The organism is Frigoribacterium sp. MEB024 (genome assembly GCF_000878135.1).
Taxonomy (GTDB): domain Bacteria; phylum Actinomycetota; class Actinomycetes; order Actinomycetales; family Microbacteriaceae; genus Frigoribacterium.
In genome coordinates this window covers 1-43,338 of record NZ_JXQZ01000011.1, presented here as the reverse complement: position 1 = coordinate 43,338, position 43,338 = coordinate 1, and the positions used below count along the sequence as shown (strand labels likewise).

Sequence of the window (43,338 nt, the reverse complement as noted above, 5' to 3'; positions counted from 1 at the left end):
CGGGCGGTCGGCGAGCCCCGTCGCGTCGACCCGGGCGAGCCAGTCGGCGGCACGTCGGCCGGCCTCGTGGCGCCGCACGCCGGCGCTGCGCGGGCCGAACGCGACGTTGTCGAGGGCACTGAGGTGGGGGAAGAGCAGGGCGTCCTGGGCGAGCATCGAGACGCCACGCTCGTGCGGGCGCAGCGCAGGCCCCCGCCCTCGGTCGTCGACGTCGAAGAGCAGGTGGCCACCCAGCCGGGCCGTGCCGTGGTCGGGTCGCAGCAGGCCCGCGATCAACGCCAGCAGCGTCGACTTGCCCGCACCGTTCGGGCCGAGGACGGCCACCGTCTCGCCCTCGGCGACGGTCAACTCGACGTCGAAGCCGCGGTCCTCGACGACCGCCGCGAACTCGAGCGTCACGACCCGCGCCTCCTCGTGGCGGCACCGGAGGACTGGCCGGCCTGATGCGCGAGGGCGACGACGACGACCGCCACGAGGACGAGCACGAGCGACAGCGCCACGGCGGCGTCGGGGTCGGTCTCGCGTTGCAGGTAGATCTCGAGCGGCAGGGTGCGCGTGACGCCCTGCAGCGACCCGGCGAAGGTCAGCGTCGCCCCGAACTCGCCGAGGGCGCGTGCGAACGACAGCACGGCTCCCGAGACGAGGGCGGGCAGCACGAGCGGCAGGGTGACCCGCCGCAGCACGGTCGTGGGTCGGGCCCCCAGGGTCGAGGCGACGGCCTCGTAGCGCGTGCCCACCGTGCGGAGGGCGCCCTCGAGGCTCAGCACCAGGAAGGGGAGGGCGACGAAGGTCTGGGCCAGCACGACCGCCGTCGTCGAGAACGCGATGGTGACGCCGAGCGCGTCGAAGGTCTGGCCGAGCAGGCCGCGGCGCCCGAAGGTGTAGAGCAACGCGATGCCCCCGACGACGGGCGGGAGCACCAGCGGCAGCAGTACGAGCGACCGCAGGACCTTCTGGCCGCGGAACTCGGTGCGGGCCAGCACGACGGCCATCGGGACGCCCAGCACGACGCAGATCAGGGTGGCCGTCATCGAGGTGCGGAGGCTGAGCCAGAACGCGGCGACCGAGGACTCGGACGTGACCAGCGGCACGAACTCGGCCCAGTCGACCCTCGACACCATGGCGACGAGGGGCAGCAGCACGAAGGCGGCACCGAGCGCCGCGACGACCGCGACCCAGGCCGGGACGCTCGCGTACGCCCGGCGACGTCGACGGAGGAGGCGGGCGGAGGGCCCGGGCCTGACGGTCGAGGTCACGGACTGCCGAAGCCGGCGGCCCGCAGCACGCCCTGCCCGACCTCGCCGGTGACGAAGGCGACGAACGCCTCGGCCACCTCCGGGTTCGCCGTGTCGGCCACGGGGGCGATCGGGTAGGTGTTGACGGCCTGGTCCGCCTCGGGGAAGTCGATGCCCTCGACACCGTCGCCGGCGGCCTCGACGTCGGTGACGTAGACCAGCCCGGCGTCGGCCTCGCCCGAGGTGACCTTGCCGAGCACGTCGGTCACCGACGACTCCTCGCTGACCGGCGAGATCGTGACGCCGGTGGCCTCCTCGACGGTCTTCGTGGCCGCCCCGCAGGGCACCTGGGCCGCGCAGATCACGGTCTTCACGTCGGGCTTCGCGAGGTCGGCGAAGTCGGAGACCCCGGCAGGGTTCGACGGCGGCACGGCGATGGTGAGGACGTTCGTGGCGAAGTCCTCGGACGCCGACGGGTCGACGAGACCGGCGTCGGTCAGCTCGGCCATGTTCTTCTCGTCGGCCGAGGCGAAGACGTCCGCGGGGGCGCCCTCGGTGATCTGCGTGACGAGATCGGACGACCCCGCGAAGGTCAGCTCGACGGTCGTGCCGGGGTGGGCCTCCTCGAACTCGTCGGCCAACTCGGTGAACGTCTTCTTGAGCGAGGCAGCGGCGTAGACGGTGATCGACCCGTCGAGCGCCGAGCCGGAGGCCGTCGGGGTCGCGCTGGTCGCCGGATCGACGCTCGCACCCGAGCAGCCCGTCAGGGCGAGGGCCGTCGCCACCGCGAGGGTTCCGGCGAGCGTCGTGAGGTTCGAGCGGATTCTTCTCATGGGTCAGGCCTTCCCGCCGGGGGTCTCGATGATGACCGTCGTGGCCTTGACGACGGCGATGGCCACCGAGCCGGGCTCGAGGCCCAGCTCGCGGACGGCCTCGCTGCTCATCAGCGAGACGATGCGGTGGGGTCCGCACTGCAGTTCGACCTGGGCCATGACCCGGTCCGCCGTGATCTCGGTGACGACGCCCACCAGGCGGTTGCGTGCCGAGCGCCCCACCTCGGACGGGTCGGCGGGCAGGACGGCGTTCTTCCGGGCGAGCGTCGCGAGCGCGAGGCCGTCGACCACGCCGCGCCCGGCGTCGTCCTTCACGCTCTCGAGCAGTCCGAGGTCGATCCAGCGACGCACCGTGTCGTCGCTCACGCCGAGGAACGCCGCGGCATCCTTGATCCGTATCTGCGTCATGAGAGCGATCCTAGTTCCGAATGCGCGGACGCGCGCCCCCGGCGGACGTCGTCGGGCGAGCCTCCGACGCCGGGCGCCGTGCGCCGGTGAGCGAACGGAGGCGCGGGTCGCCTCCCCCGGACACCGCACGTTCGGCCTCGCGGGCTTAACCTCGACGGATGACCGTCTCGCTCGGACTGCCCACCATGCCCGGCCGGGCCTCCGCCGACGCCCTGCTGCCCCCGCGGCCGACGAACGACGTGGCACCCGGACTGCTCGACCGCTTCGGTCGGACCGCGACCGATCTGCGGGTCTCGCTGACCGACAAGTGCAACCTGCGCTGCACGTACTGCATGCCGGCCGAAGGCCTGCCGGCGCTCCCCCGTGAACAGGCGCTGGACGCCGACGAGATCGTGCGGCTGGTCGGCATCGGCGTGCGTGACCTCGGCATCCGGCAGGTGCGGTTCACCGGCGGCGAGCCGCTGCTGCGTGCCGACCTGATCGACATCGTCCGACGGGTCGCCGCGATCGACCCGCGGCCCGAGGTCTCGCTGACCACGAACGCCATCGGCCTGGCGCACCGCGCCCAGGCCCTCGCCGACGCCGGGCTCGACCGGGTCAACGTGTCGCTCGACTCGCTGCACGCCGAGACGTTCATGAAGGTCTCGCGTCGCCCGTTCCTCGACAAGGTGCTCGCCGGGGTCGACGCCGCCGCGGCGGCCGGCCTCACCCCGGTCAAGATCAACGCGGTGCTGCTACCGGGCGTCAACGACCACGAGGCGCCCGACCTGCTCGCCTGGGCCCTGCGCGGCGGCCACGAGCTGCGCTTCATCGAGCAGATGCCGTTGGACGCCGACCGCAGCTGGGACCGCGCCTCCTTCGTCACCTCCCGGGACATCCACTCGCTGATCGCCACGCGCTTCGACCTCAGCCCCGCCGACGTCCTGCGTGACGGCGCCCCCGCCGAGCTGTTCGACGCCGTCGGCCGCGGCGACGACGCCGGCCTGACCGGGCGGGTCGGCATCATCGCCTCGGTGAGCGAACCGTTCTGCGCCGACTGCCGACGCACCCGCATGACCGCCGAGGGCGGCATCCGCAGCTGCCTCTTCAGCGGCGGCGAGACCGGCCTGCGCGACCTGCTGCGCAGCGGGGCGAGCGACCTCGAACTGGCCGACGCCTGGCGCGGCGCCATGTGGGCCAAGCCCTCGGGCCACGGCATCGACGACCCTGACTTCGTCCAGCCCGAACGCACCATGAGCGCCATCGGAGGCTGAGATGACGACCACGAACCCCGCCCCCACCGTCGACGAGGCCGCCTCGACCCCCGTCTCGGCGACGCTGCGGTTCTTCGCCGCCGCCCGCACCGCCGTGGGCCGCGACGACCAGCGCGTCGAGGTGCCCGCGGGCGAACGCCCGACCATCGGACGCCTGCTGACCGAGGTCCGCCCGGTCGAGGGCGTGTCGGCCGCGGACTTCCGCGACGTGCTGCTGCGCTGCTCGTTCCTCGTCGACGGCCTGACCACGCGCGACCGCGAACAGCTCGTCCCCGACGGCACGGTGATCGACGTCATGCCGCCCTTCGCCGGCGGCTGACGGCAGCCCGCCTAGGGCCGCGTGGGTGCCCCCTGCGCGAGCTGCCACCCGAGCATGCCGCCGTGCAGCACCGACACGTCGAAGCCCTCGCCCGCCAGCAGGTCGGCCGCGGCGCGGGCCCGGGGACCTCGGGCGCAGTAGACGACCACCCGCTGCGCCGGGTCGAGCTCGGGCCGCTGACGGGTGCGCGTGCCGTACCCGGGGGCCTGCACGTCACCGGTGATGTGGGCGAAGTCGTGCTCGTCGACCTCGCGCACGTCGAGCAAGGTGAAATCGGCGTCGCCGGCCGCGCGCGCCCCGAGCAGGGTCGACAGCTCGTCGGCGTCGACGTCGGGGCCGACGCGACGGCCGCGCACCGGTGCCTCGGTGGTGGTCGCCGACGTCCCCGGGACCGAGGACGAGGAGGCGCGGCGCGCGTCGTTCACCGTGGCCCGGGCCTCGACCCGGTGCGGGGCACGGGCCAACCGGCTCTCGCGCCAGGTGCCACCCAGGGCGTCGACGGTCACGACCCGGCCGAGCAACGGCTCGCCCAGACCGGTCAGCAGCTTGACGACCTCGCTCGCCATGCCCGTGCCCACCGTGCCGCACAGCGGCCCCAGCACGCCGACGTCGGCACAGGACTCGTCCCAGCCCGAGGCGGGCGGGGCGGGGTGGAGGTCGCGGTAGTCGACCGCCCGGCCGTCGGGGGCGTCGTCCCAGAAGACGCTGAACTGGCCGTCCCAGCGGTTGACGCTGCCCCAGACGACCGGCAGGCCACGGGCGGCCGCGGCGTCGGCCACGAAGTAGCAGGTGTCGAACGAGTCGCTGCCGTCGACCACGAGGTCGTAGTCGTCGAGCAGGTCGGCGGTGCGTTCGCTCAGGCGGAACGGGTGGGCGACGACGGTCACGTCGGGGTTCGCGGCGCGCACCCAGTCGGCGGCGGTACGGGCCTTCGGGAAGCCCAGCTGGTCGGGGCGGAACAGCACCTGGCGTTGTAGGTTCGACAGATCGACGGCATCATCGTCGACGATTCCCAGGGTTCCCACACCCGAGGCTGCGAGATATTGGATGACCGGCGCGCCCAGCCCGCCGGCCCCGACCACCAGCACCCTCGACGCCGCCAGGCGCCCCTGGGAGCCCAGACCGAACCCCGGCAGGCGCACGCTTCGCGAGTAGCGTTCGCCCTCGGCGGGGTCGCCGCCGTGTCCGCCGTCGCGCACGTCGGCACCGTGCACGCCACCGTCGCGCACGGCCGCCCCGTGCGCGTCACCACCGTGTCGCGCGCGAGATCCGCCGAGAGGGGGAAGAGACGACATGACGAACCTCCTGAATCCGGCCGACCGTCGTTCGACCGCGCCCACTGTACCCACGACCTCCGACACCGGTCGGGGCACGACCCTCGCGCGCCTCCGGCACTGGCGTCACCTCGACGCCCTGCTGATCGGGCTGCTGGCGGCGGCGATCTCGGGTGCCTTCCTGTGGGTGCCCTCGGTCTGGTACGACGAGGCCGCGACGGTCATCTCGGCGACCCGCAGCTGGGGACAGCTCTGGCAGATGGTCCAGACCGTCGACCTGGTGCACGCCACCTACTACGCGTTCATGCACCTCTGGTTCGACGTGTTCCCGTACTCCCCCGTGTCGCTGCGCGTGCCCAGCACGATCGTCACGGGGCTGGCGGCCGCGTTCACGGTCGTGCTGGCGCGCACCCTGGCCGACCGCCGGACGGCCGTGGTCGCCGGCCTGCTGTTCTGCCTGATCCCCCGCGTGACCTGGATGGGCGGCGAGGGCCGTTCGTACGCCTTCTCGGCGATGTTCGCCGTCGTCCTGACCATCGTGCTCGTCACCGCCGCGCGCCGCACCGCCCAGGTGGGCGAGACCCGCACCCGGGCGTCGGCGGTGCGCTGGTGGGTCCTCTACGCGGTGCTCGCCGTCGTCTCGGTGCTGTTCTTCCTGTACGTGGCCTTCGTCGTGGTGGGGCACGGCGTCACCATGCTGGTGCAGTGGCGACGGGAGCGCCGCCTCCGCGCCTCCTCCGGGTCGGTGGCGCGGTCGCACGACGCCGCGGCCCCGCCCCCGCTCGTCGGCGGACCGCACGGCGCGCGCGGCTCGTTCCTCGGCTGGTTCGCCGGCGCGGCCGTCGCCGGTCTCGCGAGCCTGCCCGTCGTGTACTTCACGTCCGAGCAGAGCGGCCAGGTCGGCTGGCTCGACCGACCGAGCTTCGCCACGATCAACCAGGTGCTGACGACGCAGTGGTTCTACCAGAACGACCGTTTCGCCGTCTTCGGCTGGATGCTCGTGGTCGCCAGCCTGGTCGTCCTGGCCGCCGGTCTCGTGCCCCGCGCCCGGGGTCTCGCCGAGGTCGTCCTGCCCTGGATGATCGTGCCCACGGTCGGCCTCGTGGGCGTCTCGCTCGTGACCGAACCGCTCTACTCGCCGCGCTACCTGACCTTCGGCACCCCGGCGGTCGCGATCATGATGGCCGTCGCGGTGGCCGCCATCCCCTGGCGGCGGGTCATCGCGCTCGTGCTGCTGCTCGCCCTGGTGCTCACCGCCCCGACCTGGGAACGTCAGCGACAGCCCGAGGCGAAGGACTCCGCCGCCTGGAACCAGGTGGCCGACCTCGTCGCCGAGCAGCGCGCCCTCGAGCCCGCCGGAACGACCGAGGGCGTCGTCTTCGGCCCCGTGCGTCGACACCCGAAGGCCACGTCGCGCATCATCGAGAACACCTACCCCGCGGCGTTCGAGGGCATGTCCGACTTCACGCTCGAGACCCCCGCGGCCGAGACCGGCGGCCTGTGGGAGGTCCAGCACCCGCTCGAGGACGTCATCGACCGCACCGACGACCTCGACGTCGTCTGGCTGATCACGAGCGACAAGCAGGACTGGCGCCCCCGCGTCACCGCCGACCTCGCCGCGAAGGGCTTCCACGTCGCCGACGAGTGGCACCTCACCCGCACGAACGTGCTCAAGTACGAGCGCTGAGCCCGCGAGACCCCGCGAAGTCGCCGAGACCCCGCGAAGTCGCCGAGACCCCTGTGCGCGCGCGGGGGTCTCGGCGACTTCTTAGGGTCTCGGGGCCCGCGGCGAGCGAGTCAGTCGGTGACGACGCGGGCGCCGTGCACGGGACCCGTCGCGCGCACCACCGTGAGGCGGGCGGCGCTCAGGGCGATCTGGAGTTCGAGGGCGCCGTCGAGGTCGGGCGCGAGGAACGCCACGGTCGGGCCGGAACCCGACACGATGCCCGCCAGGGCGCCGTTGCCCTCGCCGAGCTCGAGGACGTCGGCCAGGCCCGGCTGGAGGTGCAGGGCGGGCGCCTGGAGGTCGTTGTGCATGGCGTCGGCGAGCATGCCCGGGTCACCCGCGCGGAGGGCCTGCAGGACGCCGGCGTCGACGACGGGGTGCCGCACCGACCGGATCTCGCCCTGGTGCCGCAGCCGGTGGGCGTCGAGTTCGTCGTAGACGCGGGGCGTCGAGAGGCCGACGTCGGCCACGGCCAGGACCCACTGGAACTGCCCCTTCGCCAGGGCCGGGCTGAGTTCGTCGCCGCGGCCGGTGCCGATCGCGGTGCCGCCGGCGAAGGCGAACGGGACGTCGGCCCCGAGTCGGGCCGAGAGCCGCAGGAGTTCGTCACGACCGACGCCGGTGCCCCAGAGGGTGTCGCACGCGAGCAGCGTGGCGGCGGCGTCGGCCGAACCGCCCCCCATGCCGCCGGCCACGGGCACCGCCTTGTCGACGGTCAGTGCGACGCCGCCCGTGTAGCCGGTCGTCTCGGCCAGCAGGCGGGCGGCCTTGATCGCCAGGTTGGACCCGTCGGTGGGCACGCCCGACACGTCGATCGACGGACCGCCCGTGACGCTGACCGTGAAGCCGTCGGCGTGACGCGCGCGCACGTCTTCGTAGAGCGACACGGCCTGGTAGGCGGTCGCGAGGTCGTGGTAGCCGTCGTCCTGCAGGTCGCCGACGGCGAGGAAGACGTTGATCTTGCCCGGTGCACGCGTGTGGACCACGGTCGGGGCGGCCACGGACGTCATGCGTCCAACCTAGTCAGTTCTGGCGATCACTCATGACGCCGAACGCCCGCGTCAACCCCTCTTTCACGGGCTGCACCCGTTCGGGCAGGCGCAAGCTGCCCTGCGTCAACGACACCGAGCACTTCGGACCGGCGGTCGACACCACCCGGAGGCGCAGCGTGTCCCCGTGCGCGAGGGTCCAGTCGGCGGTCGGGTGCGTCGCCGACCGGGTGACGACCTCGGGTGGGCCCCCGGCGTACCCGGCGAACCGGGCGACGGCGAGGTCGAACAGTTCGAGCGCTCCGCCCCGGAGGCTCCGGCCGACGGTGACCGCGTAGCTGCCGTCGGGCTGACGCCCGGGTGGCTCGACGCCGCGTTCTTGCTCGTAGCGCACCGTGATGCCCTCGGCCCACCACGGCACGACCTCGAACTCGTCGACCAGGAGGCGCGAGATCTGCTCGTGGGACAGTCGCGTCGCCCCCGCGGCGTCGAGCCGCGCGAACCACTCGGCCGCACTGCGCCCCGTGCCCGACCCGAGTCGGGCGTCGCTGAGCCGCTGTTCGTCGCGCCCACGCCCGACCCCGCCCGTGCCGGGGGGCACGCCGCCGAAGCCGTTCTTGCGTCGGGGCACGGCTCAGTCGGCCTCGCCCTCGTGGGCCTCGCCCTCGTCGGCGTGCAGCACGGCGGCGACGGACGCCCCGGCGAGGGCGTCGACATCGCTGACCCGGGCCACGGCGAGGAAGTCGTCGACGGTGAGTTGCTCGCCCCGCTGCGTCGGAGCGAGGCCGGCTCGCTCGAGGGCCTCGGACGCCGCGGCGGACGAACCGTAGAGGGACGACAGCGACTGGCGCAGCATCTTGCGACGCTGCTGGAACGCGGCGTCGACGAGGGCGAACGTCGCCCGACGTTCGAGTTCGCTGCCCCGGGCCGGCTTGCGGTCGAAGGCGACGAGGATGCTGTCGACGTTGGGCACCGGCCAGAACACCTGACGGCTGACCTGACCCGCGACCCGGAATTCGCCGTACCACGCGGCCTTGATGCTCGGGCCGCCGTAGACCTTCGAGCCGGGCTCGGCGGCGAGACGCAGACCGACCTCGGACTGCACCATGACGAGCCCGTGCTCGAGCCCGCCGAAGTGTTCGAGGAAGTGCAGCAGCACCGGCACGCTGACGTTGTACGGCAGGTTCGCCACGAGGTGGGTGGGCTCGTCGGGCAGGGTCGTCACGCGCAGGGCGTCGTCGACCACGACGGTGAGGTCGGCCGCCGGCTGCAGCTGTGCGACGGTCTTCGGCAACTGCTCGGCGAGGCGCTTGTCGATCTCGACGGCCACCACCTTGGCACCCGCCTCGAGCAGGCCGAGGGTGAGCGAGCCGAGACCGGGGCCGATCTCGACGACGGTCATGCCGGCCGAGACGCCCGACGCGGCGACGATGCGGCGCACGGTGTTGGCGTCGTGGACGAAGTTCTGCCCGAGCTTCTTGGTCGGCTGCACGCCCAGCAGGTCGGCGAGGTCGCGGATCTCGGCGGGGCCGAGCAGGGTGGCGCGCGACATCAGCCCTCGACCGTCACGGGTTCGCTGTCCCAGGTGCCGTAGACGAGCTCGGTCGTCGACGAGATCTGGGCGGCGAGCATCGACACGTCGGTGCCGATCGTCTCGGCCATCGACCGCAGCGTGAACGGGATGAGGTACGGCGCGTTGGGCCGGCCACGGTAGGGCACCGGCGTCAGGTAGGGCGCGTCGGTCTCGACCATGATCAGGTTGCGAGGCAGCTGCACCAGGGCGTCACGCAGGGGCTGGGCGTTCTTGAACGTCACCGTGCCGGCGAAGGACGCGTACCAGCCGTTCTCGGCGAGGATGCTCGCCAGCTCGGGCCCGCCGCTGAAGCAGTGGAACACGGTGCGTTCGGGAGCGCCCACCTCGAGCAGCAGGTCGACCACGTCGTCGTGGGCGTCGCGGTCGTGGATCTGCAGCGCCAGGCCGTGGCGCTTGGCGATCTCGATGTGGCCGCGGAAGGCCTCGAGCTGGGCCGCGCGACCGTCGTCGCCGGTGCGGAAGAAGTCGAGGCCGGTCTCGCCGACGGCACGGACGCGTGGGCGGGCGGCGAGCCCGTCGAGCTCGGTGAGGGCGTCGTCGAGGGTGCCCGCGGCGGCGAGGGCCGGCGCCTCGTTCGGGTGGATCGCGACGGCGGCGAGCACGCGGGGCTCGCGGCTGGCGATCTCGGCCGACCAGCGGGACGTCTCGAGGTCGGTGCCGACCTGCACGACGCCGCGGACGCCGACGGCCGAGGCCCGGTCGAGGTGCTCGCGGTAGTCGAGGGGGCCGTCGCCGTCGTCTCCGACGCCGTCGGCGATCTCGAGGTGCGTGTGGTTGTCGTAGACCGGGACGACGAGGGGCTGAGGAGGCGCGGGGTAGGTCTGGTCGCGCTTCTGGCCGTCCGCGCCCGACGAGCGGTGTCGGACGTGCGTCGCCGGGCCACCTGCGGTCGCACCTCCGCCGCCCGGGCCGCCGGTCACGCCGTCACCTGACGTGTCGTCGCTCATGCCGCGGGCTCGGGCTGTTCGATGCGCGGGAAGAGTCCGGCGGCGAGCGGCTGGACCTCGGGAGCGCTGGACCACTCGGCCGCCCGGTCGACGGGCTGGCTGGTCAGCTCGCCCTGCCCGATCGACTGCCACAGGGTGTGCGTGGCCGTCGGGATGAAGGGCGACAGCAGCACGGTGAGGGTGCCGAGACCCCGCAGGGCCGTGGCGAGGACGGTCGCGAGACGCTCGCGCTGCGACGAGTCTTTCGCGATGGCCCAGGGCTCTTGCTCGGTGATGTAGCCGTTCAGCTGGTCGACGAGCTGCCAGATGGAGGCCAAGGCCTCGTTGATGGCGAAGCGGTCGATCGCCGCGTCGGCCTCGGCCGTGACGCGCAGCTCGGTCTCGCGCACGGCGAGGTCGGCCTCGGTCAGGTCGCCGGCGACGGGGACGGTGCCGTCGAAGTACCGGGTGATCATGGCCACGACGCGCGAGGCCAGGTTGCCGAACCCGTTGGCCAGCTCGGCCTGGTAGCGGGCCGCGATGTCTTCCCAGCTGAAGTTGCCGTCCTGGCCGAAGGTGATGGCGCGCATGAAGTAGTAGCGGAACGCGTCTGCCCCGAAGACGTCGGTGATCTGCTGCGGGGCGATGCCCGTGAGCTTCGACTTCGACATCTTCTCGCCGCCGACCAGCAGCCAGCCGTGACCGAAGACGTTCTTCGGCACCGGCAGCCCGGCCGCCATGAGCATGGCGGGCCAGATGACGGCGTGGAACCGCACGATGTCTTTCCCGACGAGCTGCACCGCCGGCCAGCGCCGCTGGAACTCGTCGTCGTCGACGCCGTAGCCGATCGCCGTGACGTAGTTGAGCAGGGCGTCGAACCACACGTAGACGACGTGCTTCTCGTCCCAGGGCACCTTGACGCCCCAGTCGAAGCTCTGTCGCGAGATCGAGAGGTCGCGCAGACCCTGCTTGACGAACGAGACGACCTCGTTGCGCACCGAGTCGGGCTGCACGAAGTCGGGCTGGGCCTCGTAGAGGTCGAGCAGTCGCTGCTCGAAGTCGCTCATGCGGAAGAAGTAGTTGCTCTCTTGCAGCACCTCGACCGGGATGCTGTGGATCGCGCAGACCTGCTCGCCCTCGTAGGCGCCGGTGCCGGGCACCAGGTCGCTCGGCTGCTTGTACTCTTCGCAGCCGACGCAGTAGAAGCCCTCGAACTCGCCCTGGTAGATGAAGCCGTCGTCGTAGAGCTTCTGCAGGAACTTCTGCACGCCGGCCTCGTGGCGGGCGTCGGTCGTGCGGATGAAGTCGTCGTTGGCGATGTCGACGGTCTTCAGCAGGGGCTTCCAGGACTCGGTGACGAGCTTGTCGGCCCACTCTTGCGGGGTCACGCCGTGGCTCGTGGCGGTGCGCAGGATCTTCTGACCGTGCTCGTCGGTGCCGGTCAGCAGCCAGGCGTCGTCACCCCGCTGACGGTGCCACCGGGCGAGCACGTCGGCTGCGACCTCGGTGTAGGCGTGACCGATGTGCGGCACGTCGTTGACGTAGAAGATGGGCGTTGCGATGAAGAAGGAGTCGCCGGCGGGCATGGGGACCATCTTAGGTGGGGGCACCGACGTGATGACGCGACCCGCGCCTCCTGCGTCCGCCGTCGGGGACGAGGAGGCGCGAGTCGCGTCGACCGGTCAGGTCGCGTCGTGCTCCTCGGTGCGGTCGTCGGAGCCGGCTCGCTCGCCGGCGTGCTCGCCCGGGTACTCGACGACGTCCATGCCGAGCACGTACTTGCCCCGGGCGTGGCCGTCCTCGAGGTCGCGGTAGGCGTCCTTGACGTCGTCGAGGGGGAAGATCCCGTCGATCGGCACCATGATCTTGTTGGTCGAGATCAGCTCGAGCAGCTCGGACAGCACGGCCTGCGACGTCGCCTGGGCGCTGCCCTCGGCCTTGACGCCGTGCTGCTCGACGGCAGCGAAGTCGATGATCGTGTCGATGCGCTGCGGCGCGACGCCGAGCTCGAGGGCGTACCCGACGTTGCCCTGGCCGAAGCAGTCCACGAACGCGTCCACGCCCTGGGGGGCGGCCTCGCGGATGCGGTCGACGACGCCGTCGCCGTACTCGACGGGCGTGACGCCGAGCTGCCGCAGGAAGTCGTGGTTGCGCTCGCTCGCCGTGCCGATCACGGTGAGCCCGCCGAGGACGGCGAGCTGCGACACCATCACACCGACGCCGCCGGCCGCGGCCGAGACGACGATCGTGTCGCCCTCGGTGGCCTGCACGGCACGCAGCGCGGCGTAGGCGGTGGGTCCGGTCACGCTGATGCTGCCCGCGACCTCCCACGGCACGTTCTCGGGCTTCGACACGAGTTCGTCGTGGTCGACGACGACGAACTCGGCGTGCGAGGACCGGTTCGCCCACCCGACGACCTCGTCACCGACGGACCACTCGTCGACGCCCGCGCCGACCTCGTCGACCACGCCGGCGAAGTCGGTCCCCTGCCCCGACGGGAACGCCGCGGGGAACGCGTCGTGCATCAGTCCGGCGCGGATGGCCGCCTCACCGGGGTTCAGGCCCGCCGCCTTGACGGCGACCACGACCTGGCCGGCACCCGCCTCGGGCTTCGCCACCTGCTCGACCTTCAGCTCGTCGATGTCGCCGTACTGCTCGAAACGGACCGCCTTCATGTCGTACCTCCTGCTCGTGGTGGGCCGCGCCTCCGCCGGGCACGCGCCTCCTCCGAGCTTGCACCCGCCGGGCTGGGCGGGGTACGCCACGCCCTACGCGCGGGGCGGGCGGGCGGCGAGGGCGGCCTGGTAGAGGTCGCGCCTCGACAGACCCGTGGCGGCGGCCACGTCGGCGGTGGCCTCTTTGAGGCGGGTGCCGTCGGCGACGAGGGCCTGCACCTGCACGAGCCCGGCGGCGAGGTCGACGACGCGCTCGGGGGCGCCCTCGACCACGAGGCAGATCTCGCCTCGGACGCCGTCGGCCGCCCACTCGGCGAGCTCGGCCGCGCTGCCGCGGCGCACCTCTTCGTGCAGTTTGGTCAGCTCGCGGCAGACGACGACGCGACGCGAGGCCCCGAGGGCGGTCACGAGGTCACCGAGCGAATCGGCCAGGCGGTGCGGCGACTCGAAGAACACCATGGTGCGGCGCTCGTCGGCGAGCGCGCCCAGCACGCGCAGCCGGTCGCCCTGCTTCCGCGGAAGGAAGCCCTCGAAGCTGAAACGGTCGGTGGGCAGCCCCGAGACGGCGAGCGCGGTGAGCACCGCGGACGGGCCGGGGATCGCCGTGACGGTGACGCCCGCGGCGGCGGCCGCCTCGACGAGCGGGAACCCGGGGTCGCTGATGGCGGGCATGCCGGCGTCGGTGAGCACGACCACGTCGTAGGCGCGGGCCAGCTCGACGATCTCGCCCGCCTTCTCGCGCTCGTTGTGCTCGTGCAGGGCGATCAGGCGGGGGCGGTTCTCGACGCCCAGGGCACGCATGAGGTGGATCGCGGTGCGCGTGTCCTCGGCGGCGACGACCTCGGCGTTCGAGAGCGTCTCGATCAGGCGGCGGCTGGCGTCGCCGAGGTTTCCGATGGGGGTGGCGGCGAGCACGATCACCCGCCCATTGTCCCCCGGCCCCGGACCGCCCACTTACGATGGCCCGATGACGACCGGGCCCGAGCGCGAATTCGACGCGCTCGTCGAGACCGACACCGCGCCTCCTGCCCGTCCGGTGGCGGGCGAGCCGGCCCTCGTGCCGGCCGGTCCGCTCGCCGGCCGGGCGATCGTCCCGGACGTCGGCACGCCGGTCGAGGACGCGAGCGCGGCCCACGCCCGCGAGGCTCCCCCGACCCGGCTGGACGCCTGGTGGGGTCGCGTGCTGCGCACCCCGGTCAGGAGGCGCGTCTGGGCCTGGGCGGGCCCGCTCGCGGTCACGCTGCTGGCCGCGGTGCTGCGCCTGTGGCACCTGAACTCCCCCGCGACCCTCGTGTTCGACGAGACGTACTACGTCAAGGACGCCTGGTCGCTGTTCAACCTCGGCTACGAGGGGTCGTGGCCGGCCGACTACGACCCGACCTTCGCCGCCGGCGGGGTCGACGGGTTCCTCGCGTCACCGTCGTTCGTGGCGCACCCACCCCTCGGCAAGTGGCTGATCGGCCTCGGCATGGCGGCGGTCGGCCCGGAGAACCCGGCGAGCTGGCGCATCAGCTCGGCCGTCGTGGGCATCCTCGCCGTCGCCCTGGTCGCGGTCATCGGGTCGCTGCTGCTGCGGTCGACGCTGCTCGGCACGCTGGCGGGGTTCTTCCTCGCGATCGACGGGCACGCGATCGTCATGTCGCGGGTGGCCCTGCTCGACAACTTCGTGATGTTCTTCGGCCTGCTGGCCTTCGGGGCGGTGCTGCTCGACCGCCGTCAGAGCGCCCGGCGGCTCGAGGCCTGGCGGGCGAGGAGGCGCGGTGCCGGTCGCGACATCGCCTGGGGCCCTGCCCTGTGGGCGCGTCCCTGGCTCGTCACGGCCGGCCTCCTGTGCGGACTGGCGACGGCCGTGAAGTGGAACGGCCTGTACTTCCTGGCGTTCTTCGCGGTCTACACGGTGGTCGTCGACATGGTGGCGCGCCGCCGGGCCGGCGTGGAGTTCTGGCTGTCGGGCACCGTGTTCAAGCAGGCACCGGTGAGCTTCCTGCTGACCGTGCCGATCGCCGTGGTGGCCTACCTGGCGAGCTGGACCGGTTGGTTCGTGACGTCGGGCGGTTACTACCGCAGCTGGGTCGAGGACGGCGGCACGCGGTGGACGGGCGCCCTGGCATGGGTGCCCGACGTCGTGCAGAACTTCTGGCACTACCAGGCGGGCGTCTACGGGTTCAACGTCGGTCTGCACACCCCCCACGCCTACCAGGCGAACCCGCTCACCTGGCTGCTGATGCTGCGGCCGACGAGCATGTACTACCAGGGGTTCGACGAGGGCCAGGGTGGCTGCGACGTGGCCCGGTGCGGCGAGGCGATCACCTCGGTCGCGAACCCGCTGATCTGGTACGCGGCGGTCGCGGCCTGCCTCTACCTCGTCTACCGCGTCGCACGGTACCGCGAATGGCGGTACGGGGCGATCCTCGTCGGCGTCGCGGCGGCCTACCTGCCGTGGCTGGCGTTCACCGACCGGACGGTGTTCCAGTTCTACACGATCGCGTTCGAGCCCTACCTCGTGCTCGGCCTGGCCGCGGTGCTCGGCATCGTCCTCGGACGACGCACCGACGATCGGTCCCGTCGACTGAGCGGCATCGGCGTCACGGCGATCGTCGTCGTCGCCGCCGTCGCCGTGTCGGTCTTCTTCTACCCCTTGTGGACGGCGCAGCTCGAGGACTGGGAGTTCATCCGGTTGCACTACTGGATCCCCAGCTGGAAGTAGACGCGGGGGCCCGACCGTCGCCGTCGCCGTCGCGGCCGTCGCCGTCGCCTAGAGCCGCAGGGCGAGTGCGTTCGCGGTGAGACCGGCCGCCGTGCCGCAGAGCAGGACGGTGTCGCCGCGACCCAAGCGGCCGTCGTCGAGACAGCGGGCCAGCGTGTACGGCACGGACGCCGAGACCATGTTCCCGTACTCGGCCACGGCGTCGACGTACGTCCCGGGCGCCATGCCGAGCCGTCGCATGGCGATGCCCAGCGCTCCGCTCGCCTGGTGCGGCACCACGAGGTCGACGTCGTCGAGGCCGAGGCCGGCCTTCTCGAAGAACGACGCGAAGAAGCCCGGCAGCACGGCGAGCATCCCCATGAGCGCCCGCCGGCCGTTCATGTCGAAGAGGTAGTCCCTCGGGTCGCCGTCGGCGTAGGCCTGCGCCGGGTGCCGCGACAGCCCGCCGCGGAGCTCGGTGTCGTGCGCGTGCTCCGGCCAGGTGCGCTGCAGGCTCGCGATGACGCCCGGCCCCTCGGAATCGTCGGCGCCGCGGGTGAGGACCACCGCGGCCGCCGCGTCCGAGAACAACTCGAAGCTCTCGCGCTGGCCGGGGTCGAGGAACCTCGAGCCGACGTCGCCCGAGACGATCAGCACGTTCTCGTACTCGCCGTCGGCCAGGTAGCGGGAGGCGACGTCGACGGCCGTGACGAAGCTGGTGCAGGTCGAGTTGACGTCGAACGCCGCGGCCGCCGCGCCCGGTGCGACCCGCTCCATGACCAGTGCGGCGGTGCACGGGATGGGCTGGACGCCGGCGGCGCAGGCCGCGATGACGCAGTCGACGTCGTCAGGGCGCAGGCCCGCACGCTCGAGGGCCTGTTCGGCGGCCGCCGCGAGCATGTCGAGCTGCGAGGTGTGGTCGGCGATCCGGTACCGGGTCTGGGACCCGAAGGTCACCACCTCGTCGGGCAGATAGGTGCCCCAACCGGCGATCTGGCAGTTCTTCATGGTCGTCCCCCTCGTGTCGACGCGCACCGGACCCCCGCCGGTGCGCTCCTCAGAGTAGGTCCGTCCGGGTCGGGTGCGGGTCGTGGGCGAGCAGCAACCGCGCGCCGGACCGTTCGGCCGCCAGGAGCGACCGGGCCGTGCGGGCCTGCGCGGCACCGTCGTGGGCCACCAGGCGGGGCACCGCACGGAGGCGGGCCTCCTGGCCCAGCAGGTCACGTCCCCAGGCCGCGTCGCCGGCGAGCACGACCCGCCCCTCGACGAGGGCTCCCAGGTGACCCCGGGCGTGACCCGGCAGGTCGACGAGCAGGTAGCGGTCGTCGTGGAAGGGGTCGGCGACGCGCAGCCCGAACGGCCCCTCGGCGAAGTCGGACACCACGGTCGCCCGGCCGACGTCGAACCCGTCGGGCAGCAGACGGCGCAGCACGCCGTCGAGCAGCCGCGGCCGGCCGAGGGTGCGGGCCAGACCCTCGCTGAGGACGAGCGTCGCGTGCGGGAAGGACCGCAGGCCGCCGACGTGGTCGGGGTGCAGGTGCGACAGCACGACGTGGGTGACCGTGGCGGGGTCGACCTGTTCGGCGATCGTGGCGCCGGCGGGCACGGTCGGCGGCAGGAGGCGCCGGTACGCCCAGGCCGCGGGCCCGGCCCGCCAGGGCAGCGGGGCGTAGCCCGTGTCGAAGAGGACCCGCCGGGTGGCGGACGTCCAGAGGAACGCCCCCGACGGGAAGACCCGTCGCCCCCGGGCGCCTCCCCGCGTCAGCAGGCCCATGTCGTGGCCGGTCTCGCCGCAGGCGAAGTACTCGAGGCGGGTCGCCGTCGGGTCGGGCGCGTCGGCCCCCGGCACGTCGCCCCCCGGCACGTCGCCCCCTGGCGCGTCGGCCCCCGGTGCGTCGCGGTCACGCACGCGCGTACCCCGCGAGGCTCTCGTCGAGGGTCACCTCGGGCTCGTAGCCGAGCAGTCGCCGCGCCTTCGAGATGTCGAGGGTCTGCGAGTGCGCGATGGTCGTGACGGTGTACCGGGTCATCGGCGGCTCGGGGCGCCCCGGCAGCACCGAGCAGACGCCCTCGAGCGCGCCGGCGAGGGCGTAGGCGGCCCGCGCCGGGACGGGACGGCCCCGCAGGGGCAGGTCGAGGCCGCGCAGCAGCTGCCCGAGGACCTCGCCGAAGGGACGGGGATCGCCGTTCGTGACGTTGAACGCCTCACCGTGCACCCCCTCGGCCGTGGCCGCGAGCCGGATCGCGAGCGCGACGTTCTCGACCGACGTCAGATCGACGAGCCCGCGTCCGCCCCGCATCAGCGGCACCCCGACCCGGGCGTGGACGCGCAGCAGGCGCGGGACGAGGCTCGGGTCGCCCGGCCCGACGATGCCGCGCGGCCTCAGCACGACGATCTCGGGCGCGTCCGACCGGGCGGCGGCGGCCGACAACAACGCCTCGGCCGCGAGCTTGGAGCGGATGTACTCGTTCATGGGGCGTCGCGCGTCGACCTCGTCCTCGCGGATGCCCACCCGGTCGCGGGGTGCCGCGTAGATCCCCGGCGACGACAGGTGCACGAGACGCCGAGCGCCCACCCGCCGGGCGAAGTCGAGCACGCGCGCCGTGCCGGTCACGTTGGCGTGCTCGAACTCGGCCCGGCGACCCCACGGCGACGAGAGCGCCGCGCAGTGCACGACGACGTCGACCCGGTGGGAGGCGCGGGCCAGGTCGTCGAGGTCGCCCACGAAGGTCTCGCCCCCGGTCGGCAGCCGGTCGGCCCGACGGCCCGCCGCGACGACGTCGTGGCCACGGCGGCGCAGGTCGCGGACGACGTGACCCCCCACGAACCCGCTGGCACCGGTGACGAGGTAGGAGTCCATGCCCGAATGCTAGACGGATCGGTCCCTAGGATCGGACCGTGCGCATCGCTCTCGTGACCGACTACTACCCGCCCACGCTCGGCGGGGTGCAGACCGCGGTGAAGGCGCTCGCCGAGGCCCTCGCGGCCGCCGGACACGAGGTCACGGTGTTCTGCCCCCTGGCCGGGCCGTCCCACGACGCCGGGGTGGTCGCGCTGCCGGTGGCGAGGTGGTTCCGCCCCGACGGCTACCCGTTCGCCTGGTCGCCGCGCCGCGTCGCCGACCGGCTGCGCCGCGAGTTCGTCGACCGTCGCATCGAGGTGGTGCATACGCACTCCGAGATGTTCGCCGCCCTGGGCGCCATCACGGCGGCCCGGTCGCTCGGTCTGCCCGTCGTCCACACGATGCACGGCCGGGTCGACGTCTACACGGCTCACGCCCTGCCCCTGCCCGCGGTGACGACGGCACTGCTCGGCGCCCTCCACGCCCGACACGTGAGCCGGCGGGGGCTCCGGGTCGAGCCCGGGACGCCGTACACCGCGACCGTCTCGGCCCGCCGGATGTGGCGGCTCATGCTCGCCCAGTCCCGGGCCAGCGCCCACGTCTTCGTCCCCTCGGCCCACTTCGCCCGCAAGCTCGTCGACCAGGGCGTGACGACCCCGGTCAGCGTGTCCTCGAACGGACTCGAGCCGTCGGTGCTGGCGGCGATCGGTGAACCCGCCCCGCGCCTCCTCGTCCCCGGCGAGACGGTGACCGTCGTCTGGGTGGGGCGCCTCTCGCGAGAGAAGAGGCCCGCGGCGCTGGTCGAGGCCGCGCTCCGACTCGGGTCGGCTGTGCGGGTGGACGTGTACGGCGACGGCCCCGAGCGGCGCGCGCTCGAGCGGCTGGGCGGGCCCGTGACGCTGCACGGAGCCGTCCCCCACGCCGAGGTGCTCGCCGCGATGCGCCGGAGCCACCTGCTCGTCTCGAGCTCGGTCGACTTCGACAACCAGCCCATGGTGATGCTCGAGGCGATGGCGACGGGACTGCCCGTCCTGTACTGCGATCCCGACCTCTCCGAGGTGGTGCCGCCCGGCGGTGGCTTCGTCACCCCGACGCCCGACGTCGACGGCATCGTCGACGAAGTCCGTCGGCTGGTGCGCGAACCGGACGCCGTCGGCGCGGCGAGCGCCGTCATGGTGGCCGAGCGCGACCGCGCGGCGCAGCACGTCGACGACGCCGTCGAGGTCTACGCCCGGGTCGTGGCCCGCGGCTGACCGACGTCTCCTCCCCCGCAGGAGGCGCGGGTCGGCCGTGTTCCGCCGTGTGACGTCCCGGGTCCCCGCGTGACGCCCAGCGGCTAGCGTGGGGGCATGGCAGATCGTGAGTACGGCTTCCGCACGCGGGCGATCCACGCGGGCAACATCCCCGACGCGGCGACGGGAGCGCGGGCGCTGCCCATCTACCAGACCAGCGCCTTCGTGTTCGACGACACGGACGACGCCGCGGCGCGGTTCGCCCTGCAGAAGTACGGCAACATCTACAGCCGCCTCGCCAACCCGACCACCGCCTCCTTCGAGGAGCGCGTCGCCAGCCTCGAGGGGGGCCTCGGCGCCGTCGCCACGGCGAGCGGGCTCAGCGCCCAGTTCGTCACCTTCGCCTCGCTGGCCGGCGCGGGCGACCACATCGTCGCCAGCGCGAACCTCTACGGCGGGTCGATCACCCAGCTCGACGTCACGCTGCGTCGCTTCGGCGTCGAGACGACCTTCGTGCAGTCCTCCGACCCGGCGGACTACGCCGCCGCGATCCGACCCGAGACGAAGGTGGTGTTCGTCGAGACGGTCGCCAACCCGTCCGGCGAGGTCGCCGACCTCGAGGGCCTCGCCGACGTCGCCCACGCGCACGGCCTACCGCTGATCGTCGACTCGACCATCGCCACGCCCTACCTCAACCGGCCGATCGAGTGGGGTGCCGACGTCGTCGTGCACTCGGCCACGAAGTTCCTCGGCGGGCACGGCACCACCCTCGGCGGCGTCGTCGTCGAGTCCGGGCGCTTCGACTGGGACAGTGAGCGCTTCCCGCTCTTCGACCAGCCCGTGCCGAGCTACGGCGGGCTGAACTGGTCCGGCAACTTCGGCGAGTACGCCTTCCTCACCCGGTTGCGCGCCGAGCAGCTGCGCGACATCGGGCCGGCCCTCGCTCCCCACTCGGCCTTCCTGCTCGCCCAGGGCGTCGAGACCCTGCCGTTCCGCATGCAGGCCCACGTCGACAACGCCCGCCAGGTCGCCGAGTGGCTCGACGCCGACCCGCGCATCGAGCGCGTGCGGTGGGCCGGGCTGCCCGAGCACCCGCACCACGAGCGTGCGGCGAAGTACCTGCCGAAGGGCCCCGGCTCGGTCTTCACCTTCGAGCTGAAGGGCGGCCGTCCGGCCGGCAAGACCTTCATCGAGTCGGTCGAGCTCGCCAGCCACCTCGCCAACATCGGCGACGCGAAGACGCTCGTCATCCACCCGGGCTCGACCACCCACGCCCAGCTCAGCGAGCAGCAGCTCGTCGACGCGGGCGTGCTGCCCGGCTCGGTGCGCATCAGCGTCGGCATCGAAGACCCCGACGACATCATCCACGACCTCGACCAGGCGCTGGCCGCGGCGACGAAAGGCGAGTGACCCGACGTGACCGACACCGTCACCACGCAGCTGACCAACGGGCTGACCTGCGAGCTGCCCTCGTCGTCGCCCCTCGCCAAGCTGCTGAAGTCGCAACGCACCTGGGTCGGGCCGTCGGCCCGCGAGCGGCAGGCGATCCTGCGGTCGGCGAAGAGCGTCGCCGTCGTCGGCGCCTCACCGAACCCCAGCCGGTCCAGCTCGTTCGTCGGCACGTACCTGCAGCAGTCGACCGATCTGCGCGTCTACTTCGTCAACCCCCGCGCCGACACGATCCTCGGCCAGAAGGCCTACCCCGACCTGGCCTCGCTGCCCGAGGTCCCCGACGTCGTCGACGTGTTCCGCAAGGCCTCCGACATCCGGTCGGTCGTCGACGACGTCCTGGCGATCGGCGCGAAGACGATCTGGGTGCAGCTCGGCATCTACGACGAAGAGGCCGCCCGCTACGGCGAAGAACAGGGGCTCACCGTCGTCATGGACCGCTGCATGAAGGTCGAGCACGCTCGGTTCAACGGCGGGCTCAACCTCATGGGCTTCGACACCGGTGTGATCACCGCGAAGAAGGCCGGTCGCTGACACGTCCGTCAGGGCCCGTGACGGTCTCCCCGGCTGTTCCGGCGCAGACCCTGTGACGATTCGTTGCGGACCCAGGGTCCGATGTCACCTGTCGGAGTTAGCGTGGCCCGCATGGCACCCGTCCTCACCTCACCCGTCGTCTCGACCCAGTGGTTGGCCGACCACCTCGGGGCCGACGACCTGACGATCGTCGACGCGACCGTCCTCGTCGACCTCGGACTCGACGGCGACACCGACCACGCATCCGTCGCCTACGCCACCGGCCGGGACGGGTTCGAGCACGACGGGCACGTCCCCGGGGCGGTCCTGGCCGATCTGGTCGCGGAGTTCAGCGACCCCGACTCCGGCCTGCCCTTCACCCGTCCCGGCGCCGCGCGCTTCCAGGCCGCGGTCGCCGCCCTGGGCGTCTCGAACGACAGCACCGTCGTGGTCTACGACACGGTCGACGGCCGCTGGGCGTCCCGCCTGTGGTGGCTGTTCCGCGCCTACGGGCACGACGCCGTGGCGGTGCTCGACGGCGGGTGGTCGCAGTGGCTCGCGCAGGGCAAGCCGTACGACCTCGGTGACGTCCTGCCGACGCCCGCCCCGTTCGTCGCGACCGAACGTCCCGACCACTGGGTCGACAAGGCCTTCGTCGAGTCCGTGGTGGCGGGCGACGAGAGAGCAGCGCTCGTCTCCGGTTCGCCCCGCGACGAGTTCGACGGCACGTCGAGCCCGCTCACCCGCGCCGGGCACATCCCCGGCAGCGTCAACGTGCCGGCCGAGACGCTCCTCGCCGACGACGGCACCCTCGCCCGCGACCCGGTGCTCCGCGACCGCCTCGCCGTCGTGCCCGACGAACCGCGCACGGTCGTCTACTGCGCCTCGGGGGTGTCGGCCAGCGTCGACGCCCTCGCCTTCGCCGTCCTCGGCCGCTCCGACGTCGCGGTGTACGACGGTTCGCTCGCCGAGTGGGTCGCCGACCCGGCCGCACCGCTCGTCCCCGCCGCCGCCTGACTCACCCGTCCGACAGCCCGCACGGGGCCCCTGTCCGGCGCCCCGACGGCCGTCCCTCCCCCGGTGCGACGCCTGAGCCTCGGTGACCGACGCGGCCGTGCCGTCACGCCTCGAGCAGCAGCCCGTCCAGGTCGTCGCCGGTCGTGACCGGCAGTCGGCAGACGAAGTCGCGGCACAGGTACGCGGTGGGCACGCGCCCGGGAGCCGAGCGACCCGCGAACAACTCGAAGCCCGCGTGCTCGAACGCGACCAGCGCCTCCTCGTCCAGCACGGCGACGACGCTGCCGGGACGGACGAGGCCCCGCGCGCGCCGGGCGAGACCGTCGTCGGCACCGTCGGCGCGGGCCGACGGTGCCGGCTCGACCACGACCAGCTGCGTCAGCGGGGCCTCGAGCTCGACGAGCAGCCCGAAGGCCGCGCCGTACGCGAGCGGGTTGTCGAGGGCCGAACCGGCCACCTCGGCGACGAGCCGCTCGGCGACGGACCGGTAGCGCGCCTCCCCGGTGAGCTGGTGCAGCGTGAGCGCGGCCGCCGCGACCGCACTGCGTCCCGACGGGTAGGCGCCCTCGCTCGGGTCGCTCGACAGGGCCACGCCCTGCGAGACCAGCACCGGGTCGCCGCCCGACGGCGCCGCGACGATCCTCGGGTCGGCCTCGTCGAGCAGGCAGGCGTCGACGAACGACCGCGCGGCGACGGCGTACCGGGCCTCGCCCGTCGCGAGCGAGAGGGCCAGCAGCCCGGACGCGAACAGACCGTGGTCCTCGAGGGTCGCCACGGCGTCCGACACGGTCGACCCGACGGAGGCGCGCAGCAGACGACCGTCGTCGGTCACGTGACGCGCGAGCAGCAGGTCGGCCGCGCCCCGCGCCGTCCCGACCCACTCGGGCCGGACGTGTCGCGCCCCCGCCTCGGCGAGCGCCGCGATCGCCAGGCCGTTCCAGCCGGTGAGCACCTTGTCGTCGACGGGCGGCGGGTCGAGGGCCGCGCGGCCCGCGGCGTCCCGCCGGTAGTAGCCCCCCTCGTCACGGACGCCGTCGATCGTGCTCTCGCTGTCCTGCGCCGAGCCGAAGGCGCCGTCGACCGTGCGCAGTCGGGAACTCAGGAAATCGGCGACCCCGGCGGCGACCCGGGCCGGAAGCGTGTCGATCTCCTGAGTTGCCGACGTCGGCGCGGTGCCCGGGGCGGCAGGAGCGGCCGGGGCGGCCGGGGCGGTGGTGGCGTCCTGGCCCGCGTCGAGCACCGCGAGCCGCGAGTAGGCCAGCAGCAGCTGCGCGTTGTCGTAGAGCATGCGCTCGTAGTGCGGCTCGGACCAGTCGCGGCGCACCGCGTACCGGAAGAACCCGCCCTCGACCGGGTCGCGCAGCGACGACGCGGCCATCCGGGTGAGCGTCCGCGACACGAGTTCGAGCGCACCGTCGTCTCCCCCGGCGCCGAGGGCGAGCAGCGCCAGCTGGGCCGGCGCCGTCGGGAACTTCGGGGCCCCGCCGAAACCTCCGTGCTCACGGTCCTCGTGGGCGGCGAGCCGGGCGACGGCGTGGGCGAGTTCGGGGCGCCCCGGCAGGGCGACCCCGGCACCGGGACCAGGAGGCGCGGTGCCGGTGACCGACGCGGGTCCCGCGGCCAGCGCCTCCTGCACCGCCGACGCGGTCGCGTCGACCTCGGACCGCCTGGTCGTCCACGCGTCGGTGACGGCGTCGAGCACCTGTCGGAACGACGGTCGACCCTGCACGGGCACCGGTGGGAAGTACGTGCCGGCGTAGAAAGGACGACCCTCGGGCGTGACGAAGACGGTCAGCGGCCAGCCCAGCCCCTCGGTGAAGGCCGACGCGGCGGCCAGGTAGCTCGAGTCGACGTCGGGGTGCTCCTCGCGGTCGACCTTCACCGAGACGAACCCTGCCGAGAGCTGCGCCGCGACCTCGGGATCGGAGAAGCTCTCGCGCGCCATGACGTGGCACCAGTGGCAGGTCGAGTAGCCGATCGAGACCATCACGGGCACGTCTCGCTCGACGGCCTCGGCGAACGGCCCCGGCCCCCAGGCGCGCCACTCGACCGGGTTGTCGGCGTGCGACCTGAGGTAGGGGCTGACGGCGTCTCGCAGCTGGTTCGGCATGCGGGCCACGGTAGGCGTCAGCGGGCGGGGACGTCCCTGAGGGGTGCACCGTCGTACTCGCTGAGGGGGCGGATCAGCGAGTTGGCCTCGCGCTGCTCGATGACGTGGGCGCTCCAGCCGAGGACGCGCGACGCGACGAAGAGCGGCGTGAAGACCGGCGTCTCGAAGCCCATCAGGTGGTACGCCAGACCGGACGGGTAGTCGACGTTGGGCTTCAGGCCCTTGCGCTCGTACACCGTCGCGGCGACGACGTCGTAGGTCTCCTTGAGCCCGTCGACCCGGTCGTCGCCCTGCTCGCGGGCCCGGTCGACGAGACGGCCGAGGGCGTCCTCCATCGTGGGCACGCGGCTGTCGCCGTTCTTGTAGACCCGGTGCCCGAAGCCCATGATCTTCTCCTTGCGGGCGAACGCGTCGTCGAGCCAGGCCGCGGCCCCGTCGGCGGGGCCGACCCGGTCGAGCAGCTCGAGCGCGGCCTCGTTGGCGCCGCCGTGCAACGGGCCCTTGAGGGCGCCGATCGCTCCGACGATCGACGAGTGCAGGTCGGACAGCGTCGAGGCGATCACCCGCGCGGTGAAGGTGGAGGCGTTGAACGAGTGCTCGGCGTAGAGGGTCATCGAGGTGTCGAACGCGTCGACGTCGAGCGCGTCGGGCTCGCGGTCGAACACCTGGTGCAGGAAGTCGGCGCTGTAGCCGAGGTCGTCGCGCGGCGGCACCGGCGGCAGGTCGTGGCGGCGCCGCTGGTCGTAGGCGATGACGGCGGGCAGCACGGCGAACAGGTGCGTGGCGAGTCGACGGGTGTCGGCGACGTCGTAGGCACCCGCACCCGTGGTCGGTTCGGGCCGGGCGGCCCCGATGGCGCTGACCGCGGTGCGGACCACGTCCATCGGGTGGGCCGAGGTCGGGATCAGGTCGATCAGGTGCTGCAGCCCGGGCGCGAGCGAGCGGTGCGCGCGGAGTTCGGCGTCGAAGTCACGCCGTTCGTCGGCGGTCGGCAGCTCGCCGTGCAGCAGCAGCCAGGCGACGTCCTCGACGTCCCGCTCGGCGGCGAGCTGCTGCACCGGGTAGCCGCGGTAGAGCAGGGAGTTGCTGGCCGCGTCGACCTTCGAGACCGCCGTCCGGTCGACCGTGACGCCGGCCAGGCCCTTGTGGATCTCGGGGCCGTCGGAGGCGGCCGGGGCGGGTGCGGTGATGGTGTCGCTCATGTCACTCCTTCGTGATGAGGCGGGCCCGCCGGGACGGGCCGGTCGTGCGTGGCCGGGGGCCACGACACGTTCGTCGAGGCTCCACTCTAGGTCGCGACCGCTCCCGGCCGGGAGGGGCTCGGGGTCGACGCGACCCGGCGTCAGCTGCTCTGGCGCGCCTCCTGCGGCGACCCGAAGCGCTCGACGAGCTCGCGCTTGAGCACCTTGCCGCTGGGCCCGAGGGGTAGGGCGTCGAGGACGTGGACGACGCGGGGGAACTTGTAGGCCGCGATCTCGTCGGAGACGAACGCGACCAGCTCGTCGGGCGTCGCCGTGGCGCCGTCGCGCAGGACGACGGCCGCCTCGATCTCTTGCCCGTGCAGCTCGTGCGGCACGCCGAAGACGGCCGCCATCGTGACGTCGGGGTGCTGCGCGAGCACCTCTTCGACCTGCCGCGGGTACACGTTGTAGCCGTTGCGGATGATCATGTCCTTCGTGCGGTCGACGATCGTCAGGTAGCCGTCGTCGTCCTTCGTGCCGAGGTCGCCGGTGCGGAACCAGCCGTCGACGATCGCCTTCGCGGTGTCGTCGGGGCGGTCGAGGTAGCCGTTCATCAGGTTGTGGCCACGGATGACGAGCTCTCCGATCTCGCCGTGCGGCAGCAGCACGATCGAGTCCTCGACGTGCTGATCGGCGATCTCGACGTCGACGCCCCAGATCGGCGTGCCGATGGTGCCGGGCCGCGGCGGCACCCCGACGTGGTTGAAGGTGGCGACGGGCGAGGTCTCGGTCAGGCCGTAGCCCTCGTGGATCGGTGCGTCGTACACCTGCTGGAACTTCTCGAGCACCGCGAGCGGCAGGGACGCCCCGCCCGAGACGGCGTAGCGCAGCGGCGGACGGGCCTCGCTGCGGGTGGCGGCGGCGATGAGGGCCATGTACATCGTGGGCACGCCCATGAACACCTCGCAGCCGTGCTCGACCATCGCGGCGAGCGCCGCGTCGCCGTCGAACTTCGGCAGCATGACGATGGTCGCGCCGACCCGGAACCCGGTGTTCATCGTGCAGGTCTGCCCGAACGTGTGGAACAGCGGCAGCGCCCCGAGCAGCACGTCGCCGCGGTGCATGTCGAACGTCGTCATCAAGTTGGTGTTGACCTGCTCGATCAGGGCGAGGTGCGACCCCTCGGCGCCCTTGGGCTGACCGGTGGTGCCGCTGGTGTAGAGGATCGTGGCGGTGTCGAACGGGTCCCGGGGCACGTAGGTGTCGAGCGGTTCGGCGGCCGTGGCCAGGTCTTCCAGCCGGTCGGGCGCTTCTTCGTCCTGACCGGCAGGAGGCGCGAGCACGGTCAGGACCTCGACCCCGGCCAGCTGCCCTCCCGCACCCCCTTCGCCGAGCAGCGGTGCGGCGCAGACGAGCAGGCGGGAGCCGCTGTCGCGCAACACGTACTCGATCTCGTGCCGTTTGAGCAGGGCGTGCACGGGGACGGCGACCGCACCGATCGCGAGCGTCGCGTAGTAGACGCGGGGGAAGTCCGCGACGTTCGGGACGAGCATGGCGACCCGGTCGCCGGGGCCGACGCCGCGGGCGCGGAGGGCGCCGGCGTACGCCAGGGTCTGCTGCCAGAGCTCGGCGTACGTGGTCGAGGTGGGCCCGACGATCACGGCGACGTCGTCGGGGTGCCGGGCGGCCGACTCGGCGAGGATGGCCGCGACCGACGCGGTGGCGTGGCCCCGGGGGCTGGGTGCTGATGACATCTGTGTCTTCTCCGTCTCCGTTGACGTGCAGTCTGCCGCGATCCTACGACGCGACACCCGACGACCCGCCCAGCCCGCGCCTCCTGTACTGGCGAAGGCGTCACCGGGTGCGGGGAGCATGCCCCGCCGGGCTCGTGCCGGCCGGCGACCCGTCGCCGTGGGTTGTCGCCGACCGGCGCCTCCTCGTCCCTCACCACCCGACCTGTGCAGGACCGACACGGAGACGCCGCCGGGGGCGACACGACCGGCGCGGCCCCCGACCAGCCCGGGCGGCTTACGATGGAGGGCTCATGATCCCCACCATCACGTATCCCCCCGAGCTGCCGGTCAGTCAGAGGCGCGACGACATCGCCGCGGCGATCCGTGACAACCAGGTCGTCATCGTCGCCGGCGCCACCGGCTCGGGCAAGACGACGCAGCTGCCCAAGATCTGCCTCGAGCTCGGTCGCACCAAGATCGGCCACACCCAGCCCCGGCGCATCGCGGCCCGCACGATCAGCGAACGCATCGCCGAAGAACTCGGCGACGAGGTCGGCGGCGTGGTCGGCTACCAGGTGCGGTTCACCGACAAGGTCGGCGCCGACACGCAGATCAAGCTGATGACCGACGGCATCCTGCTCAACGAGATCCACTTCGACCGCGAGCTCGAGCGCTACGACACGATCATCATCGACGAGGCCCACGAGCGAAGCCTCACCATCGACTTCCTGCTCGGCTACCTCAAGCAGCTGCTGCCCCGACGCCCCGACCTCAAGCTGATCATCACCAGCGCCACGATCGACCCCGAGTCGTTCTCGAAGCACTTCGGCGACGCGCCCATCGTCGAGGTCTCGGGCCGCACCTACCCGGTCGAGGTCCGCTACCGGCCGCTCGTCGCCGACGACACCACGAGCGACGACGACGGCGACCTCGACGACGACGAGCGCCCCTCGGGCCGGTCGGGCGACCGGCCGGAGGCGCGGGCCGGCGACCGCAGGCAGCGCGCCGACGACAAGGACTACCTCCAAGGCATCAACGAGGCCCTCGACGAACTCGCCCGGGAGTCGAGCGGCGACGTCCTCGTCTTCCTCAGCGGCGAGAACGAGATCCGCGACGCCGAAGAGAGCATCCGGGGCCGCAACCTCCCCTACACCGAGGTGCTGCCCCTCTACGGACGGCTGAGCGCCGCCGACCAGCACCGGGTCTTCCAGCCCAGCACCACCGCGGGCACCCGGCGCCGCATCGTCCTCGCGACCAACGTCGCCGAGACCAGCCTGACCGTGCCGGGCATCAAGTACGTGATCGACGCCGGCACGGCCCGCATCAGCCGCTACTCGACCCGGGCCAAGGTGCAGCGCCTGCCGATCGAGGCCATCTCGCAGGCGAGCGCCAACCAGCGGTCCGGTCGCTCCGGTCGCACGAGCAGCGGCATCGCGATCCGCCTCTACAGCGAGACCGACTTCGAGAAGCGTCCCGAGTTCACCGAGCCCGAGATCCTGCGGACCAACCTCGCCGCGGTCATCCTGCAGATGATCTCGTTGAACCTCGGCGACATCGCCGCGTTCCCCTTCCTGCAGCCGCCCGACTCGCGCGGCATCAAGGACGGACTCGACCTGTTGCGCGAGCTCGGCGCCGTCACCCAGGGCGGCCAGATCACGCGCGTCGGCAAGCAGCTCACGCGGCTGCCGATCGACCCGCGCCTCGCCCGCATGGTCGTCGAGTCGAAGACGCAGGGCACGACGCGCGAGGTGCTCGCCATCGTCTCGGCGCTGAGCATCCAGGACCCTCGCGAGCGCCCGCTCGAACGACGAGCCCAGGCCGACGAGAAGCACTCGCGCTTCCGCGACCCCAAGGGTGACTTCCTCACCCTGCTCAACCTGTTCGAGTACCTCGAGGACAAGCAGAAGGAGCTCAGCGGCAACGCCTTCAAGCGCCTGTGCCGCGACGAGTTCCTCAACTACCTGCGCATCCGCGAGTGGCAGGACGTCTACCGCCAGCTCAGCCGGGCCGCCCGGCCGCTCGGCCTGCACATCGGCGAGCGCAGCGCCAACCCCGACGGCGTGCACCGCAGCCTGCTGGCCGGCCTGCTCAGCCAGATCGGCCTGTTCGACCCGCAGAAGAAGGACTTCGTCGGCGCCCGCCAGACGAGGTTCCTGATCTTCCCGGGCAGCAGCCTCGCGAAGAAGCCACCGGCGGCCGTGATGACCGCCGAACTCGTCGAGACCAGCCGCCTGTTCGCCCGCGTCGCCGGCTCGATCGACCCGGCCTGGGCCGAACCGCTCGCACCCGACCTGGTGAAGCGCAGCTACGGCGAGCCCCACTGGGAGAAGAAGCAGGGCGCCGTCGTCGCCTACGAGCGCGTCACGCTCTACGGCGTGCCGATCGTCGAGCGTCGGCGCATCCAGTTCTCGCGCATCGACCCCGCCTACGCCCGCGAGTTGTTCATCCGGCACGCGCTCGTCGAGGGCGACTGGGAGGGGCACCAGGCCTTCGAGCAGAAGAACCGGCAGCTCATCCGCGAGCTGACCGAGGTCGAAGAGAGGACGCGTCGGCGCGACATCCTGGTCGACGGCGACGCCGCGTTCGAGTTCTTCCAGCGGCGCATCCCGGCCGACGTCGCCAGCATGCGCGACTTCGAGGGCTGGTGGCGCAAGGCGAAGGTCGACACCCCCGACCTGCTCACCATGACCGCCGCCGACCTGCTCGGGGACGACGAACCCGACGTCGACGAACAGGGCTTCCCGAGCACGTGGCAACAGGGCGACCAGACGTTGACCCTGCGCTACAAGTTCGAGCCGGGGGCCGACGACGACGGCGTGACCGTGGTCGTCCCGTTGCCGCTGCTGCCGCGCCTCCGTCCGGTCGGGTTCGACTGGCAGGTGCCGGGGCTGCGTGACGAGCTGGTCACGTCGCTGATCAAGTCGCTACCCAAGCAGATCCGCAAGAACGTCGTCCCCGCCGCCGACTGGGCGTCCAAGATCACGGACGAGCTGCCCGACGCACCACCGGCCGACGTCGACGAGCCGTTCACGGCGACCGTGGCTGCGGCGATCAAGAAGCTCACCTACACGCCCGTCTCGACCGACGACTTCGACCTGCACCGCGTGCCCGCGCACCTGCGGGTCACGTACGCCGTGGTCGACGAGCGGGGCCGCACGGTCGGGTCCGACGAAGACCTCGACGCGCTGCAGCACCGGCTGCGCGACGCCACGCGCGACAGCGTCGCCCGCGTCACGCAGGGCGGCGGGCGCGACGAGCGCGGCCGCGGCCGGGGTCGCGGACGAGGAGGCGCGGGTGGCGACACCACGCCGGTCGCGACCCGCCCCACGAGCTCGATCGAGCGCGAGGGTCTGACGTCGTGGGACTTCGACGAGCTCCCGACCGTCGTCGACACCCGCCACGGCGACACGGTGATCCGGGCCTACCCGGCCCTGGTCGACCACGGCGACTCGGTCTCGATCACGTTGATGGCGACGCCCGCCGACCAGGCCCTCGCGACGCCCAAGGGCGTGCGGCGCCTGCTGATGCTGGCGACCCCGTCGCCCGTGGCCTACGTGCAGCAGCACCTGACGAGCGCCGAGAAGCTCATCCTGGCGACGAGCCCGTACCAGAACACGTCGGCGCTCTTCGCGGACTGCCTCGTGGCCGTCGTCGACGACGTGCTGTTCCGGGTGAAGCCCGACGGCATGGTGATGACCAAGAAAGAGTTCCTCTCGACGCGCGACCGGGTGTCCGGGGCCGTCATGGACCAGATGTTCCAGACCGTCTCGCTCGTCGCCCGCACGCTGACCGCCGCCCGCGACGCCGACAAGGCGATGAAGGGTGCGACGTCGATGACCCTCCTCGCCGCACTGACCGACATGCGCCAGCAACGCGACCGGCTGATCCGTCCGGGCTTCGTGTCGCAGACCGGGCTCCAGCAGCTGCAGCGCGTGCCGGTGTACCTCGTGGGCATCACGAAGCGCACGGCGAAGCTGCTCGAGAACCCCGGGCGTGACCGCGTCTGGCTGAGCGAGGTGCAGCAGGCGACCGAGCGGTACGAGGCCACGGGCGGGACCTTCCCGCCGACCGACACCGCGCCTCCTGGGCTCGTCCGCGCCCGATGGATGATCGAGGAGTTCCGCCTCAGCCTGTTCGCCCAAGACCTGCGCCCGAGCGAGAGCGTCTCGCTGCAGCGCATCGTGAAGGTGCTCGCCTCCGCCTGAGCGGTGCCCCGGGGTCTCGTGGCCGCCACTAGCCTGTGACAATGCGCGCGACGGTGAAGGACGTGGCGGCACTCGCCGGGGTGTCGCCGAAGACCGTCTCGAACGTGATCAACGGCGTCGTCTTCGTGCGACCCGACACCCGCACGCGGGTTGAGAGCGCGCTCGCCGAGCTCGACTACGTGCCGAACCTCAGCGCGCGCGGCCTGCGCACCGGGCGCACCGGATCGATCGCGTTGGCCTTCCCCGACCTGAGCACCCCGTACAGCGCCGAGATGACGCACTGGTTCGTCGAGCAGGCCCACGAGCGCGGCTGGTCGATCCAGCTCGAGCAGACCGGTTCGCGGCCCGAGCGCGAGGGCGAGCTTCTCTCGCGGGGCAAGGAGCACCTCGTCGACGGCCTCGTCCTCAACCCCATCACGCTCGACGCCAGCGCCCTGTCGTCCGCCGGCACGGGCTCCGGCACCGGGGCCGCCACCGACTCGCTGCCACCCGTCGTCGTGATCGGCGAGGTCGAGCAGACCCTCGTCGATCAGGTGCGGGTCGACAGCGTCGCCGCGGCCCGCGACATGACGGCCCACCTGATCTCGGCCGGACACCGCCGCATCGCGACCCTGGGCGACTCGGCCGGCGAGTTCGACACGGCGACGGCCCGCGCCCGCACCCGCGGCTTCGAGCAGGCCATGGCCGAGGCCGGGCTGCCCGTCGACCGCGCCCTGCAGTACTCGTGCCCCGAATGGACGTCGGCCGACGCCTTCGCCGTCGTGCGCGCCGCGATCGATCGCGGCGACCGGCCCGACGCGATCTTCTGCTTCACCGACTCGCTCGCGATCGGCGCCGTCAGCGCGCTGAGCTCGGCGGGCCTGCGCGTCCCCGACGACGTCGCGGTGGCCGGCTTCGACGACATCGTCGACGGGAGGTTCTCCGTGCCACCGCTGACGACCGTCACCTTCGACAAGCGACTGTTCGTCGACCGCACCCTCGAGTTGCTCGCGGCCCGCATCGCCGACCGCCAGGGCGCGGCCGAGCTGGTGCTGATCCCGCACGAGATCGTCGTGCGCGCCAGCAGCGGCGCCTGACACCACGAGATGGGCACGGCGCCACGACAAAGCCTGGCGCCGTGTCCATGTCCTGGCGGTGTGCCGGACACCCCTTGCGATTCCGTTACAACGATGGAATAGTCGCTCTCGTCACACATCACAAAGGAGTGAAGATGACCGAGAACCATCGGACGACCCCGGTACCGCGACCGGGCACCACCCCCGGCACCGCCACCACCCGCGGCCTCAGCCGCCGCAGCATGTTGCTCGGCTCGGCGGCCCTCGTCGGCGGGGCGTTCGTCGCCACGGGCCTGTCGGGCTGTGCGCCCGGTGCCGTCACCGGCTCGGGCACGGACGTCGCGCAGTTGAAGTTCTGGCACCTGCTCAGCGGCGGTGACGGCATCAAGATGTCGGCGCTGATCGACCAGGCCAACGAGCAGAACCCCGAGTTCCACGCGACGCAGACCGTGCTCGCCTGGGGCACCCCGTACTACACGAAGCTCGCCATGGCCTCGGCCGGTGGGCGCGCGCCCGACGTCGCGATCATGCATGCCTCGCGCGTGCCCGGCTACGCCCCCGGCGGCCTGCTCGACCCGTGGGACGTCGAGAAGCTCGCGTCGTACGGCGTCCGCGAACAGGACTTCGCCGAGGCGGTCTGGAAGAAGGGCTTCAACGGCGGCGACCTGTACTCGGTCGCGCTCGACTCGCACCCGTTCATCCTCTTGTACAACACCGACATCGCCGCCCAGGCGGGTGCCCTCGGCCCCGACGGCAAGCTCGTCGAGATCACCAGCCCCGAGCAGTTCCTCGAGGTCGCGAACGCCATGCAGCAGGTGACCGGCAAGCACGGCGCCTCGTGGGGCTACCTCAACGACGGCGCCCAACTGTGGCGCATGTTCTACACCTTCTACAAGCAGCAGGGCGCCGACATGGTGCTGAAAGAGGGCGGGACGGTCGAGTACGACGAGCAGGCCGCCGTGACCGCGCTCGAGTTCATGCAGCAGCTCACCGACGGCACGGCGATGGCCACGGCCAGCGACATCCAGTCGGGCATCGCCGAGTTCGTCAGCGGCGAGAGCGGCATGCTCTTCACCGGCGTGTGGGAGGTCCCGAGCGCCGAGAACGCGGGCATCCCGTTCGACGGCAGCATCATCCCGACGCTGTTCGGCACGCCGGCCGTCTACGCCGACTCGCACGCGTTCGTCCTGCCGCGGCAGAGCGAGGTCGACGACGTCAAGCGCGAGGACGTCTACAAGATGGTCTCGACCATCCTGAAGGACTCCATCTCCTGGGCCGCGGCCGGGCACATCCCGGCCTACCTGCCGATCGTCGAGAGTCCCGAGTACGCCGAGCTGCGACCGCAGGCGAACTACGCCGAAGCCGCCGACTACCTCAACTACGACCCGCCCGCCTGGTTCACGGGCTCGGGCTCGGACTTCCAGACGTACTTCCTCGACTCGATCCAGTCGGTGATCCTCGCCAAGGACGACGCGGCCGACGGCATGCGGCGGTTCGTCGCGCGGGTGAACACCCAGCTGTCGCGCCCGGCCCCGGTGTGACCACCGTGCACGCCCTCACCCCGGCACGACACCGCCGCCCCGTCCGCCCGACACCGCCCTCCTCCCCCTCCGCACGACCCGACCATCACGACGACGAAGGAGTCGATCTGTGACCTCCACCACGGTCAAGGCCCCCCAGGCCACCGCCGAACGCGCGCGGTCCGACGCCCGCGCGACCGACCGCAGCCGCGCCTCCCGGAAGCGGACCGGCCCGTCCGACAACCGCATCGGCTGGGGCTTCGCCGCCCCGTTCACCGTGCTGTTCGCGGTGTTCCTCGTCTGGCCGCTGCTGCACGGCTTCTACCTGAGCTTCACCGGCCAGAGCCTGACCGGCCAGGGCGGCGAGCTGATCGGCGTCGCCAACTACGCCGAGGCCTTCGCCGACGGCGACATGTGGCGCTCGATGCTCAACACCCTGTGGTTCACCGTGCTCAGCACGATCCCACTCGTCGTCGTCGCCCTCGTGCTCGCCATCCTCGTCAACACCGGGTTGCCGGGGCAGTGGCTCTGGCGGCTGAGCTTCTTCCTGCCGTACCTGCTCGCCTCGACGGTCGTCTCGCTGTTCTGGATCCAGCTCTACAGCCCGACCCTCGGCCCGATCAACAACGTGCTCGGCACGCTCGGGTTGCCGCAGCCCGCCTGGCTGCAGGACCCCGACACCGCCATGATCGCCGTGGTCGCGACCACCGTCTGGTGGACGGTCGGCTTCAACTTCCTGCTGTACCTCGCCGCCCTGCAGAACATCCCCGACCAGCAGTACGAGGCCGCATCGCTCGACGGCGCCGGACGCTGGCGCTCGCTGCTGTCGATCACCATCCCGCAGCTCGGCCCCACCACCGGCCTGATCGTCATCCTGCAGGTGCTCGCCTCGCTGAAGGTCTTCGACCAGATCTACCAGATGACCACCGGCGGACCGGCGGGCAGCACCCGCTCGGCCGTGCAGTACATCTTCGACACCGGATTCACCGGCTACCGCTTCGGCTACTCGTCGGCGATCTCGTACATCTTCTTCGCGGTCATCGTCGTCATCTCGATCGCGCAGTTCAGCATCACGGCCCGCAACCGCAAGGGAGCCCAGAAATGACCGCCCCCGCCATCGCCCCCACGTCCGACCTGCGCGCCCCCACCGCCGACCGCGGTCGGAAGGGCCACAAACCCGGCCAGAAGCCGTTCGGCCCGATGGCCGTCCTCAGCGTGATCATTCTGGTCGTGCTCGCCGTCCTCTGGCTGCTGCCGTTCCTGTGGTCGCTCGCGACCTCGTTCAAGAGCGAGACCGACGCCGCGGCGACGCCGCAGACCTGGATCCCGGCCGGCGGCTTCACCCTCGACGCCTACCGAGGGGTGCTCGAACAGGGCAACATCCCGGTGTGGCTGTTCAACAGCCTGTTCACCTCGATCGTCATCACGCTGATCGTCGTGGCCACCTCGGCCCTCGTCGCCTACGCCTTCTCGCGCCTCGACTTCCGGGGCAAGAAGTGGCTGTACGTCGCGACGATCGCGTCGATCATCATCCCGCCGCAGGTGCTGATCGTGCCGTTGTTCTACCAGATGCTCGCCTTCGACATGGTCGACACGTACTGGGGCATCATCCTGCCGCAGGCCATCGCCCCGGCCATGGTCTTCGTCCTGAAGAAGTTCTTCGACCAGGTGCCGATCGAGCTCGAGGACGCCGCCCGCGTCGACGGCGCCGGGCGCATCCGGGTCTTCTTCACGATCCTGCTGCCGCTCTCGCGCCCCATCCTGGGCGCGGTGTCGATCTTCGTGTTCATCGGCGCCTGGAACAACTTCCTGTGGCCGTTCATCGTCACGAACGACGCGTCCCTGCTCACCCTGCCGGTCGGCCTGCAGACCATCGAGAGCGCCTACGGCATCCAGTACGCGCAGAACATGGCCGCCGCCGTCCTCGCGGCCCTGCCGCTGATCCTGGTGTTCCTGTTCTTCCAGCGCCAGATCATCAAGGGCATCTCGACCACCGGGTTCGGGGGTCAGTGATCCGACCGCCCCGGACGCGACCGCCCTGCCGCACCGCGCCTCCTCGTCCCCGTCCCCACCACACGCACGCCGTTCCCCTCACCTAGGAGATCCATGTCCACCGCCCGCATCACCGTCGACCGCGAGTTCACCATCGGCCCGGTCCCGCGCCGCCTGTTCGGCTCGTTCGTCGAGCACATGGGCCGTTGCGTCTACACCGGCATCTACGAACCCGGTCACCCCACCGCCGACGAGAACGGCTTCCGTCAGGACGTCCTCGACCTCACCAAGGAGCTCGGCGCGACCGTCATCCGTTACCCCGGCGGCAACTTCGTGTCGGGCTACAACTGGGAGGACGGCGTCGGGCCGGTCGACCAGCGCCCGCGTCGCCTCGACGGCGCCTGGCACACGGTCGAGACCAACGCCTTCGGCCTGCACGAGTTCGTCGCCTGGTCGAAGCTCGCCGGCACCGAGGTGATGGAGGCCGTCAACCTCGGCACCCGCGGCGTCGACGCCGCCCGCGAGCTCGTCGAGTACGCCAACCACCCCGGTGGCACGGCACTCAGCGACCGGCGCATCGCCAACGGCGCGAAGGACCCCTTCGACATCAAGCTCTGGTGCCTCGGCAACGAACTCGACGGCCCGTGGCAGATCGGCCACAAGACCGCCACCGAGTACGGCCGCCTCGCCCAGGAGGCCGCCAAGGCCATGAAGTTCGTCGACGACTCGATCGAGCTGGTCGCGGTCGGCAGCTCGGGCCGCGGCATGCCCACCTTCGGCACCTGGGAGCACGAGGTCCTCACGCACGCGTACGACGAGGTCGACTACGTCTCGATGCACGCGTACTACCAGGAGCACGACGGCGACGCGAAGAGCTTCCTCGCGACGGCCGTCGACATGGACGCGTTCATCGAGGAGGTCGTGTCCACCATCGACGGGGTCAAGGCCGCCGGCAAGCACACGAAGCAGGTCGACATCTCGTTCGACGAGTGGAACGTCTGGTACCAGACGGGCCTCGACTCGGACGACCAGCCGCACAACGTGTCGAAGGGCTGGCGCGAGCACCCCCGCCTGATCGAGGACCAGTACAACGTCACCGACGCGGTCGTGGTCGGCACCTTCCTCAACTCGTTGCTGCGTCACGGCGACCGGGTCAAGATCGCCAACCAGGCGCAGCTCGTCAACGTCATCGCGCCGATCCGCAGCGAGGCCGGCGGGCCCGCGTGGCGCCAGTCGATCTTCTGGCCGTTCGCCCGCATGGCGGCGCTCGCGACCGGGCAGATCCTGCGCACCCTCGTCACGAGCGACAAGGTCGACACCGAGAAGTACGGCGACGCCGACCTGGTCGACGTCAGCGCGACCTACGACGAGGAGGCCGGCACGGTCGCGTTCTTCCTCGCGAACCGCGGTCTCGACGAGGCCGCCGACGTCGAGGTCGCCCTGCGTGGCTTCAGCGGCGGACGCGTCACCCGCGCCGAGGTCCTGGCCGTCCCCGAGGGCGGCGACCGCTTCTCGTCCAACACCGAGCAGGCGCAAGGCACCGTGGGGCTCGTCCCGCTGACCGGCGTCACGGTCGACGGCGGCATCGCGCGCCTGCGCCTGCCCGCCCTGTCGTGGGCGGTCGTCGAGCTCGAGGTCGGCAAGGCCTGACCCCCCGCTCGACCGCAGGAGGCGCGGTGCCGGTCACGACCGGCACCGCGCCTCCTGCGTCCGGTCGCATCGGGCGCGCGGGTCGGCCGCGAGGCCTCGGCTCAGCCGCCGACCTCACGCCCAGCAGCCGGGGCCCGGCTCAGCCGCGGGGCTTGAAGAGGCGAGCGATGCTGTCGCGCACCGACTCCTCGATGGTGTCGGTGAAGCCGTTCGAGAAGCCGAGGGCGTCGTTCGGGGCCGACGCGGCCGTCATCGACTCGACGACGCGCTGACCGTGGTGGGCGCGCGCCTCGCGAACCGACGCGAAGCCGAGGCCGAGGTCGGTCGCGGCCCGGGCAAGCAGCCCTTCGCGGTCGTCGTCGGTGCTCGTCTGCGCCTCGGCGAGCGCGAGCACCGAGAGGTCGTCCACGCCGTCGGCCACCCATCGCGCGGCGCGCCCCGGGAGCACCCCGGACGGCAACAGGCCGAGCCGGCGCTGAGCCTCGCTGTCGCGGATCTCGGCGCGGGCGACGGACGGGTCACGGGGCGTCGGGTCGAGGGTCACGACGACCACGATACCCGTGGGCATCCGCGGCGGCTGCCCCGCCTTCGGGTCGTGCGCTCAGCTGAACAGCCGTGTGGGCGTCGAGAGGTCGAGCTCGCTCACGCGCGCTTCCTCCCCCGACGGACCGTCGCCCGCGCCACCGTCGTCGAGGCTCCGCTCGATGCGCCCCTTCTCGGCGATGCTCGACCGGATCAGGGGCAGGCCGCGCTGGATCGCGTGACGGATGCGCTCCTGCAGCAGCGGAGCCGTGACCGCGTACTTCTCCGCGCCCCCGGTCGCCGTGAAGTCGGTCGTGTGCGCGTACACGCCGAGCGGCAGCGTGAGGGCCTGGAAGAACCCGAACAACGGTCGCAACGAGTGCTCGATGATCAGCGCGTGGCGCTCGCTGCCGCCCGTCGCGGCGAGCAGCACGGGCACGTCGACGAGCGCGTACTGCTCGACGAAGTCGAAGAGGTGCTTGAAGAGCCCGGTGAAGGAGGCGCGGTAGACGGGCGAGGCGACGATCAGCAGGTCGGCGGTCTCGATGGCGACCAGCTCGCGCTCGACCCGCTCGTCGAGCTGGTCGCGGGTGAGCGCGCCGGCGAACAGGGGCCCGAGTTCGCTGACCCGGATCACGTGCGCCTCGATCGGCAGGACGTCGCCCAGCGCCGTGACGATCTCGTGCACGAGGGCGTCGGTCTTGGACGGCGTGCTGAGGGTGCCCGACACGGCGACGACCCGCAGGGGCCGGGTCGGACGCGGGGACGCAGGGGTCGGAGGCAGCGTGGAAGTCATCCCGTCCATGCTGCGCCCGAGCCCGACGTAACACAGGGTGTGTGACGGATCGTGACGTGCGACAGTGTCCCGGTGACACATCGACCACTCCAGGAGGGGTTCGACCCGGCCGCCCACGGCTTCGACCCCGCACGACCCGATTCCGACCTCGCCGCCTCGTTCGGGCTGGCCGCCGACGTCTACGAGAGGGGTCGACCGTCGTACCCCCTCGAGGCCGTCGACTGGCTGCTGCCCGAGGGCGCCTGTCACGTGGTCGACCTGGGGGCCGGCACGGGCAAGCTCACCCGCCTGCTGCTCGACCGCGCCCCGTCGGTCACGGCCGTCGAGCCCTCGCCCGGCATGCGCGCCACCCTCGAGCAGGTCGTCCCCGGGGCGACGTCGGTCGCTGGGTCCGCCGAGCGCATCCCCCTCGGGGACGACTCGGTCGACGCCGTCCTCGTGGCGCAGGCCTGGCACTGGGTCGACACGGACCGCGCCGTGCCCGAGATCGCCCGCGTTCTCCGCCCCGGCGGCACGCTCGGCCTGATCTGGAACATCCGCGACGAGTCGGTGCCGTGGGTCGCGGAGCTCAGCCGGGTGATGCACCAGCCGCGCGAGCGCGACATGGGGTCGGACGCCCCGGTCGTCGGTGCCCCCTTCGGCACCGTCGAGCGACACGACGTCGCCTGGGTGCACGAGCTGGGTCGCGACGAGTTCCTCGCCATGATCGCGTCGCGCAGCTACGTCATCACGCTCTCGCCCGACGACCGCTCGGCCCTGCTGGGCGACGTCGAGCGGCTGCTCGACACCCACCCCGACACCCGCGGCGTCGACCTCATCCGCCTGCCGTACGTCGCGCGGTGCTCGCGGGCCGTCCTGCCCTCGTAGGTCGCGCCTCCTCCGCCCCTCCGCACCCCGGGGCCCGCCTCGTCGTCCCCGGACGCGGGCGGGCCTGCAGGGCGCGGGCAGCACGCACGAATAGGGTCGGGTCATGGACCAGGAGGCGCGGCTCGTCACGGTCGACCACGCCTGGTCGGGCCGGTGGTCCGGTCGCAGCCTGTTGCGGCTCGACGCCCACGGCGTCGTCTTCGCCGGGTCGGCCGACGCGCACGACGCCGACACCCTGGCCGGTGCCGAGCTGCCGCACGTGCCGGGCACCGTGCTCGCCCCCTTCACCGACTCGCACGTCCACCTCGGCCTGATCGACGCCGCGCAGCTTTCCGTCGGCGGCATCTCGCGGGTCGTCGACCTCGGGTGGGACCCGGCGATCGCGCAGGGCTGGCTCGGCCGGTCCGGACGGGACGGCTGGCCCGAGGTGACCATCGCCGGCGGGCTGATCACCGCACCGGGCGGGTACCCGAGCCGGGCGGGCTGGGCGCCGCCCCGCGCCTCCCTCGCGGTGGGCGGCCTCCGCGCCTCGACCCGGCTGCGCCGCGCGGCCCGGGTCGTCGAACGGCAGCACGCCCTCGGCGCCTCGATCGTCAAGGTCGCCCTGAACTCCGACGTCGGCCCCGTCCTCGACGACGCGACGCTGGGCGCCGTCGTCGACGCCGCGCACGGACTCGACCTGCTCGTGGTGGCCCACGTCCAGGGCGTCGGCCAGGCGGCACGCGCGGCCGACGCCGGGGTCAACCGGCTCGCCCACACCCCCTTCAGCGAACGGCTCGACGACGACCTGATCGCCCGACTGGCCGCCTCGACGACGTGGGTGAGCACGCTGGACATCCACGGCCACGGTCTCGGTGGGGTCGCGCACGAGACGGCGGTCGACAACCTCTCGCGGTTCCGTGCCGCGGGTGGCCGGGTGCTCTACGGCACCGACCTCGGCAACGGCGACCTGCCGCTCGGCGTGAACGAGCGCGAGCTGCGTGCCATGGGTCGGGCCGGCTTCGGGCTGGCGGGACTGCTCGACGCCCTCGCCCCCGACGTCGCCGAGCCGGCCGGCGGCGCGCGCCTGCCGTTCACCCGCGTGACCTGGATCGCCGACGCGCCCCGCGCCTCCGCGTCCTCCGACGAACGGGCCGCCTGGCTCGCCCGTGCGACCGCACTGACCGCCGACGAGCTGCTCGCCGTCGCCCTCGAGGAGAAGACCCGATGACCGATCCGCTCGCCTACCCCGTCGACTCCACCGACCCCGACGAGCAGGCCTCGGCGCATCCGGCCGGCCCGCTCGACGCCGCCGACCCGCTGGCGTCGTTCGTCGACCGGTTCGTGCCAGCCGTCGACGTGGTCTCGTACCTCGACGGCAACTCGCTCGGGCGACCCGTGACCGCCACGCTGTCGCGACTGTCCGAGTTCGTCGAGGGTGCCTGGGGCACGCGGTTGATCCGCTCGTGGGACGAGCCCTGGATGGCCCTGCCGACCGAGCTCGGTGACCGCATCGCGGCGGCCTGCCTCGGGGCCGCCCCGGGTCAGACGGTCGTGGCCGACTCGACGACCGTGCTGCTCTACAAGGCGATCCGCGCGGGTCTGCGGGCCCGGCCCGACCGTCACGAGATCGTGATCGACGACGACCAGTTCCCGACCGACCGTTTCGTCGTCGAGGGCATCGCGCGGGAGCACGGGGCGACGATCCGCTGGATCGCCGTCGACAAGGCGACCGGCGTGACCGTGTCGCAGGTGCGCGACGTCGTGGGGCCCGACACCGCACTGCTGCTGGTGAACCACGTGTCGTACCGATCGGGCTGGTTGGTCGACCTGCCCGCGATCACGACGCTCGTGCACGAGGCGGGCGGGCTCGTGCTGGCCGACCTCTGCCACAGTGTCGGCGTCGTGCCGATGCAGCTCGACGAGTGGGGCGTCGACCTCGCCGTCGGCTGCACGTACAAGTACCTGAACGGTGGGCCGGGTGCCCCCGCGTTCGTGTACGCCCGCGCCTCGCTGCTGCCCGAGCTCGACCAGCCGATCCAGGGGTGGATGGGCGCGGCCGACGTGTTCGCCATGGCCGACGGGTACGAGGCGGCGGCCGGCATCCGGCGGTTCGTCAGCGGGACTCCCCCGGTGATGGGCATGCTCGCGATGCACGACATGCTCGACCTGATCGACGAGGCCGGCATCGACGCGATCCGGTCGAAGTCGCTCGCCCTGACCGACTACGCGTTCGACCTCGTCGACGCCTGGCTCGTGCCGCTCGGGGTGACCGTGGCGACACCCCGGGCCGCGACGGAACGCGGCAGCCACGTCACGATCACTCACGAGTCGTTCCGCGGAATCGTGGCCCGCCTCTGGGACGCCGGCGTCGTGCCCGACTTCCGCAACCCCGACGCCCTGCGCATCGGACTGTCGCCGCTCAGCACCTCGTTCGCCGAGGTGCGCATCGGCATCGCCGCGATCCGGGCGGCGTTGCTCGCCGACTGAGCAAGCACCCGGCACACCGCCGAGTGGGCAGGACACCGCGGCACGAGGCGGCGCCATCTCCAGTTCCCCGTGTTCTCGCGGACGGACGCCCCCGGCGCCGGGTGGGCGCAGTCAACCGGGCCCTGCGCCTTCCGCCCGCCCCGTGCCCGCGCCCGCCCCCGTGCCGAACCCGACCGCCCCCGCGCCGAACCCGACCGCCCCGCCCCCGCGTACCGCGCCGAACCCGACCGCACCACGCCCGCCCCCGCGCCGAACCCGACCGCCCC

At 72.3% G+C, this 43,338-nt stretch carries 37 protein-coding genes and 1 pseudogene; 18 read left to right on the top strand and 20 right to left on the bottom strand.

Translation table 11 applies throughout. The features are described from left to right. From SZ60_RS02820 to SZ60_RS02805, 4 genes are all read right to left on the bottom strand, one after another. The coding region (locus SZ60_RS02820) for an ATP-binding cassette domain-containing protein (RefSeq protein ID WP_043593477.1) at positions 1–399 on the bottom strand (399 nt) is incomplete at its 3' end. Further along, a complete protein-coding gene (locus SZ60_RS02815) occupies positions 396–1,256 on the bottom strand; it encodes an ABC transporter permease (RefSeq protein ID WP_043593475.1) in 861 nt (286 codons plus the stop codon). The genes SZ60_RS02815 and SZ60_RS02820, both read right to left, overlap by 4 nt. Next, positions 1,253–2,068: a molybdate ABC transporter substrate-binding protein gene (modA, locus tag SZ60_RS02810; RefSeq protein WP_043593467.1), complete on the bottom strand. Its 816-nt coding sequence runs from the start codon at positions 2,066–2,068 to the stop codon at positions 1,253–1,255. Before modA ends, SZ60_RS02815 begins: the two co-directional genes overlap by 4 nt. Positions 2,069–2,071: 3 nt before the next feature. Beyond that, positions 2,072–2,476, bottom strand: coding sequence for a molybdopterin-binding protein (locus SZ60_RS02805; protein WP_043593466.1), 405 nt, complete (start codon positions 2,474–2,476; stop codon positions 2,072–2,074). 158 nt (positions 2,477–2,634) lie between these two features. Here SZ60_RS02805 and moaA point away from each other — a divergent pair, with 158 nt between their 5' ends. Next, positions 2,635–3,729 (top strand): GTP 3',8-cyclase MoaA, encoded by a 1,095-nt coding sequence (gene moaA / locus SZ60_RS02800; RefSeq protein WP_369700682.1) that lies wholly within the window; start codon positions 2,635–2,637, stop codon positions 3,727–3,729. 1 nt (position 3,730) lies between these two features. Further along, the gene (locus SZ60_RS02795; RefSeq protein ID WP_043593465.1) at positions 3,731–4,048 is read left to right on the top strand and encodes a MoaD/ThiS family protein; all 318 of its coding nucleotides are present in this window, start codon (positions 3,731–3,733) and stop codon (positions 4,046–4,048) included. 11 nt (positions 4,049–4,059) lie between these two features. Here the strand turns inward: SZ60_RS02795 and SZ60_RS02790 are convergent, their stop codons facing one another. Continuing rightward, positions 4,060–5,277, bottom strand: coding sequence for a ThiF family adenylyltransferase (locus SZ60_RS02790; protein ID WP_052505111.1), 1,218 nt, complete (start codon positions 5,275–5,277; stop codon positions 4,060–4,062). Positions 5,278–5,341: 64 nt separating this feature from the next. Between SZ60_RS02790 and SZ60_RS02785 the strand changes: the two genes are divergently transcribed. Further along, a complete protein-coding gene (locus tag SZ60_RS02785; protein WP_043593463.1) occupies positions 5,342–7,009 on the top strand; it encodes a glycosyltransferase family 39 protein in 1,668 nt (555 codons plus the stop codon). 110 nt (positions 7,010–7,119) lie between these two features. Here the strand turns inward: SZ60_RS02785 and SZ60_RS02780 are convergent, their stop codons facing one another. The 7 genes from SZ60_RS02780 to rsmI form a co-directional block, all read right to left on the bottom strand. Next, positions 7,120–8,058, bottom strand: a complete 939-nt coding sequence (locus SZ60_RS02780; RefSeq protein ID WP_043593461.1) for a 4-(cytidine 5'-diphospho)-2-C-methyl-D-erythritol kinase — start codon at positions 8,056–8,058, stop codon at positions 7,120–7,122. A 13-nt stretch (positions 8,059–8,071) separates the two neighbouring features. Continuing rightward, positions 8,072–8,668, bottom strand: a complete 597-nt coding sequence (locus SZ60_RS16260) for a hypothetical protein (RefSeq protein ID WP_052505110.1) — start codon at positions 8,666–8,668, stop codon at positions 8,072–8,074. Positions 8,669–8,671: 3 nt separating this feature from the next. Next, positions 8,672–9,589, bottom strand: a complete 918-nt coding sequence (gene rsmA, locus SZ60_RS02770; protein ID WP_043593459.1) for a 16S rRNA (adenine(1518)-N(6)/adenine(1519)-N(6))-dimethyltransferase RsmA — start codon at positions 9,587–9,589, stop codon at positions 8,672–8,674. After that, a complete protein-coding gene (locus SZ60_RS02765; protein WP_082059813.1) occupies positions 9,589–10,578 on the bottom strand; it encodes a TatD family hydrolase in 990 nt (329 codons plus the stop codon). The genes rsmA and SZ60_RS02765 overlap by 1 nt, the downstream gene beginning before the upstream one ends. Continuing rightward, the gene (metG, locus tag SZ60_RS02760; RefSeq protein WP_043593487.1) at positions 10,575–12,143 is read right to left on the bottom strand and encodes a methionine--tRNA ligase; all 1,569 of its coding nucleotides are present in this window, start codon (positions 12,141–12,143) and stop codon (positions 10,575–10,577) included. The genes SZ60_RS02765 and metG overlap by 4 nt, the downstream gene beginning before the upstream one ends. 96 nt (positions 12,144–12,239) lie before the next feature. Then, the gene (locus SZ60_RS02755) at positions 12,240–13,232 is read right to left on the bottom strand and encodes an NADP-dependent oxidoreductase (RefSeq protein WP_082059812.1); all 993 of its coding nucleotides are present in this window, start codon (positions 13,230–13,232) and stop codon (positions 12,240–12,242) included. Positions 13,233–13,325: 93 nt separating this feature from the next. Continuing rightward, positions 13,326–14,153 (bottom strand): 16S rRNA (cytidine(1402)-2'-O)-methyltransferase, encoded by an 828-nt coding sequence (gene rsmI / locus SZ60_RS02750; RefSeq protein ID WP_043593457.1) that lies wholly within the window; start codon positions 14,151–14,153, stop codon positions 13,326–13,328. A gap of 46 nt (positions 14,154–14,199) precedes the next feature. Here rsmI and SZ60_RS02745 point away from each other — a divergent pair, with 46 nt between their 5' ends. Continuing rightward, complete coding sequence (locus tag SZ60_RS02745; RefSeq protein ID WP_082059811.1) at positions 14,200–15,939, top strand: dolichyl-phosphate-mannose--protein mannosyltransferase; 1,740 nt, start codon at positions 14,200–14,202, stop codon at positions 15,937–15,939. A gap of 48 nt (positions 15,940–15,987) precedes the next feature. Here SZ60_RS02745 and SZ60_RS02740 read toward each other — a convergent pair whose 3' ends face one another. From SZ60_RS02740 to SZ60_RS02730, 3 genes are read right to left on the bottom strand one after another with little or no spacing between them, the layout of a single operon-like run. Next, positions 15,988–16,926, bottom strand: coding sequence for a 3-oxoacyl-[acyl-carrier-protein] synthase III C-terminal domain-containing protein (locus tag SZ60_RS02740; protein WP_043593456.1), 939 nt, complete (start codon positions 16,924–16,926; stop codon positions 15,988–15,990). A gap of 49 nt (positions 16,927–16,975) precedes the next feature. Next, positions 16,976–17,827, bottom strand: a complete 852-nt coding sequence (locus tag SZ60_RS02735) for an MBL fold metallo-hydrolase (RefSeq protein WP_043593455.1) — start codon at positions 17,825–17,827, stop codon at positions 16,976–16,978. Beyond that, a complete protein-coding gene (locus tag SZ60_RS02730) occupies positions 17,820–18,779 on the bottom strand; it encodes an NAD(P)-dependent oxidoreductase (RefSeq protein ID WP_043593454.1) in 960 nt (319 codons plus the stop codon). The genes SZ60_RS02735 and SZ60_RS02730 overlap by 8 nt, the downstream gene beginning before the upstream one ends. A 38-nt stretch (positions 18,780–18,817) precedes the next feature. On the opposite strand from SZ60_RS02730, the gene SZ60_RS02725 reads away from it, so the two are divergent. The 4 genes from SZ60_RS02725 to SZ60_RS02710 all read left to right on the top strand — a co-directional run bounded on the left by SZ60_RS02725 (position 18,818) and on the right by SZ60_RS02710 (position 22,972). Beyond that, the gene (locus tag SZ60_RS02725) at positions 18,818–20,014 is read left to right on the top strand and encodes a glycosyltransferase (protein WP_043593453.1); all 1,197 of its coding nucleotides are present in this window, start codon (positions 18,818–18,820) and stop codon (positions 20,012–20,014) included. 96 nt (positions 20,015–20,110) lie between these two features. Beyond that, on the top strand, positions 20,111–21,403 hold the full coding sequence (locus SZ60_RS02720; RefSeq protein WP_043593452.1) for an O-acetylhomoserine aminocarboxypropyltransferase/cysteine synthase family protein: 1,293 nt from the start codon (positions 20,111–20,113) through the stop codon (positions 21,401–21,403). A gap of 6 nt (positions 21,404–21,409) precedes the next feature. Beyond that, positions 21,410–21,976, top strand: a complete 567-nt coding sequence (locus SZ60_RS02715; protein ID WP_043593450.1) for a CoA-binding protein — start codon at positions 21,410–21,412, stop codon at positions 21,974–21,976. A gap of 111 nt (positions 21,977–22,087) precedes the next feature. After that, complete coding sequence (locus tag SZ60_RS02710; RefSeq protein ID WP_043593484.1) at positions 22,088–22,972, top strand: sulfurtransferase; 885 nt, start codon at positions 22,088–22,090, stop codon at positions 22,970–22,972. Between the two features lie 103 nt (positions 22,973–23,075). Here the strand turns inward: SZ60_RS02710 and SZ60_RS02705 are convergent, their stop codons facing one another. From SZ60_RS02705 to SZ60_RS02695, 3 genes are all read right to left on the bottom strand, one after another. Then, positions 23,076–25,082, bottom strand: coding sequence for a thioredoxin domain-containing protein (locus SZ60_RS02705; protein WP_043593449.1), 2,007 nt, complete (start codon positions 25,080–25,082; stop codon positions 23,076–23,078). Positions 25,083–25,099: 17 nt separating this feature from the next. Continuing rightward, a complete protein-coding gene (locus SZ60_RS02700) occupies positions 25,100–26,284 on the bottom strand; it encodes a bifunctional 2-methylcitrate synthase/citrate synthase (RefSeq protein WP_043593448.1) in 1,185 nt (394 codons plus the stop codon). Positions 26,285–26,424: 140 nt separating this feature from the next. Next, the gene (locus SZ60_RS02695) at positions 26,425–28,017 is read right to left on the bottom strand and encodes a long-chain fatty acid--CoA ligase (RefSeq protein WP_043593447.1); all 1,593 of its coding nucleotides are present in this window, start codon (positions 28,015–28,017) and stop codon (positions 26,425–26,427) included. A gap of 290 nt (positions 28,018–28,307) precedes the next feature. On the opposite strand from SZ60_RS02695, the gene hrpA reads away from it, so the two are divergent. The 6 genes from hrpA to SZ60_RS02665 all read left to right on the top strand — a co-directional run bounded on the left by hrpA (position 28,308) and on the right by SZ60_RS02665 (position 38,418). Beyond that, the gene (hrpA, locus tag SZ60_RS02690; RefSeq protein ID WP_043593446.1) at positions 28,308–32,201 is read left to right on the top strand and encodes an ATP-dependent RNA helicase HrpA; all 3,894 of its coding nucleotides are present in this window, start codon (positions 28,308–28,310) and stop codon (positions 32,199–32,201) included. 41 nt (positions 32,202–32,242) lie between these two features. Further along, positions 32,243–33,277, top strand: a complete 1,035-nt coding sequence (locus SZ60_RS02685; protein WP_043593444.1) for a LacI family DNA-binding transcriptional regulator — start codon at positions 32,243–32,245, stop codon at positions 33,275–33,277. Between the two features lie 134 nt (positions 33,278–33,411). Further along, a complete protein-coding gene (locus SZ60_RS02680) occupies positions 33,412–34,797 on the top strand; it encodes an extracellular solute-binding protein (protein WP_082059815.1) in 1,386 nt (461 codons plus the stop codon). 226 nt (positions 34,798–35,023) lie between these two features. Next, positions 35,024–35,881: a carbohydrate ABC transporter permease gene (locus SZ60_RS02675; protein ID WP_043593482.1), complete on the top strand. Its 858-nt coding sequence runs from the start codon at positions 35,024–35,026 to the stop codon at positions 35,879–35,881. Continuing rightward, positions 35,878–36,789, top strand: coding sequence for a carbohydrate ABC transporter permease (locus tag SZ60_RS02670; protein WP_043593442.1), 912 nt, complete (start codon positions 35,878–35,880; stop codon positions 36,787–36,789). Before SZ60_RS02675 ends, SZ60_RS02670 begins: the two co-directional genes overlap by 4 nt. 93 nt (positions 36,790–36,882) lie before the next feature. Then, on the top strand, positions 36,883–38,418 hold the full coding sequence (locus SZ60_RS02665; RefSeq protein WP_043593441.1) for an alpha-N-arabinofuranosidase: 1,536 nt from the start codon (positions 36,883–36,885) through the stop codon (positions 38,416–38,418). A gap of 139 nt (positions 38,419–38,557) precedes the next feature. On the opposite strand, the gene SZ60_RS02660 is transcribed toward SZ60_RS02665, so the two are convergent. Both SZ60_RS02660 and msuE read right to left on the bottom strand, forming a co-directional pair. After that, on the bottom strand, positions 38,558–38,986 hold the full coding sequence (locus SZ60_RS02660) for a hypothetical protein (protein WP_043593439.1): 429 nt from the start codon (positions 38,984–38,986) through the stop codon (positions 38,558–38,560). Positions 38,987–39,019: 33 nt separating this feature from the next. Next, positions 39,020–39,736 carry an FMN reductase gene (gene msuE / locus SZ60_RS02655; protein ID WP_082059808.1) on the bottom strand — a complete coding sequence of 239 codons (717 nt, stop codon included), beginning with the start codon at positions 39,734–39,736 and terminating at the stop codon, positions 39,020–39,022. A gap of 72 nt (positions 39,737–39,808) precedes the next feature. Here msuE and SZ60_RS02650 point away from each other — a divergent pair, with 72 nt between their 5' ends. The 4 genes and pseudogenes from SZ60_RS02650 to SZ60_RS17660 form a co-directional block, all read left to right on the top strand. Further along, positions 39,809–40,603, top strand: coding sequence for a class I SAM-dependent methyltransferase (locus SZ60_RS02650; protein WP_043593437.1), 795 nt, complete (start codon positions 39,809–39,811; stop codon positions 40,601–40,603). Between the two features lie 103 nt (positions 40,604–40,706). Beyond that, positions 40,707–41,813 (top strand): hypothetical protein, encoded by a 1,107-nt coding sequence (locus SZ60_RS02645; protein ID WP_052505108.1) that lies wholly within the window; start codon positions 40,707–40,709, stop codon positions 41,811–41,813. Continuing rightward, positions 41,810–43,072 (top strand): kynureninase, encoded by a 1,263-nt coding sequence (locus SZ60_RS02640; RefSeq protein ID WP_043593435.1) that lies wholly within the window; start codon positions 41,810–41,812, stop codon positions 43,070–43,072. Before SZ60_RS02645 ends, SZ60_RS02640 begins: the two co-directional genes overlap by 4 nt. A gap of 69 nt (positions 43,073–43,141) precedes the next feature. Further along, a pseudogene (locus tag SZ60_RS17660) lies at positions 43,142–43,338 on the top strand (hypothetical protein); the annotation flags it as partial.

Bases quoted from the DNA above. Each gene is read 5' to 3' on its own strand.
- SZ60_RS02745 (WP_082059811.1), top strand. From the start codon at position 14,200: ATGACGACCGGGCCCGAGCGCGAATTCGACGCGCTCGTCGAGACCGAC.
- SZ60_RS02720 (WP_043593452.1), top strand. From the start codon at position 20,111: ATGGCAGATCGTGAGTACGGCTTCCGCACGCGGGCGATCCACGCGGGC.
- SZ60_RS02780 (WP_043593461.1), bottom strand. From the start codon at position 8,058: ATGACGTCCGTGGCCGCCCCGACCGTGGTCCACACGCGTGCACCGGGC.
- SZ60_RS02680 (WP_082059815.1), top strand. From the start codon at position 33,412: ATGACCGAGAACCATCGGACGACCCCGGTACCGCGACCGGGCACCACC.
- SZ60_RS02730 (WP_043593454.1), bottom strand. From the start codon at position 18,779: ATGGACTCCTACCTCGTCACCGGTGCCAGCGGGTTCGTGGGGGGTCAC.
- moaA (WP_369700682.1), top strand. From the start codon at position 2,635: ATGACCGTCTCGCTCGGACTGCCCACCATGCCCGGCCGGGCCTCCGCC.
- msuE (WP_082059808.1), bottom strand. From the start codon at position 39,736: ATGACTTCCACGCTGCCTCCGACCCCTGCGTCCCCGCGTCCGACCCGG.
- SZ60_RS02670 (WP_043593442.1), top strand. From the start codon at position 35,878: ATGACCGCCCCCGCCATCGCCCCCACGTCCGACCTGCGCGCCCCCACC.
- SZ60_RS02700 (WP_043593448.1), bottom strand. From the start codon at position 26,284: ATGAGCGACACCATCACCGCACCCGCCCCGGCCGCCTCCGACGGCCCC.
- SZ60_RS02695 (WP_043593447.1), bottom strand. From the start codon at position 28,017: ATGTCATCAGCACCCAGCCCCCGGGGCCACGCCACCGCGTCGGTCGCG.
- SZ60_RS02785 (WP_043593463.1), top strand. From the start codon at position 5,342: ATGACGAACCTCCTGAATCCGGCCGACCGTCGTTCGACCGCGCCCACT.
- modA (WP_043593467.1), bottom strand. From the start codon at position 2,068: ATGAGAAGAATCCGCTCGAACCTCACGACGCTCGCCGGAACCCTCGCG.
- SZ60_RS02665 (WP_043593441.1), top strand. From the start codon at position 36,883: ATGTCCACCGCCCGCATCACCGTCGACCGCGAGTTCACCATCGGCCCG.
- SZ60_RS02645 (WP_052505108.1), top strand. From the start codon at position 40,707: ATGGACCAGGAGGCGCGGCTCGTCACGGTCGACCACGCCTGGTCGGGC.
- SZ60_RS02765 (WP_082059813.1), bottom strand. From the start codon at position 10,578: ATGAGCGACGACACGTCAGGTGACGGCGTGACCGGCGGCCCGGGCGGC.
- SZ60_RS02795 (WP_043593465.1), top strand. From the start codon at position 3,731: ATGACGACCACGAACCCCGCCCCCACCGTCGACGAGGCCGCCTCGACC.
- SZ60_RS02805 (WP_043593466.1), bottom strand. From the start codon at position 2,476: ATGACGCAGATACGGATCAAGGATGCCGCGGCGTTCCTCGGCGTGAGC.
- SZ60_RS02640 (WP_043593435.1), top strand. From the start codon at position 41,810: ATGACCGATCCGCTCGCCTACCCCGTCGACTCCACCGACCCCGACGAG.
- rsmA (WP_043593459.1), bottom strand. From the start codon at position 9,589: ATGTCGCGCGCCACCCTGCTCGGCCCCGCCGAGATCCGCGACCTCGCC.
- SZ60_RS02755 (WP_082059812.1), bottom strand. From the start codon at position 13,232: ATGAAGGCGGTCCGTTTCGAGCAGTACGGCGACATCGACGAGCTGAAG.
- SZ60_RS02685 (WP_043593444.1), top strand. From the start codon at position 32,243: ATGCGCGCGACGGTGAAGGACGTGGCGGCACTCGCCGGGGTGTCGCCG.
- SZ60_RS02660 (WP_043593439.1), bottom strand. From the start codon at position 38,986: ATGCCCACGGGTATCGTGGTCGTCGTGACCCTCGACCCGACGCCCCGT.
- SZ60_RS02740 (WP_043593456.1), bottom strand. From the start codon at position 16,926: ATGAAGAACTGCCAGATCGCCGGTTGGGGCACCTATCTGCCCGACGAG.
- SZ60_RS02705 (WP_043593449.1), bottom strand. From the start codon at position 25,082: ATGCCGAACCAGCTGCGAGACGCCGTCAGCCCCTACCTCAGGTCGCAC.
- SZ60_RS02710 (WP_043593484.1), top strand. From the start codon at position 22,088: ATGGCACCCGTCCTCACCTCACCCGTCGTCTCGACCCAGTGGTTGGCC.
- hrpA (WP_043593446.1), top strand. From the start codon at position 28,308: ATGATCCCCACCATCACGTATCCCCCCGAGCTGCCGGTCAGTCAGAGG.
- metG (WP_043593487.1), bottom strand. From the start codon at position 12,143: ATGCCCGCCGGCGACTCCTTCTTCATCGCAACGCCCATCTTCTACGTC.